Origin of the sequence: Paraburkholderia steynii (genome assembly GCF_900100565.1) — a bacterium.
Classification (GTDB): domain Bacteria; phylum Pseudomonadota; class Gammaproteobacteria; order Burkholderiales; family Burkholderiaceae; genus Paraburkholderia; species Paraburkholderia terrae.
In genome coordinates this window covers 96,693-154,363 of the sequence record NZ_FNDI01000009.1, presented here as the reverse complement: position 1 = coordinate 154,363, position 57,671 = coordinate 96,693, and the positions used below count along the sequence as shown (strand labels likewise).

The following is a 57,671-nucleotide window of genomic DNA, read 5'->3' as shown; positions in this document are numbered from 1 at the left end:
GCGAACGGAAAGAATCGCGCTGGCCGCGCCACACCCCGCGAACTGCTGGAACTGGTCGGACTCAAGGGGCGCGAGGACGCTTATCCCCATGAGATGTCGGGCGGCATGCGCCAGCGGGTCGCCATCGCCCGCGCACTGGTCAGCGATCCGAAGGTGCTGTTGATGGATGAGCCATTCGGCGCGCTCGACGAAATCACGCGTGACCGCCTCAATGAAGAACTGCGCCGCGTCTGGAAAGAGATGGGACTCACGACGCTGTTCGTCACGCACAGCATCTACGAAGCGGCGTTTCTCGGTCAGCGCGTATTGATGCTGGCTGCCAACCCCGGCCGGGTGAAGGAGATCGTGCCCGTCAACCTGCCTGAAAACCGCACGCTCGATATCCGCGAGACCCGTGAATTCGTCGAACTCGCCGCGTATCTGCGACGTGTACTGGAGACCTGCTGATGGCTACGTCTGAAATCCACCTGAATATGTCTTCGCCCACCGTCGACGACGAAGCACTGGCCTGGGCCGCACGCCGACGCCAGCAAATGTGGCGCGCGCGCATGTTGCCGGCAATCGGTGTTGCTGGTCTTCTGTTCACCTGGTGGGCTGTGGTTGCGGGCTTTCATGTCAAGCCGTTCATTGCACCGTCGCCGATGCTCGTGCTGGAGACCTTTGTCAGCAAGCGCGATGTGCTGATTCAGAACCTGCTGCCGACAGCCATCGAGGCATCGCTCGGCTTTCTGCTGGGGAACCTCGCGGCGATCCTGCTGGCAACCGTCTTTGTCCACAACAAGACATTGCGCGACATCTTTTACCCGGTCGCCGTGATGATCAATTCGATTCCCGTCGTCGCCAAGGCACCCATTCTCGTGCTGATCATGGGCAACGGCCTCGAACCGAAAATCACGATCGCTGCCATCGTCTGCTTCTTTCCGACGCTGGTGAACATGGTGCGCGGACTCAATGCCGTCAATCCGCAGGCCATGGAGTTGATGCAGATTCTCTCGGCCAGCAAGCGCGAGATTTTCTTCAAGCTTCGGGTTTTCTCCTCACTGCCGTATCTCTTCTCCGCGCTGCGCATCGCTGCGTCGATGTCTGTGATCGGCGCAGTGGTCGGTGAATGGATCGGAGCGACACAGGGCATCGGCGCGATGATTATCCAGGCGACCTATAACTTCGATTCCGCGCTGCTGTACACGGCAATCATCATGAGCGCCATCTTGGCAGGCGCATTTTTTCTGGTCATCGCGGCACTCGAGCGCTGCCTCATCAAATGGCAACCCGAAAGCACGCATTGAGCTGAGCGACAAGCAATTCTGAAAGGAGACGAAATGAACATGATCAGCGAATTGATCCAGGAACCCGCTCGCGACGTGCGCGTGGCCGCGAAGGCGAATGTCGTCGTAGTCGGGGGTGGTCCCGCAGGCCTGTCGGCGGCGATCGGTGCGGCGCGAAATGGCGCGGAAGTCATTCTTCTCGAGCGTTACAACCATCTTGGCGGGCTCGCATCGGGTGGCATGGTGCTGGTACTCGACGACATGTGGGACAACCACCTTCGTGAGATCTCGGTGCGCGGCACCTGCATGACATTCATCGAACGGATGGCGGCGCGCAAGCTTGCCGTGTTTCCGCAGTCGCATGAATGGGGTGAAGATCCCGCTGCTTATCGCCAGTGGGGACGTTGGGGCACATTCGATTTTCACAGCCAGAAGACGCCGCATCCCGTGTGCTTCGCGGCGGCTTTCGATCCCGATGCGATGAAGCGCGTCGCGCTCGAAATGGTGGAAGAGCTCGGTATCAAGCTTCGGTTGCACTCGTGGTTTTCCCAAACCCTCGTCGAAGACGGTCAGGTGAAGGGCGTGATCTGCGATACGAAAAGCGGACGGGAAGCGATTCTCGCCGACGTCGTGATCGACGCGACGGGCGACCTGGATGTTGCCGCCTCGGCGGGTGTGCCGCATGTCGGCGGCACGTACATCACGACGACGGTGTTTCGTCTCGGTGGTGTCGACACGGATGCGGCAGAACGTTTCGAGGCCGAAGAGCCAGAGGCGTTCGCGTTGCTCGACCGTCAGATCAAACGCATTCTCGGTGGCTCGTGGGGCTACTGGTGGCTCAAGACGCCCTTGCCGGGCGTTGTGTGGTGCAACTGCCCGCACATGGCGGGACTCGATGGCCTCAACCCCGAGGATCTGACGCGCGCCGAGATGCAGGGCCGCAAGCATATCCATGCCGTGGTCGATTTTGTGCGCGAAAAGCTGCCGGGTTTCGAAAACTGCTTTGTGATCGATGTCGCGCCGCAAACGGGCGTGCGTCAGACTCGCCTGCTAGAAGGCGAGTATGTGATGAGCAAGGAGGATCTCGCGCAGCGCACGCGCTTCGAAGACAGCATCGCTCGCGGACGCGACTATTACATGCCATACCGCGTGTTGCTGCCGAAGCAGATCGACAATCTGCTCGTCGCTGGCCGTCACTATTCGGCGACGTCGCAGGCGCAAAAGATGTCGCGTGAAATTCCCCCCTGCATGGCGATGGGCGAAGCCGCTGGCGTTGCGGCAGCGCTTGCGCTCAGCGCGGGTGTGTCCGTCCGCAATGTCGACGTGGGCGCTTTGCAGAAGACGCTGCGCGCTCAAGGGGCGGACCCGGGCGATCAGACTGGCCGCAACGCGGACATTCCGCCGCTTGCCGTTCACATCGACGCGAGGGCCGCAGCATGACTGGCAATAACAACGCATTCACGCAGGATTTGCCGCTTCACGGCGTTCGTATCATCGACTTGACGCAGGTCATGATGGGCCCTGTCTGCACGCAGATGCTGGCCGATTATGGTGCGGACGTGATCAAGGTCGAGCGTATCGGCGCGGGTGATCTGAGCCGCTCGACATTCGAGCCCGTCGCGGGCGCCGACAATCCGATCTTCTGTAGCCTCAACCGCAACAAGCGCAGCCTCGAACTCGATTTGCGCGATGCCGGGCAGATGGCGGCATTGAAGCAGCTGATCGCCGACGCGGATGTAGTCGTCAGCAACTTTCGCGCAGGTGTGATGGATCGGATGGGCATCGGTTACGAGGCATGCCGGAGCCTTAACCCCCGCATCATTTATGCCGTGGGGACAGGCTTCGGGGAAACGGGACCGTACGCGCACAAGGGTGGGCAGGACGTGCTCGCGCAGGCGATGAGCGGCGTCATGGCGCGCCGCGCGGATGAGTCGCTGCCGATCTCGGTGTACCCGACCGCGCTTGCCGACTATTCCGCGGGCATGCACATGGTGCAGGGCATCCTGCTCGCACTGCTGCATCGCGAGCGGACGGGGGAAGGGCAGAAGGTCAACGTGTCGCTGTACAACTCGATGCTCGCGATCCAGATGCAGGAAGCGGCGATGATCATGATGGCCGACTCTGAAGTGAACTGGGCAGCCATGCCGCTTTCGGGTGTGTTCGATACCCAGGGCGGTGCGCTCGTTCTTGTCGGCGCATTCAAGCCGAACCCGCTTCGCGATATTTGCGCGGCGCTGCAGATCGACGACCTGTCCGTCGATCCACGCTTTTGCAATCTGAACGAGCAGTTCCGCCATAAGGATGAGTTGCAAAGGATCTTCCGCGAGCGCTTCGCAAGCAACACGCGAGACTTCTGGCTCGCGCGACTGGAAGAGCAGGATCTGCTTTGCGCCCCCGTGCGCGACCTGCGAGAAGCATTGGTCGACCCGCAGACACTGCACAACCGTCTGATCATCGAAGGAGAAGGTGAAGGCCAGCCGGTGCGCTTCATCGGCAGTCCAATCGAGCTGTCGCGGGCGCCTGTCGGATTGCGGCGCGCTCCCCCAAGGCTCGGGCAGCATACCAACGAGATTCTCAACCAGCTGCGCGGGACGGTCGCGCCGGAGGTCGCATGAGCGTAAGACTGGTAATCGAGCAACATGTGGCCACTGTGACGCTGGCTCGCCCGGAGGCGCTCAATGCCGTGGACCTGGAAACCGAGAGCGAACTGCAGCGCGTCTGGAACGAACTGGAGCATAACCGGGATATACGCGTCGTCGTGCTGACGGGCGAGGGTGACCGTGCGTTCTGTGTCGGGGCCGATCTCAAGAACCCGTCGATGAGCGGGCTCGAATATTGGGCCGCGCCGCGCCCGGGTGGATTTGGCGGCATCGCCCTGCGCGAGACGCTGAACGTGCCTGTGATTGCCCGCGTGAACGGCTATGCGCTCGGCGGCGGATTTGAAATGGTCCTAGGATGCGATCTCGTCGTTGCCTGCGAAGAGGCCAGCTTCGGCTTGCCCGAGGCGCTTGTCGGACGCATGCCTCTCGACGGAGGCATGACGCTCCTGCAACGTCAGATCCCGTACCGGCAGGCCATGGCGATGCTGTTGACGGGGCGCCGGGTCTCCGCACGCGAAGCGCTCGACATGGGGCTGGTCAACGAAGTCGTGCCGCGTGTGGAACTGGATGCGGCCGTCGAGCGCTGGGTCGAGGCGTTGCTCGCGTGTGCGCCGCTTTCGCTTCAGGCGATCAAGCAGGTGGTGCGGCGGACGTCGACGCTTTCAGCGGCGGAGGCTCAGGCCCTGCGGCTACCCGCACTCGTCTCGGCGTTGCAATCCGAGGATGCTCACGAAGGCGTGCGCGCCTTCCAGGAGAAACGCAAACCCCGCTGGAGCGGACGCTAATGGCTTACGTCATCACGTCCCCATGCATCGACGTCAAGGACGGCGCCTGTGTGCAATGCTGTCCCGTCGACTGCATCTACGAAGGCGAGCGCACGCTGTACATTCATCCCGATGAATGCATCAGTTGCGGCGTGTGTGTGTCGGTGTGCCCGACGGAGGCCATCTTCCACGAAGACGAGGTTCCGCAGGTCGAGGTCCGATTCACCGGCGTCAACCGGGAGTTCTTCGATACTGGAGTCAGTGCGCTGGGTTCACCTGGTGGCGCATGCGATGTAGGCAAGATATCGTGCGACCATCCCGTGGTCGCCGGGTGGCCGGCGCGCGCAGTGAATTGAGGCAACACGATGCATGCGAATGTCCTGAAGTATTTCGTTGAAGTGGCGCGTTGCGGATCGATCCGGAAAGCCGCACAGAATCTGTATGTCGCTTCTAGTGCGGTCAACCGGCAGATTCTCAAGCTCGAATCGGAGATGGGAGCGGAACTGTTCGACCGGCTGCCGAATGGCATTCGCCTGAACGCTGCGGGTGAGCGCGTGCTCCAGCATATCCGTTCGACACTGAACGACTTTCATCTGATGCGCAGTGAACTCGATGCATTGAAGGGGGAGCGCAAAGGGCATGTGTCGGTGGCGGCGATGGACTCGCTCTTCGTCGACTTTCTGCCCGCCACGGTGGAAGAGTTCTCCGAGTCTTACCCGGCAGTGACGTATTCGATTGCCGCCGTGCCGCCTCACGATGTTCCCGCGCGTCTGGTGAGCGGTGAATATGATCTCGGCATTTCTTACGTCACGAAGCTGCCGGCGGGCCTCGATGTCGTGACGGAAGTGTCCCTGCCGCCTGGGGTCGTGATGGCTTCGTCGCACCCGTTGGCGAAGAAAGAACGTATCAGCTTCGAAGAATGCCGCAACCATGCGTTTCTCAGACTCGAAGGACGTTCGCCGATTCAGGGTGTCGTGGCGAATGATTTTCACGAGTATTGGGAATCCCTGAAGCCTAGCGTGACGTGCAATTCGACAACGCTTCTCAAACGCCTGATCGCATCGGGTCGAGGTATTTCGTTTTTCTCCAAGCTGGCGTTTCTCGACGAGCTGGCGCGTGGCGAAGTGGTATGGCGGCCGCTTGACGATGTGAATGTCAACGCGCTCACCGTCGGCGTCATTGCGCCGAATCAACGCGCACTGGCCCACGTGACGCTTCAGTTCGTCGACCGGATGGTAAGACGCCTGAAGCACGTCGAATTGTCGTTGCGCGGAATCTGATCAATCAACATGGCGGAGCATCTATGCGAGATTTGAAGAACAAGGTGGTGTTGATCACAGGTGCAAGTTCCGGCATCGGGGCCGCACTCGCCCGCGCATTCGGTGAATGCGGGTCAAGGGTCGCTGTTCACTATCGGAGTGGTGCGTCAGCAGCACAATCTGTCGTGTCGCAGATCAAGGAGGCCGGCGGTGATGCAATTGCCGTGCAGGCCGACATTACCGAGTCCAGCCAGGTGGATGAGATGGTGGCGAAGGTACACTCGCATTTCGGACGCATCGACGTTCTGGTGAACAACGCGGGTGGATTTGTGCGGCGCGCGCCAATTGTCGAAGCAGACGACGACTATATCGACGATGTCTTTCGTCTCAATGCGCGGTCCGTGGTCGCGGTGAGCCGCCGCGTCATTCCACTCATGGCGGGATCGGGCGGTGGAAACATCATCAACGTGACAACGCAAGCAGCCCGGACAGGCGGGGGGCCGGGTGCGGGGCTCTATGCAGCGTGCAAGGGTTTCGTGTCAACCATTACCCGGACGATGGCGAAAGAGTTGGTCGGCGAGAGAATCCGTGTCAATGCAGTGGCACCGGGTGTGATTGAGACGCCCTTCCATGACGGACACTCCAGTCCGGAGATTCTCAAGCGCTTTTCTGCGGCTATTCCAATGGGGCGCTTAGGCACCGCTGAAGAATGTACGGGTGCGTTTCTGTTTCTGGCCAGTGATGAAGCGAGTAGCTATGTCACGGGGCAAATCATCGAAGTCAACGGCGGTCAAGTCATGCCTTGAGCTGACATTCGCCGACGTTGGGTGGTGGAGGTGTAGTAAAGCGCGTGTAGTCGTCGCTACGCCACTCCAGGTCGGCGAATAGCGGCAAGAATTAACAAACCGCAAGAAGACGGATGTAAGCGAGTGGCCGTTAGACTTTGCGAACGACTATTTCCGTCGCCGAGATCGCAGTGAGGGCGAGGGGGGCCTTATGCATCACGTTTTAAGTGCCCGTTAGCTTGAGCTGCGAACGTCGAAATCAACAAAGAATGTTCGCTTCCAGCAACGCGTCAGTAGTGAACGTCATCTGACGCTGCATCGACGGTCCTGAGTGGCGATGAGGGTTGACTTGAGTCGATCGCGGCCCGGAACATTGGTATTCGACCGGGTTCGTTCAGGGCTATTCGATGCCTGCAATCGGTCGCTGTTAATGCCTGGTAATGTGCTCATTTGCGAGCTCGTCCTCGCCTCATTGTGTAACATAAGAGCGAAAAGGATCTCTGCATCTCAAGGTTCCTGGGGGCTGAAAATTGTGGCGTAGCGTCGTGAGTCAGCCTCGCCACACTTGCTTTGTTGCTTCAACTGCCGATATATGCCTACCGATTTTCCTACCAGCCTACAGTTCGATGGCATCGCGGAGTTCGTGGCGGTTGCGCGACTTGGTACGTTCACTTCTGCAGCCGACGAGCTTGGTCTGACCAAGTCCGCAGTCGGTCGCGCAGTTTCGCGTCTGGAGGCACGACTTGGCGCGAGACTACTTCACCGCACGACGCGTCGTCTCACGCTGACGTCCTATGGCGAAGCGTGGCTAGAACATTGCGCGGCCGCGCTGGATGAACTGCAACGAGGCGAGACTATCCTGAAGCTCGCTCAGAACAGACCGGCAGGCCCGGTTCGTATCGATCTTCCGACCGCGTTCGGTCGGCTATACGTGATGCCTGTCCTGCTCGACGTGGCAGCCAGATGTCCCGCCTTGCAACTCAACGTCAGCTTCAATGACCGGCTGGTCGACCTGATCGACGAGGGCATTGATCTCGCCGTGCGGATTGGCGAACCAGGCGACTCTACCGACCTGGTCGCTCGAAGGCTGGGCGTGCAACAATTGGTCATCTGCGGATCTCCGGCGTATGTTGCTGCACACGGCGCGCCCCAGCATGCAGCCGACCTTGCCCATCACGATTGTATTGCCGGCTCGAATTCCCCGCATCGTGTGGCGTGGTTGCTCAAGCAGCAGGACGGCTCAATCGCCCCGCACGTGGTACCGATCAAACACAGGGTGTGCGACTTCGAAATGGTGCTGGCTGCGGTCAAGTCAGGACATGGGCTCGCTCAATTGCCGCTGTGGATGGTCCAGGCTGACCTCAGCAGCGGCAATCTTGTCACAGTGCTCGACGGCATGTCGGGCGGTGAGGTGCCGATCAACCTGTTGTGGCCGCGAACACTTGCGTTGCCGGCGAAAATTCGCGTTATCGTCGACGCCCTGCTCGACAGCTGCGTCAGTTTCCTGTAGCAGCGCGCATGCAATGAATCGCATACCTCGTGTGAGCGAAGTTAAAGAAGCACGCTGCTCTCCAGTAGCCCGATGGCAGCGAAGCGTCTGTCTGCGCGCTGTGTTCAGCAGATTGCATGAACAAGCTTCAGAGCGGGGAGCTACGACGCTGTCCTACTTGTAGACTCCGTAGTCCGTATAGCCCTTGGCTCCCGCTGTATAAAACGTATCCTCGTCCCATTGATTGAGCGGCCAACCGTTGCGCAGGCGCTCGACCAGGTCTGGATTCGCGATGAAGGGCTTCCCGATCCCGATCAGATCGGCCTCTCCCGAATCGATAGCTGCCTCTCCATTTTCTCGGAGATAACCACCGGCGAGGATCAAAGGTCCTCGGAAGGCGCTGCGAAACACCCGGAGAAAATTTTCAGGAATGGAGACATCGTCAGCCCATCGTGTTTGGTCACTGAAATGCACATAAGCGATGCCGCGCTTCGAAAGCTCAGACGCCAGCGTCAAGTACGTATCGGCCTCGTCATCGAAAGCCGGCATTTCGTTGTAGCGGCCGAAGGGCGACAGGCGGATGCCAATGCGCTCGCCACCGATGGCATCGACAACCGCATCGACGGTCTCAAGCGTGAAGCGAAGACGATTTGCGATCGATCCGCCGTATCTGTCGTCGCGCGTGTTGAGCGTTCCGTTGATGAACTGATCATGAAGATAGCCGTTGGCACCGTGGATCTCGACGCCGTCGAATCCACCTTCGATAGCATTGCGCGCGGCCTGAGCAAACTCGCCGACGATCTGAGGCACCTCATCAGTACGCAATGCGCGTGGCTTGCCTTGCAACAGAAAGGCCGGTTGACCATTCTCATCGAACGCCATTGAAATTGCTTTCGTCGAGCCGGTGTCGGTAGAGCTAACTGTGCTCTGGCGATTCGGCTGATGCGAAACATGGCTCGCGCGGCCACCATGCCGGATCTGCCCGAAGATCACTCCGCCATGATCATGAACCTCTCCGGTTATAGAACGCCAGGCCCGGATCTGGGTTGGCGTGTAAAGGCCGGGCTCGAACGCCCAGGTACGAGCCCATTCGCTGATGGAGATGCTGCCCGTCACGATGAGGCCGGCACCCGCACGCTGCGAAAAATAGCGCGCAGTGTCGGCCTCCGGCGCCCAGTCCGGATTGCGCGCGCGAGAGCGCTCCATCGGCGCCATGACAACACGGTTCTTGAGCCGGATAGGCCCGAGATCATACGGATCGAACAAAGAAGACATAGTACTTGCCCATTTGAGGTAATTAAAAACGGGCTCATTCTAGTGTCGCTCTATGCAGTGAATAACCGCCTGCGCCTCGACTCAGAGTTGCGTCAGACGCGACAATGCCGTTGATGTTTGCGTCTACCCGGCATGATGGTCGAGTGATTGCTCCCGAAGCGGCAAGTGCCACACCTACGCCAATCGCAGATCCCACAACACATCAAGTACGTGTTGCGTAGAACGCTCAACGTACCCTGCACGATGTGCAATGCCGAGCCGGCGCCACAACGCCGGGCGCAGCGGACGCATGACGATGCGCTTGTCGGGTAATGGCGTAGTGGCCTCATGGGGCAACAGCGCGGCGCCGTAACCTGCCGCTACCAGACTCTTGATCGCGTCGTTGTAGTTGAGTTGAATGCGCGGCGCAGGATGGTGTCCCGCGGTCGCGAACCACTCCGCAGTCAGACGCGAGAGACGCGTGGTCGCGTCATTGAGAATAAGAGGGTGGCTGGCGAGCCATTCAGGTGTGACGCGGGCCGGACACCGCCAATGCGCCGGCACAAACGCCATCACGGGGTCGCGGCGCCAAGGCTTTATAACGAGTCCAGCCACCGGGGGCTGAGGCAGCGCGACCAGCCCAATATCCAGCGTTCCATCCGCCAGTCGGGACAGCGTTTCATGTGAAGTGAGTACTGCAATCTGGATGTCGATAGCGGGATGGTGCTGGCGCAGCACCTCAAGCGCTTGCGGCAACAGGTGCGCGATCACGCCAGTCGACGCACCGAGCCGCGCGCGCCCTTCGAGCCCCTGCACCTGGCGTTGAATATCGTCTAACGCCTGCTCCGCATCGGCCAGCAGTCGACGCGCGCGCTCCACCAGCACCTCTCCTATCGCCGACGGCCGTACATGCCCGCGCTTTCGTGACAGGAGTGGAGCACCAATGCGGTCTTCGAGTTCAGCGATGTGGAGGCTGACCGTTGGCGGCGCCAGATTCAATGCGCGCGCCGCGTCGGCAAATGAGCCATGGTCGGTAATGGCGACCAGAGTGCGCAAGCGGTCCAGGCTGATTTCTCGCATGTCGGCGTCTAGATTCAGAAAAACTGAATGTTCACGTTATGAAATTCAACTTTCTATATTCTAGCGGTCCGTGGAACATGGGGGCTCGTTCTTCCCGTTAGCGGAGTATTCAACGTATGAGCTCTCCCGTTGTTTTCATCGACGGCGACCAAGGCACCACCGGGTTGCAAATCCACGAACGGCTGCGCAACCGGACCGACCTTGAACTGTTCACACTTGCCGCTGCGGAACGCAAAGATCCGCAGCGTCGCGCAGAGGCCATCAACGCCTGTGACATCGCCATCCTCTGTTTGCCTGATGCCGCCGCGCGCGAGGCAGTGGAAGCCATTGTTAATCCTGCCGTCAGGGTAATCGACGCGAGTTCCGCCCACCGCACACAGCCGGACTGGACATACGGTTTTCCGGAAATGACGATGGGACAGGCTGAACGCATTGCGAACGCACGTCGGGTCACCAATCCCGGTTGCTATCCGACCGGCGCAATTGGTTTGCTGCGTCCCCTGATGCAGGCTGGGCTGATACCAGGCAACTATCCTGTCAGCATTCATGCGGTGTCCGGTTACTCCGGACGCGGTCGTGCCGGCGTGGAGGAGCATGAGGGGCAGGGTGCCGTCAATGCGCCTTTATTCCAGGTATATGGTCTGGAACTCGCGCACAAGCACACCCCGGAAATCCAGCGGCACGCCGGGCTCGCACAACGTCCCATCTTTGTCCCCGCGTATGGTGCGTTCCGCCAGGGCATCGTGCTGACGGTGCCCCTGGATTTACGGCTGCTGGCACCCGACGTGGATGGCGCCACGATACACGCATGTCTTGCACGCCACTATGCCGAGGCGGCTCACGTACGTGTCTTGCCGCTGCACGAATCGTGCTCCTTGAAGCACCTCGATCCGCAAGTGCTGAACGGCACGAACGACATGCACTTGAGCGTATTTCCTAACATCGAACACGGGCACGTCCTGCTGTCCGCGGTTTTCGATAATCTTGGCAAAGGCGCATCCGGCGCTGCGGTTCAGAACCTGAACCTGATGCTCACGCAGCAATAGTGGCCGATGGCTGAGCTAACGTTCAGCCGCGCCCATAAACCAACGATTGTTGCCGACCTGGTCGCGGCAAAGCGTAACCAGTCGACGTCACCGCGAGGTGCGCAGTTCAAAGCCAGGTGCCGCCCTGGCGTTCAGTCGGTTCTTGCGCAAGGGCGTCGAAATCGTGAATCCAGTCAAGATGATGCAGCAGGCTGTCGCGTGCGCGAAGGCGAGCGTTGCGCGCCTGCGCCTCGGGTCCGTCCGGCAGATGCAGCACGTCAGCCGTCGATATCGAGGCGTATTGCACCTTGCGCGTGCGGCCCCGCCGCAACCGCTCGTAGGCCTCCTGCGCCTCGCGCCAGCGAGCCGGTCCCGCCTTGTCCAACTGCGCGGCCAGCACCACGGCGTCTTCGATCGACTGATTGGCGCCCTGGCCATGGTGCGGCACGAGCGCATGCGCGGCATCGCCGATGAGCGTCACGCGGCCCTTGCTCCAGCGCCCCAGCGGGGGACGATGGAACAGACCCCAACGCTGGCTGATCGGCACCGCTGTGATCATCTGCACCACCGCCGGATGCCAGTCCTTGAATAAGCGCAGTTGCTCACCCTCGCTCGCCGGTGTGACCCAGTCGCGCGATGGCCACGGCGAGGGATGGCGCTCGACGAGCAGAAAGTTCTGGTCGCCTTTGTCGCCAATCGGATAGTGAAGCAGATGGCCTTGTGGTCCGACCCAGAACTGAATGGCCTCGGGATCGGGCAGCAGATCCATGCGTTCGGCCGGCACTACGCCACGAAAGCCTGAGCAGCCCGAATACAGGGCGTCGTCGTAGCCGAGCATCCAGCGCCGCGTGATCGAGCGCGCCCCGTCCGCGCCGATCACCAGATCGGCGTCGATCTGCCGACCGTTGGCGAAACTCAGACTCACGCGATCCGGATGCTGCACGAGATCGGTCAGTCGATGGCTGAGATGGATACGTTCGAGGCCGACCGCTTGCGACAGGACGGCCTGCAGATCCGCGCGATGTACGCCCCAATACGAACCGCCGAACTGCTGGCGATAGCTTGGTTCGCCACGATGCTGTCCAATCACTTCGCCGCTGCGCCCGTCCCGATAGACCAGCGCGGGTATTTCAGCGCACACCGCGTCAAACGCTGCACGCAGTCCCATGCGTTCATAAAACCGCGTCGCATTCGCCGACAGCGCGACGGCCGCTCCAACTTCGCGAAGCTCGTCGGTTTGCTCGTAAAGCTGCGCGTCGACGCCATGTTCTCGCAGTGCGAGCGCGAGCGTGAGGCCGCCAATGCCAGCACCGACGATTGCGATCTTCAGATCCAACTGTTCCATGGGGTGTCTCCAATATTCAGACTATGTGATTGAGTCGGTACGGCATGGGTACTGTGAGGAAAACCGATGCGTACGCCTTGTCTGAATTCTCGACATTGGTCGCCCATTGCACAATAAAATGGGAGAAATCTACGTCATCACTAAAATCAATGATGCGGAGGGACCGAGTCATGGAACTAGGTGAAGTTGATCTCAATCTGCTGCTGCTTTTCCAACGGTTGATGCAGGAGCGGCGCGTAGCAACCGTGGCTGAGCAGATGAACATGAGTCAGCCTGGCGTCAGCAACGCGCTTGCCAAACTGCGTCGACGGCTCGGTGATCCGCTGTTCGTGCGCGCGCCGGGCGGCGTGGTGCCCACGCCATTCGCGATCCGTCTGGCAGAGCCGGTTTCTCAGGCGCTCGCCACGCTGCATGCCGCGCTCAATCCCGAGACTGGGTTCGACCCGCTGCGTGTCACGCGCACGATAACGATTGGCATGACCGATATCGGTGAGGTCGTCTTTCTGCCCGCGCTTGTCGAGCGATTGTCGCGCGAGGCGCCGGGCGTCGCGCTCAATACCGTTCGCGATACGAGCGTCAATCTGAGCAACGAGATGGCCGAGGGTAGGGTCGATCTCGCCATCGGACTGCTGCCACAGCTCAAGGGCGGCTTTTATCAGCGCCGCCTGTTCAATCAGCGGTATGTCTGCGTGTTCAGGCGCGGCCACGCGCTGGAAGACGCGCCGCTCACGCTCGCTGCCTGGCGTGAAGCCGAACATCTGGTGGTGGTGTCCGCCGGCACCGGACACGGGCAGGTTGACGATTGGCTGAAACGACGAGGCGTGCAGCGCCAGGTGCGATTGACGGTGCCTCACTTCATGAGCGTCGGCTTTATTCTGCAACGCACCGATCTGATTGCCACGGTGCCGGAGCGACTGGCCTTGCAACTGGCAGCGCCGTTCTCACTGAGCTTGCGTGCATTGCCCTCGAAATTGCCCGCCGCGCCTATCCATTTGCTCTGGCACGCCCGAGTCCAGCAGGACGAAGGTAATCGCTGGTTGCGCAACGTGGTGATCGACCTGTTCGCGGACTCGGCGATGCCAACGCGCAGAACGAAGTCTGTGTAAGAACGATCGTAGTCCGCGACGACAATCCAGACTACGGAGTGGCCATTCGCAACGTATGCCGGCGTTTCGTCGAGCTGTGTCGCGGACTGAAGCTACTATCCAGTGACGTGGTGGCCATCGACGGCAGCAAGTTCAAGGCTGTGAACAGAACCGTTCAGGGTTCTCTTTCATGTTAGTCTCCAATGACCAAACGGAGGCTTGCATGCACCGACTGATCGCATATCGCGGCTTCGAGATTTATGTGGAATTGACTCCGGCTGCTGAAGATACGTTTGATGTGACTTTTCAGATAAAAGGCGGTACCAACCTCGAAGTGCTCGGCGCGCGGGGAGGTCGCGTACCGCTGCGCAACGGCCCCTTCACTGAACGATGGGCCTACCTGGTTGGCGAAATCGCCGGACAAGCCGCAATCGACGTGCTGCTTGGCCCAGTTGACTGATTCCATCTCTGTTTCGCCGACTCGGTACGCTCAATGATCGGACCGGGTACGACCATGGCCGGTCGGTCACCAGGGTACCGGAAAGTGGTCGCTGGCCGCTGAGCCAATTAATTGTTAGGAGTCGAGATGGCGTGAGCGTCTTCACGCCGGAGAGCGATATGCCGAAAGCGATTTCACGCGGCACGATCGACGGCACGGCACCGCTGTCGTTTCCGTCCGGTCGGCCCAACGTTCCTGCGTACGCATGCACGAGAACCGCGCCGTGAATAAGCAGATTGCTGGACAGTCTCGCTGTCCGATGGGAGGCTGGCGAGTCGCTGGCCTCTACTTTTGCACCCGCACGATTTGGTTTGCTTTGCGGCGCAATTAAGCGCATTGTGAAGTGGTCCAGATGTACCTCTGGCCGCCCCTTTTTCGGCATCCGGACAGACACAATTCAATGACGGTCAGCGCCACTCACGGAGCGCGTCATCATGACCATTCCCACCATCGAATACAGAGGGTACGAGCTACGTGCGTACTCTCATCAGGAATTCCCGCTTCATCGCGACCCGTATGCCAAAGGTCCGCGTCAGTTCTCGTCCGTCGTGCGAATCGACACCATTCAGCCCAGCGAGGCCAAGGCTCGGCGCTATGTGACGTTGTTCGCTACAGCAAGTCCAACCACCGCGGGCGATGCCATCGACCTCGCGATGCAATACGGGAAGGACATCGTCGACGGCAAGGTTCAGGCGAGCGGGCTCTGACACATCCGATCGCGTATCGCGGCTTCGCGATTCCTGTCGAATTGACTCCATCAGCGGACAACAAGGTTGACGTCACTTTTCCATGGTCACGCTGAGTCGCGTCGGGTCTGCGCTTCAGTATCCTGCTGCGCGAAAGTCGGGTGCAAAAAACCATGGATCAGCGAATAAAGACGTCTCATGAAATTTCTATGGTTACCTAAAATATAACCATGGTTCCGACCTCAAAGGAGGTGCCATGAGTCAGTCAATGATCAGTTTTGTAGTGGGGCTCGCGGTGGTGATGTTCGTCGCGATATTTTTAGCGGGACGGTATAGACGGGAACACAAGAACGGGCCGGTTTCCCGTTGGCTAGATACACATCCGATGCGGGACTGGATGCGCCATAGGCACTGAATGACACAACATCCAGCGCTTGAAAGCGATGGGGCTCGCGAGTGTCTCTACCGCGTATTCCATCGCTTGGTGTCAATCGGGAACGGCTTGAAAAGGATGACATGACCTACGCAATGTTGGGCATCGCTGCCATAGTGGCACTGATGTTCGGCGTGGCGCTGTGGCGGTACAGGCGCAGCGTTATACGGAAGCGCGAGATCCGTTGGCTGGGCGGATCGGCGGATTGCAAAGACGGTCTTTTGAAGGAGTGGGTGAGATGACTCTGGATTACGCAGGCAGGTCGCACGATGAAGCCATGGCCTTGAGGCACAAGCAGAAGCAAAAGGCGCAGGAACAGGCTGGAGGGGAAATGGCGATAGATGGGACGGAGGCCGACGCGGAGCATAGTTGCGGTGAACTCTCCGAACGAGGAAAGCAGGTCTGGCGAAGTGGAAGCGGGATCAACGGTGGTGGAAAGGAGTAGTCGAAACTCGACGCAATGGGTACTACGGGTCCCGTGGCGGCCGCGAGCGGCAACGCTGCAGCAACGAAGGTTACGTGCGATGCCAGCGGAGCATGCCGTGGCTGTCAAGCGGATCTTTTTTCGATCCGCTTGAACGCAATCAGCAAACGCGTCACGCGCCGCGCACCGTTTGGAAGCGATGCCTGAACTGCTTCCAACGCCGCAATACGGGCACGCCAATAGGCGAGTCCAAACGGGCCGTCAGCGGCGAGTTGCGGGATTATGCGTTCGAGGTGAGCGAGATCGTCTTCAAACTGATGATGTGACACATCGATCCTGGTGGGGTTAGATCGGAACGGCCATGGCGAAACGCGGGCGCTCTTTCTGCAGATGCCGGGCAATCTGACGAGGCCGTCCCGGTTTGTTGCGAGCCGGTGGCTACAAGCCGAGCTTCGCGCACAATCTGTCGATCATGTGATGCTCGTTCAGCCAGCGAATTCTGTCCCTTCGTGCCAGGCTTTGCCGATACCTGTAAAGCGAGACGGCAACCATCATCGTCATTCCGGTCAGAATGCCCCACATTGAATAGGTCATATTTTCCCTTTGGGTTTGCCGTGTCCGTCACGATTGGGTGAACTGATTGGGAGAACTGCCAGCGGAAAGTTGGGCTCTATATTTTTCCCATGAGAACCATCACGGATAGAGCCATCACGACTACATCGGGTGGCCAGCCGTTAGTTCACCGTCAAGCTCGAGCTTATCGAGTATCCAGCGGCGTGTCTGTACGCTGCCGTACCGCTTCGGCACCGGCTCTCGCGTAGCGTCGGACGCATTCGTAAATTAAGGAGACGGGTATGCAACGACGAACATTTCTCTGGGGCGTGCCAGGATCGATGATCGCGGTCGGCCTGTCGCTATCCGGCTGCACGACGACGCCTGCCGGATCTGACACGATGGGCGACCAGAAGAACAAACGCCGTACCATCGACGCAGGCGTCGACTCTACGCTCACCCGACTCTATAACGTGGTTCCCGGCGCCCGCGAACTCGTCGGCAAGTCGAACGGCCTGCTCGTGTTTCCGACGGTTATCAATGCCGGTATCGGATTGGGCGGACAGTATGGCGAAGGCGCACTGCGCGTCGGTGGAAAATCGGTGGGGTACTACAGCACCGCGAGTGCTTCGGTCGGCCTGCAAGCCGGCGCGCAATCGAAGGCGATCGTCTTTCTGTTCATGACCGCGGACGCACTCGATCGGTTTCGCAGCAGCGAAGGCTGGTCAGCGGGGGCTGATGCATCGGTGGCGGTATTGAAGGTCGGCGCGAACGGCGATGTCGACACGGGCACGGCAACCGGGCAGATCAACGCATTCGTACTGACGAATGGCGGCTTGATGGCCGGCGCGACGGTGGACGGTACGAAGGTGACACGACTCAAGACGTTGTAACGGGCAATGTCGTCGCAGCGGATATTCATCCTTCGTTCGGCAATGGCGAAGGCATTCATTGATGCCGTCCCACACGTAGCAGGAGTATCGAATCATGTTGCGAAGTATCGAGAGTCTGAAGGGATGTAGGGTGACCGCGAGCGATGGCGAAATTGGCAGTGTCGAAGAGGTCTATTTCGATCACGATGCATGGGGTATCCGCTACCTGGTTGTCAAAACGGGAAGCTGGATCGACGGGCGGCGCGTGCTGATTTCGCCTTACTCGGTCATCCGCATGGATCCGGGGGCGTTGAGCGTCCACGTCGATCTCACGCGGCAGCAGGTGAGCGACAGTCCTACTGTCGACACTGACAAACCCGTCTCGCGTCAAGACGAAGCCGAGTATCTCCGCTATTACGGTTACCCCGTGTATTGGGGCGGCGTAGACGTGTGGGGCGCGGGTAGCTATCCGGCGTTCAGCCGTGCGGTGCTATCGGCTGTGTCACCGGAGACACGTGCGCAACTCGCGTTGTTCGGCGACAAGCCGCCAGGCGACAGCCATCTGCATAGCACGGACGCGGTGGATGGTTACCACGTCGCGGCGGTCGATGGCGATATCGGGTACGTGTCCGGATTCGTTTTCGACGACGAGGCCTGGACTATACGTTATCTCACCGTCGATACGCAAAGCTGGTGGGCGTCGAGGGAAGTGTTGCTGGCAACGGAGTGGATCTTCCTGATCGACTGGCTCGAGTCCACTGTTTCGACTGAGCTGACACGCGACGCCATCAAGGATAGCCCGGACTACGACAACAGGATTCCGCTAGAGCGCGATTTCGAAACCCAGTTGTACGCGTTCTACGGCAAGGCGGGGTACTGGTCGGAGGAAAGGGCGGCATTGCGACTCAAACAAACTGGCGCAGCCGCCTCTGCGGCGCCATAAAACACGCCCTGTTGCGCGAGTTCAACCGCGGTCATTTCCGACTACTCGATGTAGTTTCCGGCAATAAGAGACGTTGTCCATCGTGGGCCGTCTCCCGCGCAGCGGATACGCGGGGGCTCGCGGTGATAATCAAGATCTAAGGAGCGTTTTGCGGGCTGACACGGAGTAACGTCTATACGGCTTTCAGATCGGGTAAAAGGCGGTCGAATTCGCGTCTCACCACGCTGTAGCACTCACATACGCGTGCTTCCAGTCCGGGGCGATCCAGAACTTCAATATGTCCGTGGCTGTAGCGGATCAGCCCCGCATCCTGCAGTTTCAACGCCGCCTCAGTGACGCCGGAACGCCGCACCCCCAGCATGTTGGCGATCAGTTCCTGGGTCATTTTCAGTTCGTTGGACGGCAGGCGATCGATGCTGAGCAGGAGCCACCGACAGAGTTGCTGATCGATCGAATGATGACGGTTGCACACGGCTGTCTGTGCCATCTGGGTGATGAGCGCCTGGGTGTAACGCAGCAGCAGCCGCTGAACCGGGCCGGCACGGCGGAACTCTTCTTTCAGAATCCGCGCATCAAGCCGGTACGCCTCGCCGGCGCTTTGCACGATCGCCCGGCTCGGCGTTGTCTCGCCACCCATGAACAGTGCAATACCGATGAGCCCCTCATTGCCGACGATCGCAATTTCCGCAGACGCGCCGTCTTCCATTACGTAGAGCAATGAGACGATCGAAGTCGTCGGGAAATAGAGGTGATCGAGGCGATCACCGGATTCGTATACGACCTGCCCCAAGGGCATATCGACGCGCACCAGATGAGATGACAGCCGTGCCCACTCCGTTTCTTGCAAAACGGCGAGCAGATGATTTTTCCTTGCAGGATCCACGTTTGCCATGTACCACTCCTCGACCTCCTGCGGAAACCCCCCCGCGACGGTGTCGCAGCCGCGCTCCCCGCAACCTGGGCGGCGCGGGCACGCTCGTTCAGATTATAAGTCCCGGTGACCAGCTTTTCATGCGTTGCACTTCGACGCAGATGCATGCCCGTACGGCACCGTACCGACGTCCGGCTCAGGCGCGCGCACCGTGTTCACGGGTGTCTTGCGTCCCGATCGCCGAAGAGTTGGCATTCGTCCAGCAGACGACACTTGAGAGCCAGGCATCGGTAAATCCTGAGCGGGGAACGACATATGCGCATCAAGGTGGTCGGCTCAATGGTCGTTGTCCTGGCGTTGCTTTCTTCGAACGCATTTGCGGGAGTTGATCAACGCTGTGTATCCGTTCAGAGCAGCATCTGTAATTCAACGTTGGCGCGATGCCAATGCACTCCCATGGGGCGAGGGAGCGGGACGGATAACGTCGCCGACCAGCAGAGAAGGTGTACCCAGGAGTGTCAAGTGGCGTATCAAAGCTGTCTGGCTGACGCAAGCCGTTCGTGTTACCGGTAGCAGGGGATCGTGCAGAAACAAAGAAACGCCTGCTTATTCGACGTGTATGTCTGCCCAACGTGTGGTGTAGATACCGATGACGGGAAGATCATCGACTGGGCGAGCCATGTGACCACGTCCCGTGGCATGCGGGTTGCCCTTCAAGGGTATCGCGCCGATGGGAAGCCCCCCGTCCGTCGAATTCACCGATGTTGCAGGAAGTACCCGTGAACACGTTCCTTCAGTATGTCGCGCGATTTCGATCCGCCTCTTCGCCGTGGACGGACACGTTGCCCGTGCGCGACGAACTGTTCAGCGTTGAACGCCTCGAACAGCATGCGCAGAGCCTCGCCGCCGCACAGTCGGTGACGGACAGGCCGCCTGCCGTGCGATCGTTGCACACCCGCCTCAACGACAACGCTGCCGTCCTGCTCGCGGCCTACCGTGCAAGCGCTGCAGAGCTGGAGCATGGTGGGAGCGTGGTGCCCGCTGCTGAATGGCTGCTCGACAACTATCATGTGGTCGAGCAGCAGATCCGTGAGATTCGCGACGACCTGCCTCCCGGTTACTATCGTCAGCTGCCTAAGCTGGCTGCGGGGCCGTTCGCCGGCTATCCACGCGTATTCGGCCTGGCGTGGGCGTTCGTTGCGCATACAGACAGCCACTTCGACCCACGTGTGCTGCGACGTTTCATCGACGCATACCAGCGTGTTCAGCCGCTCACGATCGGGGAATTGTGGGCGGTGGCGATCACCTTGCGCGTCGTCCTGATCGAGAATCTGCGGCGACTCGCTGACCAGATTACGGCAGGTCGTCGCGCACGCGAGGACGCCGATGCGCTCACCAGCCGCCTGCTGCAAACGGGAAATGCCCGTGCGGCGCTGGAAGCGGATATCTCCACGCGTTCCTCGGGGATGTTGTCGGAGCTGTTCGCCGCACAGCTGGCCAAACGGCTGCGCGATCAGGATCCGCGCACGATGCCCGCGCTCGGGTGGCTGGAGGAGCGGCTCAAGCTTCAGGGTGTGTCTGTCGATGAAGTCGTGCAGCATGCACAGCAGCGACAGGGTGCATCGAATGTCACCGTGCGCAATGTGATCACCAGCATGCGCCTGATGTCTGATATCGACTGGACAGAACTGTTCGAGAGTGTGAGTCTCGTCGACGCACGACTGCGCGCAGGAAGTTCCTTCGGCGCGATGGACTTCCCGACGCGCAATCTGTACCGCAGTGCGATCGAGCAACTGGCGCGCGGCTCGGCCGCCACCGAACTCGAAATCGTCGATCTCGCGCTTCACTCGGCGCAAGCAGCGGTGGCGGAAGCGGGCGATACCGGGCACACAGAACGTGCCGGTGACCCCGGCTACCACCTGATTGCGGAAGGTCGGCGAACGTTGGAGCAGGCAATCGGATTCCACGCGCCCCTGCGGCTGCGCATTACCCGGTTCAATGTTGGCCTCGGCATGGGTGGCTATGTCGGCATGATCCTGACGTTGGCCGCGACGTTGCTCGCGCTGGCGTTGTGGGTGCTTTGGAGTGCGTCGCCGCGCGAACTCGACGCGTGGGTGGTCGTGTTGTTTGCCCTGTGTGCATTCCTGCCCTTCACCGAGATCGCAACCGCGCTTGTTAACCGCGCGGTGACGTGGAGTTTCGGCGCGGTCATGTTACCGGGACTCGAACTGACCGCAGGTGTGCCGTCGGGGCTTCGGACGTTGGTCGCGGTGCCCTCGCTCCTGAGCAATGAAGCCGACCTGCGCGAGCAGATCGAACGTCTCGAAGTGCATCACCTCGCGGGAGCCGGTGGAGATTTGTCATTCGCGCTACTGGTTGACGGACTCGATGCCGACCGGGAAGTGCGAGACGGTGATGCGCATTTGCTCGCCGTTGCTGCAGACGCGATCGAAGCATTGAACCGCCGTTATGAGCCGGCTCCAGGTGGCAACCGTTTTCTGCTGCTGCACCGCCGCCGCGTATTCAACAGGAGCGAGAACAAATGGATGGGCTGGGAGCGCAAGCGCGGCAAGCTGCACGAACTCAACCGGCTGTTGCGTGGCGCGACGGATACAACTTTCGTGTCTATCGCCGGGCGCCCGCCGCAAGTACCGTCCGACGTGCGCTACGTCATCACGCTTGATGCCGATACGCGTCTGCCCCGGGACGCCGCGTTGCGGATGATAGGCAAGATGGCGCATCCGCTGAACCGGCCAACGTTCAGTGGCGTCGAACAACGCGTCGTCAACGGCTATGCGATTCTTCAGCCTCGCGTCACGCCGTCGCTGCCCATCGGCGAGGAAGGTTCACTGTATCAGCGTGTGTTCTCCGGTCCCGGCGGGATGGACCCGTATGCGGCAGCCGTCTCCGACGTCTATCAGGACCTGTTCGGCGAGGGTTCCTTTACGGGGAAAGGCATCTACGACGTGGATGCATTCGAAGCAGCGTTGCATGGCCGCGTGCCCGACAATACGCTGCTCAGTCACGATCTGTTCGAGGGGGTGTTCGCGCGCTCCGGGCTGGCGTCGGATATCGAGGTGGTTGAGGAAGTGCCGTCGCGCTATGACGTGACGGCCAAACGTCAACATCGTTGGACCCGTGGCGACTGGCAGTTGCTGCCGTGGATCGTTGGGTATCGAGGCCATGCCCACCTGGCAATGCCGGTGGTCGGTCGCTTCAAGATGCTCGACAATTTGCGGCGCTCGCTGCTGGCACCGCTCATGGTTGCCACGTTCGGCCTGTGCTGGTTGATGCCGATTCGCGCTGGCATTGCGGGTGCGTTGCTGATGTTCGCCACGCTCGCCATTCCCGCTTTCTTGCCGCCTCTATTGGCGATCGTGCCGCGGCATACCGGTATCCGTCTGCGCAATCACCTCGACGTGCTGGGTGGCGACCTGCTGCGCGCGACATTGCAAACATTGCTTTCGGTTGCGTTCCTTGTCGACCACGCGTGGCGCATGGGCGATGCGATCGTCCGGACGCTTGTGCGGCTGTACGTCACGCATCGACGGTTACTCGAATGGACGACGGCGGCGCAGTCCAAGGGCAGCCCTCGTCTCGATCTGCACGGCTTTTATCGGCAGATGGCGGGCGGCACCGCGCTTGGGCTTGCGCTGTCTATCGTCACGCTTGCATTCGCGCCGTCGCGGTGGCCGCTCGTGTTGCCGTTCACGTTGTTATGGCTGGCCGCGCCGGCACTTGCGATGTGGGCAAGCCGTTCGCCGACCGTGGGGCAGCGTCTCGCGATGTCAGACTCAGACGCGCGCGATTTGCGCCTGATCGCGCGCCGCACGTGGCGTTTCTTCGAGACCTTTGTCACGCCCGCAGAAAACATGCTGCCGCCGGACAATTTCCAGGAAGATCCGAAGCCGGTCGTCGCGCACCGCACTTCGCCAACCAATCTAGGGTTGTATTTGCTGTCAGCCGTCGCCGCGCGCGATTTCGGCTGGGCGGGGACGATCGAAACCGTCGAACGACTGGAGGCCGCATTTGCTTCGCTTGAAAAGCTCCCGCGCTTCAAGGGTCATTTCTATAACTGGTATGGCACACAGGACCTGCGGGCATTGGCGCCTGCTTACGTTTCGTCGGTCGATAGCGGCAATCTCGCCGGGCATTTGATCGTACTTGCTAACGCGTGTGAAGAATGGGTGCAAACAGCGCTCGCACCCTCTGCCCGATCCGGGATACTCGATAACCTGCAACTGGCGCTCGAGGCTGTGGCCGCGCTGCCCGCTGCCAACGGAGAGCGTGGCAGACAGCTTGCCGCGACCCTCGAAGAAATCCATGCACAACTGCGCGGTCCGCAGACGTATCGTGCGCTTTCGGGGTCGCTGGCGCGGCTGGCGAAAAAGGCGGTGGAGGCGACGCGCGCCATCGTGCCTGCCGATGGCGACGATAGTAGTGCAGACCTGACGTTCTGGATCGAAGCCTTGCGGCGAAGCATTTTCGAACACAGTCGCGACGGGCGGCAACTCGCCACTGTGCCGTATCTTCTGCAAGCACGGTTGACCTCGCTAGCCGACGCCGCGCGCGCACTTGCGCTCGGTATGGACTTCACATTTCTGCTCGATCCGGAACGTAAGCTGTTGTCGATTGGTTACTCGCAGTCGGATAACAGCCTCGACGCGAATTGCTACGATCTGCTCGCGTCCGAAGCAAGGCTCGCCAGTCTGTTTGCAATCGCAAAGGGCGATGTGACCACGCGTCACTGGTTCCGCCTCGGGCGTTCGGCCACACCAATCGGTAACGCATCCGCGCTGATTTCATGGTCGGGGTCGATGTTCGAGTACCTGATGCCGTCGCTGGTGGCGCGCGAACCCGTCGGTAGTCTGCTGGAACAGACGAACCGGCTGGTGGTGGAGCGGCAGAGATCGTATGGACGATCGCTTGGCATTCCATGGGGCGTCTCGGAATCTGCTTACGAAGCGCGCGACATCGAATTCACTTACCAGTACTCGAGCTTTGGCGTGCCCGGCCTTGGCCTCAAACGCGGACTGTCCGAAAACCGGGTAATCGCACCCTACGCAACGGGACTGGCGACGATGGTTGCGCCGCAGGCCGCCCGCGAAAACTTCGTGCGACTCGCCGCGCTGGGCGCACTGGGCCGCTACGGGTACTACGAAGCGCTCGATTTCACCCGCGCGCGTCTGGCCGAAGGGCAGAGCTTCGCGCTTGTCCGCGGCTTCATGGCTCATCACCAGGGTATGACGATCGTTGCAATTGCAAACACCTTGCTCGATGGGGTGATGCGTACGCGCTTTCATCGTGAGCCGATGATCCAGGCGAGCGAACTGCTATTGCAGGAGCGCATGCCGCGCAACGTCGCGGTGGCGCATCCGCGTGCCGAAGAAGTGAGCACGTCTGCCGCCGAAGCAGGGACCGCGCCGTCGACGGTACGTCGCGTCATGGAGCCCGCGTCCGCCAGCGGAGCGCCGATTACACATCTGCTGTCGAATGGAAGATACGCCGTGATGCTGACGGCGACAGGCGCTGGCTACAGCCGCTGGCGTGACGTGGCTATCACGCGCTGGCGCGAAGACGCGACGCGTGACAACTGGGGGACGTTCATTTTCCTGCGCGACATGTCCAGCGGGCGGGTGTGGTCTGCCAGTTCACGACCGCTCGCTGGCGAACCCGAAACGAGCGGCGTCGTGTTCGGTGAAGATCACGCGGAGTTTACCCGTCACGACGGATCGCTCACGACCAGCATGGATGTACTCGTATCGGGTGAGGCGGACGGCGAAGTCCGTCGTGTCTCGCTCGCAAACAGCGGGCGCAGCGTTCGGGATATCGAGCTGACTTCGTATGCCGAACTCGCATTGGGCGCGCAGGCCGCCGATATCGCGCATCCCGCTTTTGCGCGCATGTTCGTGCAGACCGAGCATCTTGCCGAATTCGGGGCGCTGGTGGCGACGCGTCGTCCGCGTTCGCATGACGATACGCAGATATGGGCCGCGCATTTTGCCGTTGTCGAGGGTGAGATCGTCGCCGAACCGCAATACGAAACGGATCGTATGCGCTTTGTGGGCAGAGGGCGCAACACGCGCACGGCTACCTCGATAGTCGACAACCAGGCGCTCTCCAATACGACGGGCACCGTGCTCGATCCCGTCTTTGTGCTTCGGTATCGTCTGCTGGTGCCGCCGGGCAAGATTGCGCGAGTCACGTTCTGGACGATGGTGGCAGCATCACGCGCACAGTTGCTCGATCTCATCGATCAGCACCACGACCGCAATGCATTCGACCGCGCCAAAACGCTCGCGTGGACACAGGCTCAGGTGCAATTGCGTTATCTGGGCATCGAGGCGGAGCAGGCGGCGGACTTCCAGCGGCTCGCCGCGCCGATTGTCTATGCCGACGTGCGCTTCAGGGCACAGCCGGATGCAATCGTTCGCGGCGGCGGCACGCAGCCGGGCTTGTGGCCGCTGGGGATTTCTGGCGACTTGCCGATCGTGCTGCTCCGTATCGGCGACCTCGAAGATATTGCACAGGTCAGGCAGTTGTTGAAGGCGCACGAATACTGGCGAATGAAACGGCTGGCCGTCGACCTCGTGATCGTCAACGAGCGGGCCTCGTCATACATTCAGGCATTGCAGGAGGCGATCGAAACGGCCGTGCGCAGCAGCCAGTCACGTCCGCGTTTCGACGATGAGCTCGCGCAGGGGGCGATCTACACGTTGCGTGCAGATCTGATGAGCGTGGAGTCGAGGACGCTCTTGCAGTCGGTCGCGCGCGTGGCGCTGATCGCACGCCGAGGGTCGATTGCCGCACAGGTCGGGACGCTGTTGAAAATGCCTGGGCAGCCGTCGTCACCGCGCCGGAGGAAGCCGCTGCTTCTGTCGCTGTGGCCAGCACCGCCTGAGCAGTCTGACGTACCGTCTTCGATGACAGCCGGACTGGAATTTTTCAACGGCCTGGGCGGCTTCGATAAAAACGGTTCTGAATACGTGATTGTGCTTGGGGCGGGCGCCGCAACGCCTGCGCCGTGGATCAACGTGATTGCCAATCCCCGTTTCGGCTTTCAGGTCGCGGCGGAAGGCAGCGGCTATACGTGGGCTGAAAGCAGTCGTGAGAACCAGCTCACGTCATGGTCGAACGATCCCGTCGAAGATCCCGCCACGGAAGCCCTTTACGTGCGGGATGAAGCGACGGGCGATATCTGGACGCCCACCGCGCTCCCGATCCGCGACGGCGGCATATACGTCGCGCGTCATGGCCACGGCTACAGCCGTTTCGAACACAACGCGAACGGTATCGCACTCGAGCTGCTGCAGTACGTACCGCTTGCCGATCCGCTGAAGATTTCCCGTCTGACGTTGCGCAATCTGTCGGGCGTCGCACGCCGTCTCTCCGTGACGGCGTGGACCGAATGGGTGCTGGGCACGTCGCGAGGCGCGTCGGCACCGTTCATCGTGACGGAAATTGACCCGGTTACGGGCGCGATGCTGGCGCGCAATCCGTGGAATATCGCGTTCGGCACGCGCGTCGCGTTCGCCGACCTCGGCGGCCGGCAAACGGCGTGGACAGCTGATCGCACCGAATTCCTCGGCCGTAACGGCGAAGCCGCCGCGCCCGCGGCGCTGACCGGCCATGTCCCGTTATCCGGCGCGATGGGCGCGGGGCTCGATCCGTGTGCGGCATTGCAGACTTGCTTCGACCTGGACGTGGGCGAGGTCATCGAGGTGGTTGCATTCGTCGGTCAATGCGCATCCGTCGATGATGCACGTGTACTGATCGAACGCTATCGCAGTGCGAATCTCGATGCCGTCCTCGCCGAGGTGACACACCACTGGCGCAGCGTGCTCGGCGCAGTTCAGGTGAAGACGCCCGACCGGGCCATGGATCTGATGTTGAACGGCTGGCTGCTGTATCAGACGCTTGCGTGCCGTGTCGAGGCGCGCGCGGCCTTCTATCAGGCGAGCGGCGCTTACGGATTCCGCGATCAGTTGCAGGACACGATGGCGCTGACGCACGTGCGGCCCGACGAAACGCGGCGTCATCTGCTGCGCGCCGCGTCGCGGCAATTCGGCGAGGGAGATGTCCAGCATTGGTGGCTGCCGCATTCCGGGCAGGGCGTGCGCACCCGGGTCTCCGACGATCGCGTGTGGCTCGCATACGCGGTCGCGACATACATCGGCTGCACGAGCGATGACGCGGTTCTCGACGAGATCGTGCCGTTCCTCGACGGGCCGCTGCTGCAACCCGGTGAACACGACGCATTCTTCCAGCCCATGATCGCCGAACAATCCGCATCGCTATTTGAGCATTGCGCGCGCGGTCTCGATCAATGCAACGAATTGACGGGGGAACATGGCTTACCGCTAATCGGCACGGGGGACTGGAATGACGGGATGAACCGCGTCGGCGCTAACGGCAAGGGAGAGAGTGTGTGGCTCGGCTGGCTGCTCCTGCGCACGATCGAGCTGTTCGCACCGCTGGCCGAACTGCGCGATGCGCAGCGTGCCGCGCGCTGGCGCGACCATGCGACGTCGGTGCGCGATGCACTGGAGCGTGAGGCCTGGGACGGCGAGTGGTACCGCCGTGCGACGTTCGACGACGGCAGCTGGCTCGGCTCGAATAGCGACGTAGAGTGCAGGATCGATTCGATAACCCAGTCGTGGGCTGTCTTGTCAGAGGCGGCCGATCCGATACGCGCCGCGCAGGCGATGGTTTCGCTGGAGCAACATCTTATCCGTCGCGAGGACGGAATCGCGTTGCTGTTCACGCCGCCATTCGATAAAACGTCGCAGGACCCGGGTTATATCAGGGGCTATCCGCCGGGGCTGCGCGAAAACGGCGGCCAATATAGTCATGCCGCGATGTGGGCAATTCTCGCATTTGTGAAACTGGGCGACGGTAACAGGGCCACAGAGCTGTTTTCGCTTTTGAATCCCGTCAATCATGCGCGCACGCCAACGGAGGTTGAGCGCTACAAGGTCGAGCCCTACGTCGTCGCGGCCGATGTCTATTCCGTGGCGCCTCATGTCGGGCGCGGTGGTTGGACCTGGTATACGGGGTCGGCGGGATGGATGTACCGGGCGGGCGTCGAAGGCATTCTGGGGATTCGCAGGGAAGGGGATTTTCTGGTGGTTGACCCGTGTATTCCCGACACGTGGCCGGGCTTTGAAGCAACGGTCAACGTGTGTTCGACGCGCTATGAGATTCGCGTGGAGTCCACCTCAGAGGCCCGCACGATGCATGCCGTTCTTGACGGCAGGACCGTCGATTGCGGTACCGAAGGCGTGCGTGTACCGCTCGATGCTGGCGTACACAGGCTGTCCATCTCACTGCGTTTGGCAGTTGATGTCGAGGTCAACTCGCGTGAGCCGGCCACGTAAGGCAATGGCTCGTTACCGGATCGCCATTCTGCACCTAAAGGTGGGTTCGACGGGGCAGGGTCGAGAGGTACGGCACCGTACCGACGTCCGGCACAGGTGCGCGCACGCTATTCGTCGGTATCGTCGTAAAGCATCGAGCTCCCGCACGGTTCTATTCACGAGAGCAGGTGTCTGATGTCAATATTGCTTTAAAAAGAAGGGTTATTTTGTTTACTTCCTCATTGACGTTTTTCTCACACGGCCTGCTTTCGCTGACGTGGTGGCAAATCCTGCTCACAACTCTGCTGCTGACGCACGTCACGATTGTTAGCGTGACGGTCTACCTGCACCGTTGCCAGGCACACCGGGCGCTCGAACTGCATCCGGTTGCCAGTCATTTCTTCCGTTTCTGGTTGTGGATGACAACGGGCATGCACACGGGAACGTGGGCTTCCGTTCACCGCAAACACCACGCAAAGTGCGAGACCGATGAGGATCCGCACAGCCCCCAAGTCCGTGGCATCTGGACGGTATTGCTGGGCGGCGCAGAACTGTACCGCGCCGAAGCGAAGAACGAAGAAACGCTACGGAAATTCGGCCACGGCACGCCGAACGACTGGATGGAGCGCAACGTCTATTCGAAGTATCCGAATCTCGGCATCAGTTTGCTCATGGTGATCGACGTAGCGCTGTTCGGTGTCGTCGGTGTCTCGGTCTGGGCCGTCCAGATGATCTGGATCCCGTTCTGGGCAGGCGGTGTGGTCAACGGCGTTGGACATTTTCTAGGCTACCGCAACTTTGCTTCGCCCGATGCGAGTACGAACGTAATTCCATTGGGCATCCTGATAGGCGGCGAGGAATTTCACAACAACCACCACACCTATGCAACGTCTGCCAGGTTCTCGAATAAATGGTTCGAATTCGATATTGGATGGATGTACATCTGCATCCTTTCTTCGCTGGGATTGGCAAAGGTGAAGAAAGTGGCGCCGACGCCGCACCTGGTCAAGAGCAAGACGGTGCTCGATGACGATACGGTTCAGGCCATCCTTCGCAACCGTTATGAGGTGATGGCGCGCTATGCCCGGACGGTCGAACGCGCGTACCGGCAGGAACTCGATCATATGAGACACATTGGTCTCTTTGAACGATTTCTGCTCAAACGCGGAGTAAGAAAATGGTTTGGCGGCGCTTGTGTCGGCGCGCACAGCCATCGACGTCAGCAGCGATTGGCGCAGATGTACGACGGTAGCCAGACGCTGCGTATCTACCTCGACCTGCACGATGGCCTGTTGGCAATCTGGGAGCGGTCGAACAGGTCGCGCGAGCAATTGCGATCACAACTACAGGAATGGTGTCGTCGCGCCGAGCATAGCGGTATCAATCCGCTCAGAGAATTCTCGGTGTGCCTGCGTCAGTACACGTGATGGATAGCAAGGGCGCTTCGCGGAACCGGCTTCACACCTGATGCGCACCACGCAAGATGCATGTCTGTCACAATCGTTCCAGCTCCGCCCATTTTTAAGCGGAGCGATGTCTTTTTATGAATCGCTACCATTGAAGACCGCATAAAGCCGCTTCCTTGCGAGCCGAATCCATTGCTTCTGCGATCCGTATTTGTTCCCTTCCGCGTCTCGCTCTTTGTCTTCCGGGCCCACCCGCATGCCGTCATCCGTTGCATTCTCCGCGGCTTCTCTTAGTCTTCTGCTTTCCGCCAGTTCTTCCGCATTCACCTGGTCATCAATCACTATGCACTCCAATAGTAATAAAAACGGGTTCCGCAAAAAGGCGGTTGGCATCGCCCCACAGCGGGGACGATGCGACACGACATATCGCAAGTCCGGTCTGGTTCCTGGCGTCCGTTGAGCGCAATCGGTGTCATCCGTCGTGGCAAAGCAAACCAGATCGTGACCGAATAAAAAGACGCCGGCGTCTTGCCGGCTTCTTCATAAGGCGGTGAGACCGCCCAACGACCTGCTTGTGCAGGACGTCGTTTTGGTGTTGCGCGAGAGCCGCGCAACGCTGTCGCTTATGCGATGTCAGGTACCGGGGTGCCCGGCGTCCGGGTGCCGGCTGCCTGGCTGATGGTTTCCTGCATCATTCCCTGGGCTCGCATCATCCCGCCGATTGCAGACTGCATCGCGGTAGTGGCCGCGTCAGAGCCAAAAGGGGAGATCTGGCCAAAGTTGGCTGCAAACTGCGGCCAGAGGGTGTTGTACTGGTTACGCAGGTCCTCGCCAGCACGTGTCACTGCGGCCATGAACTGTGAATCGATCTCACGGACATGCGTGGAATACGACAGAGTTTGCTCGACAAATCGCTGAGACAAGGCGACCGCACCAAAGGCTGGCGGCAGTCCTGACTGCTGCGGCGACAGCGCGGCTTGTCCTTCTTCCAGCATCGCCTTTAGTGCTGCGAGATTGAGATGAGTCAGTTTTTGCAGTCGCTCAAATGCTTCGTTCTGCAAGCCGAAAATTCCCGGCAAAGTACGCAGGCCAAAGTCGGCGGATTGCTCAATAGCAGTGGTGTTCAATGAATGCTCCTGATCGACCCGGCACGTACGTCCAAGGGATTTCGGAGGCGAGTGTGTCGCTAATGATCTGCAGGTCGGAGTGACGCGGCACTGTTAATGCCGCGCTGCAACAAAGACCACTGTATACCTTTCCTGCAGGATGTACAGTGATTCCTGAATGCCTATCCGGCCTGATGGAAACGCCAGGTCGTCATCGTTCGATTTTGGTTCTTCACGCATCGGGTGAGACCGATACATTGTCCTCTTCGTCTTTTAGATCCGTGTTGTCTCCGCGAGAGCCAAGGAAATTTCCCTGGCGCGCAGGCCAGACTTAAGTATCCTCGAAGGCACTCGGGGCCGCCGACTTCAAATACTCGTGGCCATTCCAGCTTAGCCGCCAATCGGTCCCCATCGAGCACACGAGGTTTGCGTCGGCCAGCAGGTTCAGGTGATACCACACGCCTCGGTTCGAAACATCGAACTTATTCTTGAGCGCGCTTTCAATGTCGAATTCGCTGAGGTGCGGGGACTTGCCTTTCTCGAGTGCATTCAGTATGGCATGTGCCAGATTCATATCTCGTTTCACGATCTCCTCCTGTGCTGGATAGGTGTACCCGTCAAGATGGCAGGTTGGCGGCAACCATCGGAACATGCCTGCGACGAACCGAACCGCTATATGCAATCGATGTAGACACGTGTCTCTACGATCGGCCGTGCGGCGCCGCACTCCCATCAGCGTGGCACCGGTCCGATGATCTGCGCGATCCATTGCCACATCTCGACTGGATTCGAGTACATCGGAAAGTGGCCGCTGTGACTCACTTCAGCCAGTTGCACGCCGTGCTCGCGAAGCGTTGGCAAATAGGAAAGCGATGCGTTTTGCTCACCATACATGAACATCCGGGGAAATGGCAGTTCGAGGAAGCGGTCCATGAGGCACGCATTATCCGAGAGTTCCACCATCGAGCGGAAAATGTGTCGCACCGCGTCAGCACGCACCTTATGTCGCAAACTCGCGGCATAGAGCGGACACGAGAAGAATGGCGAATGCCATGTGCGTTCTATGAACTGGTCGAAGAAGGATTGCGAGTCCGCCGCAGGATAGTCGTTCACCTGCCGGCTCAGGAAACAGTCTTCCGGAGCGACATTGCCTTCGATATCGACGAAGCTGAGTACGCGCGCGCGTATTTCGTCGGCGAGCATGAGGGCGGTCAGACCGCCCATCGAATGGCCTACCAGATGGAAGTGCTCAACTCCGTAGTACACGAGTACGGCCTTTGCCGTCGAAACAAGAAAGGGCACCGATATCTTCGACAGATCAGCGCAGTGTGTTGCGCCACAGCCGGGCGCATCATAAGCGATGACAGGATGGCCGTCGAACGCTGGATAACGCACAATATCGGCGTAGTCTTCCTTTGTTGACCCGAATCCATGCAGAAAGAGTATTGGCGCGCGGTTCCCCGCGCGCCGCATGACTGCCAGATCGAGCGTAACGCCTTCCACCACGAGCGTTACGTTTTCCTTTTCGAGTTCAGCCATGTCCGACGAGCCCTCCCCCTGAAAGCGATGAGCAGAACGTTTTGATAGCGCGACATGCACCCGTCAGCGCCACGTCGTCGAGCGCATACGCGATCCGGATGCATGGACCGAGCCCGAACGCGCTGCCATGAACCGTCGCTACGCCTGCTTCGTCGAGTAGGGTTGCCGCAACATCCTCGTCGCTGAGAAGCGTCGTGCCGCCTGCAGTGGTCAGGCCGATCAGGGCCGAACATGACGCAAATGCGTAGAAAGCACCGCCTGGTATCGGGCACGTCAATCCTGGCGCGGCATTGATCAGGTCGACCACGAGGTTGCGCCGGCGTTCGAACGCCATGCACGATTCGGTGATGAAGTCCTGCGGACCGGTCAGCGCAGCAAGCGCGGCGTATTGTGAGATCGAACTCGCGCCCGAGGTCTGCTGACCCTGCAGCTTTTCCATCGCATCGAGCAGCCAGCGCGGACCTGTTCCGTAGCCGATGCGCCAGCCCGTCATCGCGTAGGCTTTGGAGACGCCGTTCATCGTCAGCGTGCGTGCTGCGAGCCGAGGCTCGACTTGAGCGATCGTGAAGAAAGGCGCGCCATCGAAAATCAGATGTTCATAGATATCGTCCGAAAGCACGAGGACATGCGGATGCGCGAGTAATACATCTGCCAGGGCGGCCAGTTCGTCGCGCGTATAGACGGCGCCCGTCGGATTCGAGGGCGAATTGAGGATGACCCATCGCGTGCGTGGGCCGATCGCTTTCAAAAGCGCGTGCGGTGTCAGTTTGAATCCGCTTTCGATGCCGCACGGCACGACGACAGCGCGTGCGCCGCAAAGAGCGATCATCTCCGGATAACTCACCCAGTACGGCGCGGGCACGATGACTTCGTCGCCCCCGTTGAGGGTTGCAGCCAGCGCGTTGTAGATGACCTGTTTGCCGCCGCCGCACACGATGGTGTCCTGCCAGCCGACGTCTAGTCCATTCTCGCGCTGAAACTTCCCAGCAACCGCTTCGCGCAGGCTGCGCATGCCGGCGACTTGCGTGTAGCGCGTATGCCCGGCGCGGATTGCTTCGATTGCCGCTTCCCGAACGTGCTCGGGCGTATCGAAGTCCGGTTCGCCTGCGCTCAACGAGATGACGCTTGCGCCGCTCGCGCGCCGTGCTGCGGCGCGATCCATCATCCGATAGGTTGCCGAAGGCCGCGCACGCGCGAGATTCACATTGAGCCGATGAGCAGATTGATCCATCACGACTTCCTCTGCAACATGTGATAGCCGAGCGCCGCACGGGCTTCGCCGAGCGTCATGCCATCCGCGATACGCGCGCGGATCTGCGATTCCGTTTCCTCGATCTTGCGCGCGAGCGCGGCAACTTCGCGTGCGCGCTTGCGCGGCACGACAACGACGCCGTTCGCATCCGCGACGACGATATCGCGCGCGGTCACGCGCGCCGTGCCGATCGAAACGGGCGCATTGATCGACTCCACTTGCACGCGATCCTTGCCGGTTCGCATGAAGCGTCCGCGACTGAACATGGGATAACCGTCGTCGAGCGCTTTGGCCACGTCGCGGCACACGCCGTCGATCACGGTCGCCGCGATTTTGCGCGCGCCTGCATACTGGGTCATGATGTCGCCCCAGACAGTGCAGTCCGTTCGGGCATCGTTGTCGATGACGATCACATCGCCTTCTGCGACATCGTCGATGAAATCGCCGACGCTGCCCGGCGGCGTGCTCGCGCTCACATACTTGACCGTGAAGGCCGGACCGACGACGGTTTTCCGATAGTCGTCCAGTGCAGCGATCCCGAGACATTGGCCGGGCAAGCCGAGCTTGTCCATTGCATCAGAGACGCCGGGCGTGTCCAGTCCTTCAAAAAGGGCGACGAGTTCCTTGTCTTCAGCGCTCATTTGGCCTCCTTGGCGTAGATGGCTTCGAATTCCTTGTCGTGCATGACTTCCGCAACGGCGCGGCCCGCGCGAACGGCCTTCACCATGCCGTCCTGACGCTTTGCTATGCGTTCGCCAAGATCGACGACTTCTTCGATACGCGCGGCGGGCACGAACACCGTGCCGCAGCGATCCGCGACGACATAATCGTTTTCATGCACCACGACGCCCGCGAACGTCACGGGCTTGCCGGAACTGATCTGCGCGACGCGATTGCGTGCGCTGATCATCGTGATGCCGCGCCCGAACACGGGATAGCCGATTGATTCGCTGCCTTCGATATCGCGGCTACATCCGTCGATCACCGAGCCGCGAATCTTTTTTGCCGTCGCCGCGTTGGCGATGATGTCGCCCCAGCACGAAATGCCGTCGAGGCCGCCGGCAATGACGAGAACGCGGTCGCCCGTGCGAATTTCGTCGATCACGGGTGTGATGAGATGAACAGTCGGCGTCGCATCCGTCTTGGGCCCGAGCTGAATCGTGCTCGCGTGTCCGACGATGCGCGGGCAGTCCCAGAGCGGCCGGATGCCAAAGGTGGCGCCGGGAAGACCAAGAAAATCGAGCGCATCGGAAACCGTGTTGGAATCCAGCGAGGCAAGCCGTTCGAGCAGGGAAGGGGTCGTCATGGTCAATGGCCAGATGCGTTGCAGAGCTTGCAGTCTCGGCGTTAGAGTCGCATATGTAAATTCCGAAGAACGGAACCCTTTCATACGCCGAAGCTATCAATGTCATGATCAACTTTCGACTCGTTCGCCATTTATGGTTGTTTCTCGCCGTCGCCGAAGAAGAGCATTTCGGCCGTGCCGCCCAGCGACTCGGTATGTCCCAGCCGCCTTTGACCGAACAGATCCAGGTGCTCGAACAGGCGCTGAAGGTCAAGTTGTTCGAGCGCGGACGGCATGGCGCGAAGCTGACGCAGGTCGGCGCTGCAATCCTGCCGGCAGTTCGAAAATTCGCCGAGCAACTCGAACGTCTGGAACTGGCAGTACAGGAAGCGACGCAGGGAAAAAGCGGTGTACTGACGATCGGCGCCATCGCGTCCGCGATGATCGATACGCTCCCGCCTTTCATCGAGCATCTGAAGGCGCAGTTTCCCCAGCTAACCGTCTCGGTCAAAGAGATCGACAGTGTCGAGGCGGTGCCAGCACTCGAGCGCGGCGACATCGATCTTGCATTCGCGCGTCTCGAGGGAGAGCAGGGGCCGTCAATTCAGTCGTTGGCGCTCAAGCAGGACCGCCTTGCTGTGGCCTTGCCGAAGACGCACCGCTTTGCAGAATTGCCGCGCGTGCGGCTTGCATCGCTTGCGGACGAAGCGTTCGTCATGTTTTCGCGGCACTTCAGTCCGAATTACTACGACAGCATCATCGCGACGTGTCGAGGCGCAGGGTTTTCGCCACGCGTGTTGCACGAAGTGCGCTCTGTGGCGTCGCAAATCGCTTTCGTCGGATGTGGACAGGGCATCGCGCTCGTGCCCGATTCGCTGAAAAAGATGGCGGCGGATAACGTTGTATTCCGGCCGCTGAAAGAGGCGGTCACTGTCGTCACTACGGCCGTCGCATGGTCTACGGAGAGGGCGAATCCGATCGTCGACACAGCCGTTGAAGCGCTATCCAGGAGCAGAATGGTTCAGGTGGGGAAGGCACCGGCGGTGCGCAAGCGGCGGACGGATCGAGCTTAGGACCCGGCATATTCGATACGCCCGGCAGAACGATTCGTTCCGATCTTCGGAATTTACAGAATGGATACGAAGTCCGATATTGGCCGCGCTCTCCCGCGTGTTTGCGGGAAGTGATCCGCCACCGAAGAGGAGCATTGCCGTGTCGAGTTCCGAGTTCAATATTCATCCGCCGCCCGCGCTGGCGCCGTCCGAGATCGTCGAGGCGCTACGGCAGATCGTGACGCCGCATATCAGCGACAGCCTTCAGCGCGTTTCAGGTGTGGTCGGCCTGACGCGATATCACCGCAGCCGGAAGCTGGTCGGCACCGCGTTTACCGTCAAGACACGCCCTGGCGACAATCTTCTGATCTACAAGGCGTTGATGGATATGTCGCCCGGTCACGTCCTCGTCGTGGACGGCGGCGCGGACACGACCAACGCACTGGTCGGCGAACTCATCATGCTTTACGCGCAACAGCGCGGATGCGCAGGCTTCGTGCTGGACGCCGCTATCCGCGACAGCGCCGCGTTTTTCGAGGCCGATTTCCCTTGCTATGCGCGCGGTACGAGTCATCGTGGGCCTTATAAAGTGGGACCGGGCACGATCAATGTGCCCGTGTCTGTCGGCGGACAAGTCGTTGCGCCGGGCGATCTGGTTGTCGGAGACGAAGACGGCGTCGTGTCCTTTCCGGCGAGCGACGCACGAAGAATCCTCGATGCAGTCGCGAGGATTGCTGCGAACGAGTCTCGCATCAAGGATGAGATCGCGACGGGCGCTCGCGATCAGACATGGCTTCATAAGGTGCTGGCAGCGCACGGGCTGGGCGAATAGCACATCGGCATCGATTTTTCGAAACTTTCCTTCCGTAACACCTGGCGGCGATGTCGATTGGCATCGCCGTTTTTTAATCGCCGTTTCAATAGGCTCGACGTATCGAACTCTTCCTGAAATCGGAATAGACGTTGCTTTTTTCGCATCCGAGCATGTGTCCACAAACTGCAATTCGCGGACTCGCAAGAATCGGAGGATGACGATGAAAACATGGATGCTTGTCGCAATGGCCTGCTGCTTAACGACCCAGATGACGACCCAGATTGCCGCAGCGGAAGAATCCACGCTCGCGAAAATCAAGGCGTCGCAGTCGATCACGCTGGGTGTGCGGGACAGTTCGATTCCGCTGTCATACACGGGCGGCGACGGCCAGCCCATCGGCTTTCAGATGGACATCTGCAAACAGATTGTCTCCGCCATTCAAACGCAGCTGGGCTTGCCTAAGCTCGATGTGAAGTATCAGACCGTCAATTCGCAGAATCGTGTCGTGCTCGTGCAGAACGGTACGGTGGATCTCGAATGCGGTTCGACGACGAACAACCAGGCGCGTGCGCGGGACGTCGCGTTCTCGGTCACGACCTATATCGAAGAAGATCGCATGGCCGTAAGGGCGGATTCAGGCATTCGTAACCTGCGCGACCTGTCCGGCAGAACGGTGGTGGCGACGACGGGAACGACTGCGATCCAGCACCTGCGTCAGCATGAACGCGCGGCGGGCCTGAACTGGACGGACCTCTACGGCAAGGATCACGCCGATAGCTTCCTGATGCTTGAATCGGGTCGCGCCGATGCGTGGGTGCTCGATCAGGGCGTGCTGCGCGCGACCATCGCGATCTCGCGCAACCCGGCCGCTTACACGGTCACGGGCGAGCCGTTCAACACGGAACCGATTGCCATCATGTTCCGCAAGGACGATCCCGACTTCAAGAAGGTCGTTGACGGCACGATTCGAAAGATGGACGCCAGCGGCGAGATGAAAACGCTGTGGAGAAAATGGTTTGTTCAGCCGATTCCCCCACGCGGAATCCGGATGAACATGGAGCCGCCCGAGGCGCTGGTCAAGCTGTGGGCGCAACCAAACGATCTGCCGATGGAAAGCTACGCGGCGCGGTAATGAAATGGTATCGACTCAGGGAGAGAGGAGATGGCGCTGGACTGGAGCGTGTTCTGCAAGGAAACGACGACGGGCGATGTGATCGCAGACTGCTTCGGCAGCCGTGGCGACCAGACCTATCTGAACTGGATTCTTTCGGCATGGAGCTGGACACTAACGGTCTCGCTCGGCGCGCTGCTGGTCGCGTTGATCGTCGGCGTGGCTGTGGGAACGTTGCGCACGTTGCCGGACAGACCGTGGCTTGCGTCACTTGGCGCGGCATGGGTTGAGCTTTTCCGCGATATTCCGTTGCTCGTTCAGATCTTTCTCTGGTACTTCGTCATTCCTGATGCCTTTCCGCTGCTCAAGAAGTGCTCGCCCGCGTTGCTCGTCATCGTTGCGATCGGCTTGTTCACGTCGGCGCGCATCGCGGAGCAGGTGCGCGCTGGCATCCGCTCGCTTTCACGCGGTCGGCGTCATGCGGCGCTCGCGCTTGGGCTGACCACAGCGCAAACCTATCGCCATGTGCTGTTACCGATGGCCTTGCGCATCATCATTCCGCCGCTCACATCGGAGGCGATGAACGTCGTGAAGAATTCGTCTGTCGCCTTTGCCGTCTCTATCACCGAGTTGACGTTCTTCGCCCGACAGGCGGGAGAGGAAACCGCCGCACCCATTCAGATGTATCTCGCGGTCACGGTATTGTATGGATTGACGGCCTTCGGCGTGAACCGCCTGATGCATGTCATCGAGCGCAGGGCGCGGATTCCTGGGTTCGGGTCGGCTGGCGCCGCCGCCGTTCGTTGAGGAGTCGAAGCGATGCCAGGCACTCTCGACCTCGATTTCTTCCGCTGGGATGTCGTCGCGCCATTCGTTGTGAAAGGTCTGGGCTACAGCGTGTGGCTCACCATCGTCGCGACGCTCGGTGGAATCTGCTTCGGTACGGTACTGGCACTTGTGCGGTTGCTCGGCAAACCGGCTCTCGAACGGCCGGTCGCCATTTACGTGAACATCATGCGCTCTGTTCCGCTGGTCATGGTGCTGCTGTGGTTCTTCCTCATCATTCCGTTCGTGACGGGCAGACCCGTCGGCGCGGAAATGTCGGCGATCGTGACATTCGTCGCCTTCGAAGCGGCGTACTTCTCTGAGATCGTCCGCGCGGGGATTCAGGCTATTGCACGAGGGCAGTTCAATGCGGGCTTTGCGCTCGGGATGACGTACGGGCAAAACATGCGATTCGTCGTGCTGCCGCAGGCGTTCCGCAACATGCTGCCGGTGTTTCTGACGCAAGTCGTCATCCTGTTTCAGGACACTTCGCTCGTCTATGCCATCGGCGCGTACGACCTGCTAAAGGGATTCGAAACCGCTGGAAAGAATGTCGGCCGGCCGGTGGAAGCTTACCTGCTTGCCGCAGTCGCGTACTTCCTCGTCTGCATGGCGTTGTCCACGGCTGTGCGACTCGTGCAGAAGCGAGTCCAGATTATTCGTTGAAGGATATCCATGAGCCAGATGAAGCCGATGATCGAAATGCGCGATGTCTCGAAGTGGTACGGCACGGTCCAGGTGCTGGACAGATGCTCCTTGTCGATCGCGAAGTGCGAAGTTGTTGTCGTATGCGGGCCTTCGGGGTCAGGCAAATCGACGCTGATCAAGACCATCAATGCGCTCGAAGCAATCCAGAAAGGTACTATTCATATTGATGGCACGCACGTCAATTCGCCACGCACGGACCTGCCGAAGCTGCGTAGCCGTGTCGGTATGGTCTTTCAGCATTTCGAGCTGTTCCCGCATCTGAGCGTCACTGACAACCTCACGCTCGCGCAGACGAAGGTGCTCGGACGCAGCTTCGACGAGGCACGAACACGTGGCCTCAAAATGCTCGCTCGCGTCGGCCTCCTGGCCCACAAGGACAAATACCCGGGCACGTTGTCGGGCGGGCAGCAACAGCGCGTTGCGATTGCGCGTGCGTTATCGATGGATCCCGTTGTCATGTTGTTCGACGAACCTACATCAGCGCTCGATCCGGAAATGGTCGGCGAGGTGCTTGATGTGATGACCGCGCTCGCAGACGACGGCATGACCATGATGTGTGTGACGCATGAGATGGGATTTGCTTCACGCGTCGGTAGTCGCATCGTCTTCATGGATGTCGGCGGGCGCATTCTCGAGGACTGCACGCGCGACGAGTTCTTCGGCAATCCGACGGCCCGGCAGCCGCGCACAAAGGATTTTCTGAGCAAGATCATTCAGCACTAGCCGCGGAGAACTCGTACAGGCAGAGGCAAAATTCGCGTGATCGGCTCGTCATGGCTCGCTTGTGCTGTCAATGCGCGGCGTGCGCATGCTCGCGTAGCTCACCAGGAATCAACGCGCGCTCCAGGCCTCCATCACTGAGCCACGCATGCGTCTTCTGCGCGGCCCGTTCGATCAGTTGGGCGCACTGCGTATAGTCGTAGGGCGAAACATCGAGTGGACACAACGGTGGAACGACATAGATCTGCGCACGTGTCGAATAGAACTCCAGGTCGCGCACGAGCTGACGTGCGATGACGAGCGTCAGTGCATGCAGGGCCTGCGCGATCGCGCTACGCGGCGGCGCACGCAACGTGCATGCGAAGCCAGCCGGCAGTACGATGATGCGCGTTGCACCGAGCGCGACCGCCACCGAGATCGGTGTGTTGTTGGCAACGCCGCCATCGACGAGATCCACGCCATCGATACGCACCGGCGGAAACACGCCGGGTATCGCCGCGCTCGCCTGCACGGCGTTCACCACAGGACCGGTTGAAAGAACGATTTCGTCGCCGCTAAGCATATCGGTCGCGACGATGTGAAGCGGCAAGGTCGCCTGCTCGATTCGTTCGTACGACAAATGCGTCTCCAGCAGCCGGCGCAATGCGTTCGCCTCGACGAGATGCGCACGGCTGCGCAGAATCATCGCGAGCAGCCCAAGCATGGAAAGCGGCATGATGTCCTGCCGGCGGATCTTGCACCAGAGCGCTTCGAGCCTTGCGACCCCATCGCCGTCCGGTCGTCCGGCGAAATACGCTGCGTTGATCGCACCCGCGGAGGCGCCCACCAGGCAGCCCGGATGCTCACCGCGTTTGAGCAATTCGCGCAGCATGCCAACCTCGATGGCACCGAGGCTACCACCGCCAGCGAACACGAATGCGGTCAAACCCGTAGGGTGGGAGTTCATGGCTCTTTCGAAACGTCTGCCCGCGGCTCGACGTCAATCGCCGCTGCCAGTCGCGGCCGTACCAGCATGCCGAGGTAACCGCGGACAAACACGCGTACAGCGCATTCAGCGCAAGCCTCAAAGGACTCTCGCCGCGATGGCTTTGTCCTCTGATTAGATCCAGCAGTTCTGTCTGCATGGTATGCCCCTTTCAAAGTATTCGCCAAACGTCGCCAGGATCAGACGTGATGCCGCGGTCTTTTTGGGGAAGTGGGCCCCTATGTCACATTGCTGACGGCTTCTGCCGACAATCCGCGACTGTCGGCCCCTGGAAGCTGCGATTGAAGGACCGGGATCCAGTGGCCGAATCGGGTCCGCTTTATGCAGTTCGTATTCCTGCCGCGACGAGCGATCGACTGAGGTCTGCGTCTTTCGAGGATTCGGCTCATATGGCCGCAAGGTATATAAAACCGCCCCCGCGAAGGAGGGCGGAGACAGCAGGCGACCCGTTGCTAACCCTCTGATCCGTGAGAAGCGGGCGCCCACCGACCTCGCCGAAGGGGCACAATCGACGTGTAGATCGTGACACGCGAAAGCGGCCACTCGACGGTGTCAATGTCCATGTTAGAACTCCGCACGTGTACGCCGATGCGTGCGTCGACACCCGACTTGGTGACGTATGTCGTGCAGATCTGGAGCGGTTCGTTTTGATCGAGCCTTGCAGCAAGGAGAGCAACCATGAAGAGCATTTTGATGGGCGTTTTAGCGGGCGTCTCATTCGGGTGCCTTGCCGCCCCGAATTGCAACGACGTAAAGACCAATTGCATCGACAATTACAATCGGGACATCGGTGCGTGTGGAAATTACGCCGACAGACGAGCAGAACTTTGCAAGGCGGACGCACAAAATCGATATCTGTCATGCGTTCAGGCTGGTGGCTGCGGGGGCTAAGGGCGGCTTGTTCATCGCCGCCGTGTCGGGGAAAACCACACTACGCCTCAAGATCCGCGCTGCGAACCGCAAACTGACGGCACATTCTAGTGCTGTCGAAACAGGTTCTTGTTCACGGTGAGCGAAAGAGCCGCTGCGGCTTCAGTGTGTGATTCAGCTTGTGCCGACGGCGGAACGAGTTGCGCGACAGGTGCGGCCGGTACGCCACCTGCAGCCTCTCGTATCACCGTTGTCGTCGTCGCGCTCTTTACGGGAGGCCGCACAGTTGCCGGCTCATGCGTCGCTTGTTCGACATGCGCAATGTTCTGGTCACACGACCCAAGCGCGCCGCAGGCCGTTCTCGCAGTTTTCGGGCTAGTCGGTCGCTCCTTCGATATGGTCGACGCAGCGCGGGCTTGTGTCGTGGTCGCACTTGAATCCTGAGCGGTGGTTTTCGGGGCCGCGCGCACGGGAGCGGCGGTTGCGCTTGCAACGTTCCGCTTGCTGGTGGGAGTGCTGGGCGCAGGTGCAGCGGTCGCCGCCGCTGCCGTTACGGGTGGCTTGGGCGGAGGTTCATGGGTGACGATAACGCTCGCGTTCGCCGCATCGCTTGCAGCCGTGTGGGGCATCGCAGTGTCGTGTACAGCAACCGGAACGGGTGGCGTGTCGATCGGCGCGCGCGCGGCCTGTGCCACATCCAAAGCAGGTTGACCCGGCGACGCCGAACTATCGCGCTTCGCCGGGTGCGGTTTGTCCACGTTGGCGAAGTGCCCCATACGGCTTTGCACGGCTTCCCGCTGAGTCAACGTAACGTAAGTGCCGAACGCGATCACGAAGCCGAACAGGACGGTCGCCACGCCGGCGCTCAGACTCCAGTCGGGCGCGCCGCCTTCCTCGGCGACGGGGAGTTGTTTCGGCCGGGACTGCACTCGCATGATCACCAGCGGGCGAGTGACATCGGGTGTCCGTTTGGAGCGGCGCAAAGGTTTGCTGGGCACGTCGGGCGCATGATGAGCCTCAGGCGCAGCGGGGCTGGACGAAGTCGGTTCATCGAGCGGCTGCGCGGAGCCATCTTGTGCTGGCTCATCGCCTGGCGCCACGTCGCATGGCTCGTCCGGCGTCGCTAGACGCTTGCGAATGATGCCCATCTTCGGTCTCCCCATACCGTCGGCAAGTCACGCATTGTGCGTTCTTCTCATTGGCAACCAGGTGATCGACGCCACCTCGGCGCGTTGCGCGATGCCGCCCGTTCTATTGCCGTATGTGGCGGCGCGCTGACTGGGTCATTGTTCAGCATTGAGGCGGGCTCGTATGTTAGTCGCTGCACAAACATAGGGTTCGCCGAACCTCCCGGCGAAACGTCAGACGACGGTGCCCGGTGTCCTGCTTCTCTCGAAACCTTCGCCGTCCCCTTTCTTTCCGGTCGAACCCACCTACGTTTTCATCGCGACGAAAAAACGCTTGCATTTCATTTATTGTTCAACAATAGTTTGTATATTGTTGAACAATGTAGCCGACCACCCGACGAGCGAGACCCTCATGAAAGCCCACATTTTTCCGAAGTCGGCCCTCAAGGGCCTGTCGCACACGATGAAGATCGCCGCCGCGATCGTGCCCCTGTGCGTGGCGACTCACGCCAGCGTTGCCGCCGCGGCCGGGACCGTCGCGCCCGAGAGTCTGCAAATTGGCGCAGACCTCACGTATCCGCCTTACGACTATCTGGACAACGGGACGCCCGCCGGCTTCGATCCCGCGTTCATGGGGAAGCTCGCCACGCATCTGAAGCTCAAGCCGTCGTTCGTCGACACGCGCTTCGCGAATCTGATTCTTGGCGTCAACGCCAACCGCTTCGACGTGATTGCGTCCGCGCTGTACGTGACGCCAGAGCGCGCCAAGCAGATCGACTTTCTGCCTTACCTGAAGACGGGCGGCTCGCTGCTTGCGCTCAGCGGCGCGGGTTTCGCGCCAAAGACACCGGAAGATCTGTGCGGCAAGCGGGTCAGTTCGATCAAGGGCGCGTCGTGGATTCCGAAGCTCGCCGATGTATCGGGCAAGGTGTGCGTCCCGGCGGGGCGCGGCGCCATCGATGTGCGCGAGTTCGAGACCTCGCCGGAAGCGGCGCAAGCCGTGCTGTCGCATGCCGTCGATGCGCAGTTCGAAGATTCGGCTGTCGCGCAGATCACGGCGAACCGGCTTGGCGGTCGCGTGGCGATTACGTCGACGGTGCCGCTCTACCCGGTGGTGATCGGCCTTGGCGTGAAGAAGGGCAATGACGCGCTGCTGTCGCAGTTGAAGACTGCATTGGCGTCGATGAAGTCGTCGGGCGAATACGCGGCGCTGCTCAAGCAATACAACGTCGCCGAACCGACGGGCGGCGACATCGCCCTCGCGCTGGGAAGCGCGCAGAAGTAACGCCGCGTTTTTCCATTGTCTGGCGGGCCTGACGGCTCGCATCGCCACGCGCGCTTCGCATCGCAGCGCGCGGGAAGGGGAGTCGCATGTTGTTCGATTGGCATTACGCGGCGTCGCTACTCGTCGACGCGGCATTCTGGAAAGCTGCGTGGCTCGTCGTCGAACTGAGCGTGGCGACATGGTTGATCGGCATCGTCGCGGGATTCATGCTTGCACTTGGCAAGCAATCCACGCTCTTGCCATTGCGCGTCGCGTGTGGTGCTTATATCTGGCTGTTCCGAAGCTTGCCGCTGCTGGTGCTGCTGATCTTCGTCTATAACCTGCCACAGGTGTTGCCGTGGTCGGGCGGCGTGCTGTCCGATCCGTTCTGGGCGGGACTGATCGCATTGTCGATCAGCGAAACCGCGTATATCGCCGAAATTCATCGTGGTGGTCTGCTCGCGCTCAACAAGGGCCAACTCGAAGCGGGCAGAGCGCTCGGCATCGGATTCGTTGGGCTGCAACGCCTGATCGTGCTGCCGCAGGCATTCCGGGTTGCGCTGCCGTCGCTGATCAACGAGTACATCACGATCGTCAAGCTGACGTCGCTGGTGTCGGTGATCTCTCTTGCTGAAATACTGCTGGTTGGCGAGCGTCTCTATACGCAGAACTTCAAGGTGCTGGAGACCATGCTCGCGGTGTCGTTCTATTACGTGCTGATCGTCACGGTGTTCGGACATTTGCTGAAGATGCTCGAAAAGCGCCTCGACGTCACGCGCCGCAAGCATGCCGTGATGATCGACGTCACGGTGCTACCGGTCGATGCATCGAATGCCGCTGCGAAACCCGCCGACTCCCGGGCCACCGGACGCGCACTCGAAGCGGTCGGCATTCGCAAGCGCTATGGCCAGCACGAAGTGCTCAAGGGCATTGATCTGACGGTGAAGGCCGGCGAGGTCGTGTCGATCATCGGACCATCGGGCTCGGGCAAGACATCGCTGATCCGTACGCTAAACGGCCTCGAAACACTCGATGACGGCGAAGTGCGCCTGCACGGACGCGCGTTCCTGCAGTCCACGCTGCTCGGTCATCACAAGGCGCGACACGGCGACTACATGCGCGGTATTCTTGATATCGGCATGGTGTTTCAAAGTTTCAATCTGTTTCCGCACAAGACCGTGCTGCAAAACGTGACGCTCGCGCCGCGTTATCACAACCGTCTGAAGGGCAGCGCGCTCGAAGAATCCGGCATGCGGATTCTGGCGAAAGTCGGCATGGCGGGGCATGCGCACAAGTATCCGCATCAGTTGTCGGGTGGACAGCAGCAACGCGTGGCGATTGCACGCGCGCTGGCAATGCAGCCATCAATCGTACTGTTCGATGAACCGACTTCCGCACTCGACCCGGAACTCGTGCAGGAAGTACTGAAAGTCATCGAGCAGCTTGCGCGCGACGGGATGACGATGATCATCGTCACGCACGAAATCAAATTCGCGTTCCGCATCTCGGACCGGGTGATATTCATGGAAGGCGGTACGATACTCAGCGATGGTCCTCCACTGGAACTCGCGAAACAGAAAACTTCGCGCATCGCCAGTTTTCTTAAAGACGTTCATATCGCCTGAGCTTACGAATGACAACAGTACGTACGTCCGTTAAATCTGCGCCCGCACCGTCAGCTGCGGAGGCCGATCAGTCAGTGACGGACCGCATCCTGACAACGATCCGCGACGACATCATCGAGGGCAAGCTGTTGCCCGGCACGGCGCTCGTCGAGAACGATCTGACGCAATTGCACGACGTGTCGCGCAATACGCTGCGCGAAGCACTGCGGCTGCTGTGTCGCGAAGGGCTTGCGGTGCATTACCGGCACCGTGGCGTGATCGTGCGCACGCTCACGCGCCACGACGTGCGCGATATCTACCGCGTGCGACGCACGCTCGAATTGCAGGCGCTAGTGCGCGAAGAGCCCATCGAAGAAGCCGATCTCGCGTTGATGCGCGAAGCGATCCGTTGCGCGCAAGAGGCGCTCGAACACGAAGACTGGCGCGCCGTCGGCACGTATAGCCTGCTGTTTCACCGGCATATCGTGCGCTTGCTGCACAGCGCGTTGTTCGATGCGTTCTTCACGACGATTCTCGCGCAACTGCGGCTCGTGTTTGGATCCGCACCGGACGAAAAGCGCTTCCAGAAGCCGTGGGTCGCGAAAGACCAGCGCATTTTCGCGCTGATCGAGCGCGGCCACCTCGACAAGGCGCAAGCAGCGCTCGCCGACTATCTGACGGAGTCTGAGCACGCAATGCTCGACTATTTGTGACGTATCTCGCGGCTGGGCGTATCGAACGGCGCCACGAGAGCGTGGACACGCCGGCCGCCTCATCAAGGAGCGATTTCTCATGTTGAACTACCCTGCCGCCTACCAAACGACCAAGGGCTCCGCGCTCGACGTCGACAAGGCATTCTATCGACGCATTGCTGCAGAGCACGATGGCCGCGAGTTGATCGAATCGATCGTGATTCCGATTCGATCAGGGCAGGCGTGGACCGTGCCCGCCGGGCACGTCTTCCGTATCGTGACGATCGAAGGGCCACAGGTGGCGGATCTCAACATGTGGAACCTGCACAATCCGCGTGAACGGATGTGGGCGTCGCGCACGCGTCAGTTGCAGGCCGCGCACGTCAGCACGTTCGACCGTCTCTGGTCGACACTGCCCTTTCTGCGTCCGATGGTGACGATTACCGACGACAGTCTCGCCGGCTACGGCATCGACGAACACGGCGGTCGCGTACACGATCTGCTCGGCACGCGCTGTGACCCGTACGTGAACCGGATGCTGACGGGTGAAGACTTTCACTTTCATTGCCATTCGAATCTCACGCGCGCGGTTGCGCCGTATGGTCTGACCGAGTACGACGTACACGACGTGCTCAACGTTTTTCAATGCACAGGTCTGAATCTCGACGACAAGTACTTCATGAAGGCATGTCCGGCAAAGAAGGGCGATTATCTGGAGTTCTTCGCGGAGATCGATCTGCTTTGCGCGCTGTCGACGTGTCCCGGCGGCGATCTTTCTCTGCCGATGTGGGGACCGGACGCGCGCGATCCGCTAGAGGTGTGCCGGCCGCTCGGCGTGGAAATCTATCGGCTTGCGCCAGATCTGCTCGAAGGGTGGTCGACGCCGGCAGTGGCCGCGTACAAGGGGCAGCACGGACTGACGCTGGGCGGACAGGGTTAATCGGCCGCGCGGTGATTACATGCGATGTAATTGGCGCGCTGAACCGTGGCGTCTACTCTTCGGCTGTCGCGTCACCAATCCGGTGGCGCTCACAGCCAAGGAGATACCATGTCCCGCTATCCCGTTCACACGCTCGAATCCGCTCCGCTGCAATCGAAGCCTGTGCTTCAGCAACTGCAACAGGCGTTCGGCGCGATCCCGAACGTCGCCGCAAAGATGGCCGCGTCGCCGGTGCTGATCAACGGTTTCATCGGGCTGTTCGAGCGAGTGCATGCGAGCAGTCTGACCGAACCGCAGATTCAAACGTTGCTGCTGACCAATGCAGTGACAAACGCCAGCGAATGGCCAGTCGCGTTTCATACGGCGCTCGCATTGAAGCAAGGCGTATCGTCCGCCGATGTCGATGCGATCCGGCGCGGTGCGTTGCCTGCGGACCCTCAACTCGCGGCGCTTTCCAAGGCGGCGCGCACGTTGATCGAACAGCGCGGGCGGCTTTCCGACGCGGACCAGCAGCGATTTTTCGATGCCGGATTCAGCGCCGAACAACTACTCGAAGTCATCGCGGTGGTTGCCGCTTCGACCATCACGAACTACACGAGTAGCGTGACGCAACCGGGACTCGAAGCGCCGTTCGAAGAATTTGTCTGGCGTGCAGGCATCGTGTGAGTCCGTTATAGTGACCCGCTTCGATCGGAGGAAATCCGATGAATGTCAGCAGTCGCGATTCGAAAGCACCGTCGCGCGAACTCGGCAACTTGCTTCGTTACTGGCGTGACGTGCGCGGAGTGAGTCAGCTCGATCTGTCGCTCGAAGCGGGTATTTCGCAGCGTCAGATCAGCTTTATTGAAAGCGGGCGCAGTGTGCCGGGTCGGGAGACGCTGCTGACTCTCGCGCAGGCGCTCGATGTGCCGTTGCGCGAGCGAAATGCGTTGCTGCTCGCCGCTGGTTACGCGCCGGTGTATTCGGAGGCACCGTGGAATGCGCAGGAAATGCAGGGTGTCGTTCGCGCACTGGAGCGGGTCGTTCGCCAGCATGAACCGTTCCCCGCCATCGTGATGGACCGGCACTGGAACGTCCTGATGACCAATGACGCCGCGCTGCGCTTTTTCAACTGCTTCATCGACATGGCCGCGCGCAAAGGCACGCGCAACATGCTGCATCTGATGTTCGATCCGCAGGGAATGCGCCCATTCGTAGACGAATGGGACAGCGTTGCGCGAAGCATGCTGCAGCGGGTACACCGGGAATCGGTGGGCCGTGTGATAGACGACGGCACCGCGCGTCTGCTCGATGAACTGCTTGCCTATCCAGATGTACCACGCGACTGGAAGACGGGACATGCGTCCTGGGCTGCACCAGCCATGCCCGTCATTCCAATCGGGTTCGTCAACGGTGGAGAGGTGCTTCGTTACTTTTCGATGGTCACGAGCGTTGGCGCGCCGCAAAGCATCGCGGCGCAGGAGCTACGTCTCGAATGCATGTTTCCCGTCGATGACGCAACGGAAGCACGTCATCATCAACTGCTCGAAGCGAATGCGACGTTTCGATGACCACCGCGCCAGACGTCAGGGCATAGGCAGAGGCTCATCAATCAACATCTGATTGAAGTAGTCGACGATGCCATGCTCGTTCAGTCCTGCGCTATTTCGTAACTGTTGGGCCGACTCGACGACGACTTCTGTGGTCGCGTGTTCTAGCAGAGCAAATGCTTCTGCAATGAAAGGCTCCAGTTGCATTGCGCGTGGGTCCCCGCTCTTGTAGACGAGATCGGTATCCACCCACGGCGGCACGATCTCCAGAACACGGACGGAGGTATCGCGCAACGCGAAGCGCTGGGACAGCGAGTACGAGTGAATCGCTGCCTTCGTTGCCGAATACAGTGCTGACATCGCCATCGGAACGTAAGCGACAACCGAACTGTTGTTGATGACGAATGCTTCCGGCTGCTTCTTCAGATGCTCGATGAACGCGCCGCTGATACGCACAGGGCCCAACAGATTGGTGTTGATGAGATGCACGGCTTGCGAATCGTCGAGCGGCCCCGTCACATCGTCGAACGGCATGATGCCGGCGTTGTTGATGACCACATTCAGCGATGGATACGTTTTAATCAGGTGCTCGGCCACGCTTGCGATTTGCGTGGGGTTGGTCACGTCGATCTCGACGGAGTCCATGCCGGGATTGACCTTCGTCACTTCATCCAGCAGTGCTTTCCGGCGCCCACCGATAATGACCTTGTTGCCCTTCTTGTGAAATGCTTCGGCGAGTCCGCGGCCAATGCCCGAGGTCGCTCCCGTAATGAAGATGGTGTTGCCGCTGAGTTTCATTGCATGTACTCCTTTGTTGGGCCGCGTGAGGAAAGGCGTTTGGGCAGAACGCGGTTCGACAACGCGAGCCGCATTCATCACGGATTACTGCTCGAAAACCTGGCGATGCGCTTTGACGAAGTCACCGACGGTTTGAGGTGCCTGCCCCGTAATCTCGCTGATCACGCCGTCCTCGCCCGAGAAAATGCCGTTCTGGTAATCGATGGCGATCGCGAGAAAGTGCTGGATCATGAACTCCGGCAGGTTGTACTTCTCGAGATGCTCACGGTACTGTTCGATCGTCGACGGGCTGTAGCTGATCTTGCGACCCAGAACCTTGCCGATTTCATCGGCGATTTCCTGCTGGTTCATCTCAACCGGTCCAAGCAGCGGATAGGTCTTGCCGATGTGCGCAGACGGGTTCGTGAGCACAGCGGCGATCAGTCGAGCCTGATCCTCGCCGGAAATCGGCGCGTGACGTCCGTTGCCATACGGCAGCGTGATCTTGCCTTCCTGCACGATCTGATCGCGCACCCACGGGAAGACGAGCCATTCGGAGAAGAACGTCGGGCGAATATGCACGGTGGGAACGCCTGACCAGTCGATCACCCGTTCCGCGATCCAGTGATCGCGTGCGGCGTGACTCTGCGAATCTTCCCGCGCGGAAATCTGCGACATCTCCACGACAACTTCGACACCTGCGCGGCGCGCTGCGTCCGCAAAATACGCGGTGGCCTGGATAAAGCCCGGGCGCACGGGGTAGCACAGATAGGCACCCGTCACGCCTTCCATGGCGCGGATCACGTCGTCATGTTCGAGAAGATCGCCAACGACGATTTCAGCGCCCTGACTGCGCAGTGCTTCGCTGCGCTCGTCCTCGCTGTGTACGAAGGCGCGAACGGCATGTCCGGCGTTCAGAAGATGACGAATGGTGTGGACACCCGTTTTGCCGGTGGCGCCAGTAATGAGGTATTTGCGTTGCTTCATGATGAACTCTCCAATCTAACGGTTTGAACACTCGCCAAGAGTGCAGGGGATGCTTCGAAATCCTTGAAGTGCATATGCACATTTCTACGCGTGTACTTACCACTCCGTTCCAACGACTCGGTATCGCTTACATTGCTTCGAGGTGTTGCCTGACGTCCTGCAGGATCGCTGCTGCTGCGTCAGGGTCGTCTGTGATTCGGGCCATCGTGATCGCGCCGATCATCGCCGACAGTGCGAAGACGGCCTCTGATCTTGCCGCCTCGCGCCGCCGCCGTCCGCTCCGCTTTGCCAACACGTCGACGAGTTCATCAAATCCGCGCGAAGCGACTGCGCGAGTCTGTTCGTCCGCACGCGCCAGTTCGCTGCCCATCGCGGCGAGAGGACAGCCGTCTGCAGGCGCGTCCCGATGCGACGACGACACATATGCGTCAACGACGGCCTTGAACCCTTTTTTTCCTTCGCATCCACTCGCCGCTGCTTCGAGTCTTCCGATGATCGCCGTCAGTCCCGATTCGCATGCTTCCGCGACCAGTTGATCTTTGGAATCGAAATGCCGGTAAAAGCCGCCATGCGAAAGTCCCGCCTCGGACATCAGATCGGCAAGTCCGGTTGCCTGAATGCCGTTGGTCCTGAATTCCCGGCTGGCGACTTCGACGATCCGCCGACGTGTATCGGCCGTTTCCTCTCTGGACTTCCGCATGGTTTTCTGCGCTCCGTGATTCGATGTTTTGGATGATAGTCATCATCTAAATGTGAGTCAACGAATCTTTGCTGCAACACTGCGTTTCAGCTTTCGAACGGCGCGTGGTCGAGCAGATCGCATACGTTCGCGCAGTCGAAGCCATGTACGTGCCGATGTCCGATATCGACCAGACCGGTGCCCAGCGCCGTGTGGGGCTTCTTCCTGACAACTTCCGCCAGCGCTTCGGCAAAGGCCGCCTTAAAGCCGGCGCGTGGATAGAGCGCCAGCACGTCGTCGACGAGCGACGGCGTGATTTCGTCCAGCCGCAGTCCAAAGACGTCCACGTGAGCGCCCATGTAGACCAGGGCGATTTCTGGCTGCTTGCGGTCGGCGATGCCGGCGCTCGAATGAAGCGCGATCGCGTCCCACACCAGTTCCGCCTTTTGTTCTGCGTAGCCGTTCGCCGTCAGGAACAGGTTCGCGGCATCGGCGCCGTCGACCTCGAAGCGCTGATCGGCGGCGAATGCGTCTGTGAGGCCCAGATCGTGAAGCAGGGACGCAAGGTAGACGACTTCTCGGTCGTATTTCAAACCGCGCGTTCTGCCGAGGAATTCGGCGAACCACCACGTTCGATGCACGTGGTTCAGCAGCGCTTTTGAATGAACGCGTTCGACGAGCGAGCTTGCCTGACGGGTGAAGTCGGAATCGGGAGCGCTGATTCCTCCGATGGTAACGATTGTGCTCATACAGCCTCCAATATCGAGTTTGATCATCGAGTGTATAAACACGCCACGTGTCACATATGACTGTTTCTGGACGATTTGTGCCAAAATGAAAGCGACGTGTTTTCACAGGAGCAGTCGATGAGGAAAGCATCCGGTCCGATATCGGGTACGACGCGAAAGCGCGTTGTGATTCTCGGTTTGCCGCCCGTCGACGCGCTCGACGTAATCGGTCCTGCAGAAGTGTTCGCCTCCGCAAATCAGCTGCACGCTGGCGCTCCGGCTCCTTATTCACTCGAACTGGTGTGCGCGGGTTCGGACGTCCATCTGGAAAGCGAAACAGGTATCGGACTCAAGGGCCACCGAACGCTCGAAACAGAGCGTCGGTCAAACAGGCCAATCGATACATTGATCGTGACGACTGGCTTCCATTCGATCGACCGGTTCGACAAGTCAGCCATAGACTGGCTCCGGAAGCGTTCGAACACAGCGCGTCGCGTGTGCTCGATTTGCGTCGGCGCGTTTGCGCTGGCGGAAGCGGGGCTGCTGGACGGCCGCAGGGCAACGACGCATTGGCGGATGACGCAGCACCTTGCCGCGCGATATCCCAGCGTGCAGGTCGACCCCGTTCCTATCTGGGTGAAAGATGGCAACTTGTATACGTCGGCGGGGGTATCGGCGGGAATCGATCTTGCACTTGCCCTTGTCGGTGAAGATCTGGGCAACGACGTTGCTTTGGATATTGCGAAGAATCTGGTCCTGTTTCTGCGACGTCCCGGCGGGCAGGCGCAGTTTAGCGTCGCGCTTCAATCGCAGCGCGTGTCGGGTTCGAGCATCGACGATCTGTGCCTTTGGATTAGCGAGCATCTGCATACGGATCTGACAACCGACATGCTAGCGGACAAGGCGTCGACGAGCGTGAGAACTCTGATTCGCATGTTTCAGCGTGAATTGAAGACGACGCCCGCGAAATATGTCGAAGATGTACGGCTCGAAGCCGTTCGCCGCGCGCTCGAACTCGGCGAGCGGTCGATGGAAGAGATAGCGCGCCGGTGCGGCTATGGCAGCGGCGACGTGCTAAGAAAAGCGTTCACGCGGCGAATGGGTGTGAGTCCACGAGAGTACGCGCGACGCTTCGCGCCGGATAGCGAACTGCCCTGAAGATGTGCCGCCGTCTCGTATCACCGACGGCGGCACCTGCAGCGTTGCTTTTACTGAATCAGCAAACGAAGCGGCGCAAGCGGCCCAACCGGCAGCAGGTCGAAACTCATGAGACCTTCGGCGGTGAGCGGCAACTCGTCTACCGCCGCCTTTGCGTGCTCGACCGATTCCACGTTCATGAGAAAGATGACGCCCGGCGTCGCCGGATCGTCACGGAACCAGAATTGCTCGATGGTGCCGTCGAGGTAGAGCTTGAGCGTGTCGGGAACTTCCTTCGGCATGATGCGCTGCCGCTGTTCCGGCGTGAACGCCTGACGGATCGAACCAATGGCGAAAACTTTCATGAAGACTTCTCCGGTGACTGTTCATGTTGAGGTGCAACGGAGATGAGTCTAGTGACGGAGTGGTTCCGGCGGTACTGTCGCAAACGACAACTTTAGAGTCGTTTACGCCATGCGTGTGCGGCCATGGATTTCCGTTGCGGAACGCTCACGCAACCGGTTGTAGCGGCGCGCCATTAGCACGAGATCGAGATCAGGTTCGCGCGGCGTGTGTCGCAATCCGCGACGCAACGCGAATATAAAAAGGTGGGCAAGCTCGTCAGCGGCGGCGAATTCACTCATGCCTGCACGTCAGCATGATCATGAAGCCCGCCGCCGTCATCAAGGCATCACGCGACGGCCGGGCCGCCCGCTCCGGCAGCATGCGATACGTGGAGCGCGTTGCTCGCGAGCTGGAATGCTGCCTGACGGTCCGTGTCGCCCGCGTGCGCCGGATTGATCTGGGACGTGATCGCGTTGAAGCTGTTCGCGTCGGCGAGTTCGTTGCAGCCGTGCGATTGCCAGTACCACGCGGACACCAGCGCGGCGGTGGCGGGGTCGTTGCGCACGAGGTCCGGATTGCCGACGAGATCGGCGCCGATCGCCTGGCCCGCGCGGGCGAAGTTGTCCTTAAACGTCAACTGCATCAGGCCCGAGCCGCGATACCTCCAGCCGTCGCCCGTCGCGGCTGGGCCGTTGCCGAAGCGGCCGCCGTAGACAAGGTTGGCGATCTGCTGCTGGCGCTGGGGCGGCACCCGCGCCTCACCGGGTTGACGCCCGAGGCTCGCGCATTGCGCGGACGTCAGCGAGCGGAATGTCGACTGCAGGCCTGCTACCGAGTAATTGAAGTTTTCCGACACGGGTGGAGGCGGAAAGCGGCCGCTTTCAAACGCGACTTCCGCCAGAAACGCAGCCTGGCGCACGGGCGTGTTGATCTGGAAGCGGTCCATCGCGGCTTGCACTGCGTTGAGCCACAGCGCGGCACTCGCCTGGGTGCTGCCCGTCGCAGCCATGAACGTGGTTTGGTCCATGTGGTACTCCATATCGTGAGACATCGAATCAGGGTTACGCCGCACGCATGGCGCGAATGCGAACGGATGCGACAAGGCCGATGGAGTGATGAGGCTGTTTTAATTAAGAGGCCGATGAAGAGCAGGATCGGGCGGGGCGTCGGTGCGATACATGGATTGCATCTCTGACCATTCCGCGCGCGAGGCGGGTCTTGTTTAGGGTTTTAGCAGGTATTTTCCAGCGCGCCAGTGGGGCAGGGCATCGAATGTGGTCTTCGACACATTCACTCGCATCTGACCGCTAGCGAGGCATCGCTCATTGCCTGCGCATGTGCCAGGATGAAATGTTGCATCGCTGAGTAACGAGCAAACCGTTGGAGAGCCACACCATGTCCACCACCTCCACCACGCTGCCGGTATCGGGCACCTACCGCAAACCCACTCCTCTCACCGAAAGCCACCTCACCGGCCCGCGTCGCGCGATCATGCTGACCGTGGGCCTCATCGCGATCAACCTCGCGGGCGCGGCATTCATCCATTACGCCGTGAAGGCCGAGGACGCGTCGCTCGAACTCGCCGTTACGCTCGCGGCGTTCACGACGATCATGGTCGGCACGCCCCTCATCGTCTTTCTGAGCCTCATCTGGTTCACGCGCTATCGCGAGTTTCAAAACAGCCTGAAAGGCAGCGCACTATCGGCGTATCTGCAACGCTTCTGGTCGCAGCGGCTCATCTATGCGCTGGAGGACGCCGACGCGCTACCGTGCTCGCCGCCCGCGCCGCGTCCTGCGGCGGGACATTGGCAGCGCGCGGCTGACGAGCGGCTCGACATCTGCGAGCGCCTGTTCGCACGCGTCTATCATGAGCAATACGGCCTCGTGCCGTTCGTGCCCGCCGTGTTCATCCTGCTCGCCGTCGTTTACGCGGCGGCGGGGCTCGTCGGCACGAGCTTTTTCGATGTGAGGCCATGCGCGATGAGCGAATCGTCCGGCTGCATCTATGGCATCAGCCAGCGCGTGCTGATGGCGTCGTTCGCGGGCTCGTTCATGTTCGTCGTGAGCGATTCCGTGCTCTCCATCCGCCGCAAGTCGCTCAACGTCGCCGACGTCTACTGGTACGCGCTGCGCCTTTTTCTCGCGATTCCACTCGCGCTCGTCATCAACAATGCGACGCAGTCCGACGGCGCACGCGCGGCAATGGCCTTCGCGCTCGGTACCTTTCCAGTCGATGCGCTGCTCAAACTGATCCGCCGCTTCGGCTTTCCGCAACTCACCGAAGCGGACAAGACGGAGAACGCGCCAGACAGGCTCATCACGCTCGAAGGCGTGACGTTGCCGATCGTCGCGACCTTCGAGGCCGAAGGCATCAACTCCGTCGAGCAGGTGGCGGCCGTCGACCCCGTACTGCTGTCGATCCGCACGGGCATGCCGTTTCGCTACATGCTGCGCCTCGGCTCGCAGGCGATCGTGCGGCGCCATTTCGGCGATGCGGCGGCGAAGCTGGTTCCCGTTGGTCTTGCGGACGTCGTGCCCATCTATCTGCTGGTGAAGGCGCTGGATTCGACGGCGTCGAAAGATCTGCCGTGCGTCGCGCATCCCGACATCGTGCTGAAGGATGCCGCGCAACGGCTCTTTCCGGATATCGCCGACGACCAGCGCATGGCCGTGATCGACATGAAGTTCCGCCAGATTGCCGCGGAGGAATATACGCTGATGCTCGCGCGCATCACGCCACTTGACCCGTCGCTCTGATTGCGTGTCGTCGGCGTTTCGCGGTGCCTGCTGCGCAGGGAAGTACGCTGGCACGCGGTCTCTGCGAGTGTCGGTGAGCGCGGGCGCCGCGAGTGTTTCATCGAATGGCTGGCGGTCCGCTGACGAGTGTCTCGAGGCTCGATGAAAGCACGCGTCGAGTCGGGCAACTGATTTCCTTGTGTCTTGCTGTCGGCGAGGGGTGTCGTCGGCAGCCTGCTGTCATTGTCTTCTTTGGGTTTGATGACAGTGACGAAAATGCGTCGCTGAAAATATTCATGTTGTGACTTCAAAGTTGAAGTAATCAGGATTTCTTAGCGGATGTTGAATACGCCACCCAAAGCCTCCCAGTCCCTCGGTGAGGGCAACCATGCGCCGTTCCATGCTTTATGGAACATCTGGTTGTCAGTGCCGAGACCGAAAATATCAAGGCGGTTGCGGCCCCATGAGACGGCTGCCGGCGCGCTGTTGAACCTGCCTCCCAGAGGCTCCCAGTCCTGCGGCGAGGGGGACCATGCACCGGCCCAGGCTTTGTGGAACATCTGGTTGTCAGTGCCGAGACCGAAAATATCGAGGCGATTAGGACCCCACGAGACGACCGCTGGCGGGCTGTTGAACCGGCCTCCCAAAGGCTCCCAGTCCTTCGGTGAAGGCGACCAGGCACCGTCCCAGGCTTTGTGGAACATCTGGTGGTCGGTGCCGAGACCGAAAATATCGAGGCGGTTGGGACCCCACGAAACGACGGCAGGCGGACTGGCGAACACGCCACCCAAAGGCTCCCAGTCCGTTGGCGAAGGGGACCAGGCACCGTCCCAGGCTTTGTGAAACATCTGGTTGTCGGTGCCGAG

At 60.3% G+C, this 57,671-nt stretch carries 53 protein-coding genes (1 of these 53 only partly in view); 32 read left to right on the top strand and 21 right to left on the bottom strand.

Going from position 1 to position 57,671, the window contains the following annotated elements; translation table 11 throughout:
• The 9 genes from BLT65_RS18140 to BLT65_RS18100 form a co-directional block, all read left to right on the top strand.
• Positions 1–447, top strand: the 3' portion of a protein-coding gene (locus tag BLT65_RS18140; RefSeq protein ID WP_091779623.1) for an ABC transporter ATP-binding protein. 387 nt of this gene lie to the left of the window's left edge; 447 of the gene's 834 nt are visible here — the last part of the coding sequence; its start codon lies beyond the left edge, outside the window; the stop codon is at positions 445–447.
• Positions 447–1,286, top strand: coding sequence for an ABC transporter permease (locus tag BLT65_RS18135; RefSeq protein ID WP_091779620.1), 840 nt, complete (start codon positions 447–449; stop codon positions 1,284–1,286). The genes BLT65_RS18140 and BLT65_RS18135 overlap by 1 nt, the downstream gene beginning before the upstream one ends.
• Before the next feature lie 33 nt (positions 1,287–1,319).
• Entirely contained in the window at positions 1,320–2,705 is a 1,386-nt protein-coding gene (locus BLT65_RS18130; protein ID WP_091779618.1) for an FAD-dependent oxidoreductase, read from the top strand.
• Positions 2,702–3,880 carry a CaiB/BaiF CoA transferase family protein gene (locus tag BLT65_RS18125; RefSeq protein WP_091779616.1) on the top strand — a complete coding sequence of 393 codons (1,179 nt, stop codon included), beginning with the start codon at positions 2,702–2,704 and terminating at the stop codon, positions 3,878–3,880. Before BLT65_RS18130 ends, BLT65_RS18125 begins: the two co-directional genes overlap by 4 nt.
• Entirely contained in the window at positions 3,877–4,650 is a 774-nt protein-coding gene (locus tag BLT65_RS18120; protein WP_091779614.1) for an enoyl-CoA hydratase-related protein, read from the top strand. The genes BLT65_RS18125 and BLT65_RS18120 overlap by 4 nt, the downstream gene beginning before the upstream one ends.
• The gene (fdxA, locus tag BLT65_RS18115; protein ID WP_042305272.1) at positions 4,650–4,985 is read left to right on the top strand and encodes a ferredoxin; all 336 of its coding nucleotides are present in this window, start codon (positions 4,650–4,652) and stop codon (positions 4,983–4,985) included. The genes BLT65_RS18120 and fdxA overlap by 1 nt, the downstream gene beginning before the upstream one ends.
• A gap of 9 nt (positions 4,986–4,994) precedes the next feature.
• Positions 4,995–5,909 (top strand): LysR family transcriptional regulator, encoded by a 915-nt coding sequence (locus BLT65_RS18110; RefSeq protein WP_091779612.1) that lies wholly within the window; start codon positions 4,995–4,997, stop codon positions 5,907–5,909.
• A 23-nt stretch (positions 5,910–5,932) separates the two neighbouring features.
• Positions 5,933–6,694, top strand: coding sequence for an SDR family NAD(P)-dependent oxidoreductase (locus BLT65_RS18105; RefSeq protein ID WP_091779609.1), 762 nt, complete (start codon positions 5,933–5,935; stop codon positions 6,692–6,694).
• Between the two features lie 571 nt (positions 6,695–7,265).
• The gene (locus BLT65_RS18100) at positions 7,266–8,183 is read left to right on the top strand and encodes a LysR family transcriptional regulator (RefSeq protein WP_143036525.1); all 918 of its coding nucleotides are present in this window, start codon (positions 7,266–7,268) and stop codon (positions 8,181–8,183) included.
• 153 nt (positions 8,184–8,336) lie between these two features.
• Here BLT65_RS18100 and BLT65_RS18095 read toward each other — a convergent pair whose 3' ends face one another.
• A complete protein-coding gene (locus BLT65_RS18095; RefSeq protein ID WP_007736918.1) occupies positions 8,337–9,437 on the bottom strand; it encodes an alkene reductase in 1,101 nt (366 codons plus the stop codon).
• A 174-nt stretch (positions 9,438–9,611) separates the two neighbouring features.
• Complete coding sequence (locus BLT65_RS18090) at positions 9,612–10,496, bottom strand: LysR family transcriptional regulator (protein ID WP_091779607.1); 885 nt, start codon at positions 10,494–10,496, stop codon at positions 9,612–9,614.
• 116 nt (positions 10,497–10,612) lie between these two features.
• On the opposite strand from BLT65_RS18090, the gene argC reads away from it, so the two are divergent.
• Positions 10,613–11,542: an N-acetyl-gamma-glutamyl-phosphate reductase gene (argC, locus tag BLT65_RS18085; RefSeq protein WP_091779605.1), complete on the top strand. Its 930-nt coding sequence runs from the start codon at positions 10,613–10,615 to the stop codon at positions 11,540–11,542.
• A gap of 106 nt (positions 11,543–11,648) precedes the next feature.
• Here argC and BLT65_RS18080 read toward each other — a convergent pair whose 3' ends face one another.
• Entirely contained in the window at positions 11,649–12,866 is a 1,218-nt protein-coding gene (locus BLT65_RS18080; RefSeq protein WP_091779603.1) for an FAD-dependent monooxygenase, read from the bottom strand.
• 170 nt (positions 12,867–13,036) lie between these two features.
• On the opposite strand from BLT65_RS18080, the gene BLT65_RS18075 reads away from it, so the two are divergent.
• The 6 genes from BLT65_RS18075 (at position 13,037) to BLT65_RS18045 (ending at position 18,360) form a co-directional block, all read left to right on the top strand.
• Entirely contained in the window at positions 13,037–13,972 is a 936-nt protein-coding gene (locus BLT65_RS18075) for a LysR family transcriptional regulator (protein ID WP_091779601.1), read from the top strand.
• Between the two features lie 202 nt (positions 13,973–14,174).
• Positions 14,175–14,411, top strand: a complete 237-nt coding sequence (locus tag BLT65_RS18070; protein WP_091779599.1) for a hypothetical protein — start codon at positions 14,175–14,177, stop codon at positions 14,409–14,411.
• Between the two features lie 473 nt (positions 14,412–14,884).
• Positions 14,885–15,157 carry a hypothetical protein gene (locus BLT65_RS18065; protein WP_007584497.1) on the top strand — a complete coding sequence of 91 codons (273 nt, stop codon included), beginning with the start codon at positions 14,885–14,887 and terminating at the stop codon, positions 15,155–15,157.
• 650 nt (positions 15,158–15,807) lie between these two features.
• The gene (locus tag BLT65_RS18060; protein WP_042305261.1) at positions 15,808–16,014 is read left to right on the top strand and encodes a hypothetical protein; all 207 of its coding nucleotides are present in this window, start codon (positions 15,808–15,810) and stop codon (positions 16,012–16,014) included.
• An 833-nt stretch (positions 16,015–16,847) separates the two neighbouring features.
• A complete protein-coding gene (locus BLT65_RS18050) occupies positions 16,848–17,438 on the top strand; it encodes a BPSL1445 family SYLF domain-containing lipoprotein (protein ID WP_042305259.1) in 591 nt (196 codons plus the stop codon).
• A 94-nt stretch (positions 17,439–17,532) separates the two neighbouring features.
• Positions 17,533–18,360 (top strand): PRC-barrel domain-containing protein, encoded by an 828-nt coding sequence (locus BLT65_RS18045; RefSeq protein ID WP_091779595.1) that lies wholly within the window; start codon positions 17,533–17,535, stop codon positions 18,358–18,360.
• A 172-nt stretch (positions 18,361–18,532) separates the two neighbouring features.
• On the opposite strand, the gene BLT65_RS18040 is transcribed toward BLT65_RS18045, so the two are convergent.
• Positions 18,533–19,252, bottom strand: coding sequence for a Crp/Fnr family transcriptional regulator (locus BLT65_RS18040; protein ID WP_042305257.1), 720 nt, complete (start codon positions 19,250–19,252; stop codon positions 18,533–18,535).
• A 758-nt stretch (positions 19,253–20,010) separates the two neighbouring features.
• Between BLT65_RS18040 and BLT65_RS18035 the strand changes: the two genes are divergently transcribed.
• Positions 20,011–28,608 carry a GH36-type glycosyl hydrolase domain-containing protein gene (locus tag BLT65_RS18035; RefSeq protein ID WP_091779844.1) on the top strand — a complete coding sequence of 2,866 codons (8,598 nt, stop codon included), beginning with the start codon at positions 20,011–20,013 and terminating at the stop codon, positions 28,606–28,608.
• A gap of 167 nt (positions 28,609–28,775) precedes the next feature.
• The gene (locus BLT65_RS18030; protein ID WP_425273135.1) at positions 28,776–30,014 is read left to right on the top strand and encodes a DesA family fatty acid desaturase; all 1,239 of its coding nucleotides are present in this window, start codon (positions 28,776–28,778) and stop codon (positions 30,012–30,014) included.
• 114 nt (positions 30,015–30,128) lie between these two features.
• On the opposite strand, the gene BLT65_RS18025 is transcribed toward BLT65_RS18030, so the two are convergent.
• The 7 genes from BLT65_RS18025 to BLT65_RS17995 form a co-directional block, all read right to left on the bottom strand.
• The gene (locus tag BLT65_RS18025; protein ID WP_042305362.1) at positions 30,129–30,335 is read right to left on the bottom strand and encodes a hypothetical protein; all 207 of its coding nucleotides are present in this window, start codon (positions 30,333–30,335) and stop codon (positions 30,129–30,131) included.
• Positions 30,336–30,616: 281 nt separating this feature from the next.
• Positions 30,617–31,120, bottom strand: coding sequence for a phasin family protein (locus tag BLT65_RS18020; RefSeq protein WP_091779591.1), 504 nt, complete (start codon positions 31,118–31,120; stop codon positions 30,617–30,619).
• Positions 31,121–31,430: 310 nt separating this feature from the next.
• Positions 31,431–31,685: a DUF2513 domain-containing protein gene (locus BLT65_RS18015; protein ID WP_229516543.1), complete on the bottom strand. Its 255-nt coding sequence runs from the start codon at positions 31,683–31,685 to the stop codon at positions 31,431–31,433.
• Between the two features lie 146 nt (positions 31,686–31,831).
• The gene (locus BLT65_RS18010; RefSeq protein WP_091779587.1) at positions 31,832–32,638 is read right to left on the bottom strand and encodes an alpha/beta fold hydrolase; all 807 of its coding nucleotides are present in this window, start codon (positions 32,636–32,638) and stop codon (positions 31,832–31,834) included.
• Positions 32,631–33,869, bottom strand: coding sequence for a pyridoxal phosphate-dependent aminotransferase (locus tag BLT65_RS18005; RefSeq protein WP_091779585.1), 1,239 nt, complete (start codon positions 33,867–33,869; stop codon positions 32,631–32,633). The genes BLT65_RS18010 and BLT65_RS18005 overlap by 8 nt, the downstream gene beginning before the upstream one ends.
• Entirely contained in the window at positions 33,869–34,531 is a 663-nt protein-coding gene (locus BLT65_RS18000; RefSeq protein WP_007737984.1) for an RraA family protein, read from the bottom strand. Before BLT65_RS18000 ends, BLT65_RS18005 begins: the two co-directional genes overlap by 1 nt.
• Entirely contained in the window at positions 34,528–35,196 is a 669-nt protein-coding gene (locus BLT65_RS17995) for an RraA family protein (RefSeq protein WP_091779583.1), read from the bottom strand. The genes BLT65_RS18000 and BLT65_RS17995 overlap by 4 nt, the downstream gene beginning before the upstream one ends.
• Before the next feature lie 104 nt (positions 35,197–35,300).
• Between BLT65_RS17995 and BLT65_RS17990 the strand changes: the two genes are divergently transcribed.
• The 6 genes from BLT65_RS17990 to BLT65_RS17965 all read left to right on the top strand — a co-directional run bounded on the left by BLT65_RS17990 (position 35,301) and on the right by BLT65_RS17965 (position 40,408).
• Positions 35,301–36,248, top strand: a complete 948-nt coding sequence (locus BLT65_RS17990) for a LysR substrate-binding domain-containing protein (protein WP_042305250.1) — start codon at positions 35,301–35,303, stop codon at positions 36,246–36,248.
• Positions 36,249–36,387: 139 nt separating this feature from the next.
• Positions 36,388–37,059 (top strand): RraA family protein, encoded by a 672-nt coding sequence (locus tag BLT65_RS17985; protein WP_091779581.1) that lies wholly within the window; start codon positions 36,388–36,390, stop codon positions 37,057–37,059.
• A 202-nt stretch (positions 37,060–37,261) separates the two neighbouring features.
• Entirely contained in the window at positions 37,262–38,173 is a 912-nt protein-coding gene (locus tag BLT65_RS17980; RefSeq protein WP_091779842.1) for an amino acid ABC transporter substrate-binding protein, read from the top strand.
• A gap of 30 nt (positions 38,174–38,203) precedes the next feature.
• Entirely contained in the window at positions 38,204–38,959 is a 756-nt protein-coding gene (locus tag BLT65_RS17975; RefSeq protein ID WP_091779579.1) for an amino acid ABC transporter permease, read from the top strand.
• 12 nt (positions 38,960–38,971) lie between these two features.
• Entirely contained in the window at positions 38,972–39,643 is a 672-nt protein-coding gene (locus tag BLT65_RS17970; RefSeq protein WP_091779576.1) for an amino acid ABC transporter permease, read from the top strand.
• Between the two features lie 27 nt (positions 39,644–39,670).
• Positions 39,671–40,408, top strand: coding sequence for an amino acid ABC transporter ATP-binding protein (locus BLT65_RS17965; protein ID WP_091779840.1), 738 nt, complete (start codon positions 39,671–39,673; stop codon positions 40,406–40,408).
• 67 nt (positions 40,409–40,475) lie between these two features.
• Here BLT65_RS17965 and BLT65_RS17960 read toward each other — a convergent pair whose 3' ends face one another.
• Positions 40,476–41,351 carry a patatin-like phospholipase family protein gene (locus BLT65_RS17960; RefSeq protein WP_042305247.1) on the bottom strand — a complete coding sequence of 292 codons (876 nt, stop codon included), beginning with the start codon at positions 41,349–41,351 and terminating at the stop codon, positions 40,476–40,478.
• A gap of 1,016 nt (positions 41,352–42,367) precedes the next feature.
• The gene (locus BLT65_RS17950) at positions 42,368–43,408 is read right to left on the bottom strand and encodes a hypothetical protein (protein WP_091779572.1); all 1,041 of its coding nucleotides are present in this window, start codon (positions 43,406–43,408) and stop codon (positions 42,368–42,370) included.
• Between the two features lie 391 nt (positions 43,409–43,799).
• Between BLT65_RS17950 and BLT65_RS17945 the strand changes: the two genes are divergently transcribed.
• From BLT65_RS17945 to BLT65_RS17920, 6 genes are all read left to right on the top strand, one after another.
• The gene (locus tag BLT65_RS17945) at positions 43,800–44,672 is read left to right on the top strand and encodes an ABC transporter substrate-binding protein (RefSeq protein ID WP_042305244.1); all 873 of its coding nucleotides are present in this window, start codon (positions 43,800–43,802) and stop codon (positions 44,670–44,672) included.
• A gap of 86 nt (positions 44,673–44,758) precedes the next feature.
• Positions 44,759–46,276: an amino acid ABC transporter permease/ATP-binding protein gene (locus BLT65_RS48425; RefSeq protein WP_042305243.1), complete on the top strand. Its 1,518-nt coding sequence runs from the start codon at positions 44,759–44,761 to the stop codon at positions 46,274–46,276.
• A gap of 8 nt (positions 46,277–46,284) precedes the next feature.
• On the top strand, positions 46,285–46,968 hold the full coding sequence (locus tag BLT65_RS17935) for a GntR family transcriptional regulator (protein WP_208545779.1): 684 nt from the start codon (positions 46,285–46,287) through the stop codon (positions 46,966–46,968).
• 79 nt (positions 46,969–47,047) lie between these two features.
• A complete protein-coding gene (locus tag BLT65_RS17930) occupies positions 47,048–47,887 on the top strand; it encodes an urea carboxylase-associated family protein (protein WP_091779568.1) in 840 nt (279 codons plus the stop codon).
• A gap of 108 nt (positions 47,888–47,995) precedes the next feature.
• A complete protein-coding gene (locus tag BLT65_RS17925; protein WP_091779566.1) occupies positions 47,996–48,553 on the top strand; it encodes a carboxymuconolactone decarboxylase family protein in 558 nt (185 codons plus the stop codon).
• A gap of 38 nt (positions 48,554–48,591) precedes the next feature.
• Entirely contained in the window at positions 48,592–49,437 is an 846-nt protein-coding gene (locus BLT65_RS17920) for a helix-turn-helix domain-containing protein (protein WP_091779564.1), read from the top strand.
• A 15-nt stretch (positions 49,438–49,452) separates the two neighbouring features.
• On the opposite strand, the gene BLT65_RS17915 is transcribed toward BLT65_RS17920, so the two are convergent.
• The 4 genes from BLT65_RS17915 to BLT65_RS17900 form a co-directional block, all read right to left on the bottom strand.
• Positions 49,453–50,214 carry an SDR family oxidoreductase gene (locus BLT65_RS17915; protein WP_091779562.1) on the bottom strand — a complete coding sequence of 254 codons (762 nt, stop codon included), beginning with the start codon at positions 50,212–50,214 and terminating at the stop codon, positions 49,453–49,455.
• Between the two features lie 84 nt (positions 50,215–50,298).
• A complete protein-coding gene (locus BLT65_RS17910) occupies positions 50,299–51,180 on the bottom strand; it encodes an NmrA family NAD(P)-binding protein (protein WP_091779560.1) in 882 nt (293 codons plus the stop codon).
• A gap of 127 nt (positions 51,181–51,307) precedes the next feature.
• A complete protein-coding gene (locus tag BLT65_RS17905; RefSeq protein ID WP_091779558.1) occupies positions 51,308–51,880 on the bottom strand; it encodes a TetR/AcrR family transcriptional regulator in 573 nt (190 codons plus the stop codon).
• An 86-nt stretch (positions 51,881–51,966) separates the two neighbouring features.
• Positions 51,967–52,608 carry an HD domain-containing protein gene (locus BLT65_RS17900; protein ID WP_091779556.1) on the bottom strand — a complete coding sequence of 214 codons (642 nt, stop codon included), beginning with the start codon at positions 52,606–52,608 and terminating at the stop codon, positions 51,967–51,969.
• Between the two features lie 117 nt (positions 52,609–52,725).
• Between BLT65_RS17900 and BLT65_RS17895 the strand changes: the two genes are divergently transcribed.
• Entirely contained in the window at positions 52,726–53,745 is a 1,020-nt protein-coding gene (locus tag BLT65_RS17895) for a GlxA family transcriptional regulator (RefSeq protein WP_091779554.1), read from the top strand.
• 50 nt (positions 53,746–53,795) lie between these two features.
• Here the strand turns inward: BLT65_RS17895 and BLT65_RS17890 are convergent, their stop codons facing one another.
• The 3 genes from BLT65_RS17890 to BLT65_RS17885 all read right to left on the bottom strand — a co-directional run bounded on the left by BLT65_RS17890 (position 53,796) and on the right by BLT65_RS17885 (position 55,096).
• Positions 53,796–54,089 carry a hypothetical protein gene (locus BLT65_RS17890; protein ID WP_091779552.1) on the bottom strand — a complete coding sequence of 98 codons (294 nt, stop codon included), beginning with the start codon at positions 54,087–54,089 and terminating at the stop codon, positions 53,796–53,798.
• A gap of 102 nt (positions 54,090–54,191) precedes the next feature.
• Positions 54,192–54,368, bottom strand: coding sequence for a hypothetical protein (locus BLT65_RS47230; RefSeq protein WP_167306501.1), 177 nt, complete (start codon positions 54,366–54,368; stop codon positions 54,192–54,194).
• 47 nt (positions 54,369–54,415) lie between these two features.
• The gene (locus BLT65_RS17885) at positions 54,416–55,096 is read right to left on the bottom strand and encodes a glycoside hydrolase family 19 protein (RefSeq protein ID WP_091779550.1); all 681 of its coding nucleotides are present in this window, start codon (positions 55,094–55,096) and stop codon (positions 54,416–54,418) included.
• Between the two features lie 368 nt (positions 55,097–55,464).
• On the opposite strand from BLT65_RS17885, the gene BLT65_RS17880 reads away from it, so the two are divergent.
• A complete protein-coding gene (locus BLT65_RS17880) occupies positions 55,465–56,826 on the top strand; it encodes a hypothetical protein (RefSeq protein ID WP_091779548.1) in 1,362 nt (453 codons plus the stop codon).
• A gap of 311 nt (positions 56,827–57,137) precedes the next feature.
• Here BLT65_RS17880 and BLT65_RS17875 read toward each other — a convergent pair.
• Positions 57,138–57,671: PLL family lectin (locus tag BLT65_RS17875; RefSeq protein ID WP_482811878.1), on the bottom strand; the 534-nt coding region annotated here is incomplete at its 5' end.

Bases quoted from the DNA above. Each gene is read 5' to 3' on its own strand.
- BLT65_RS18135 (WP_091779620.1), top strand. From the start codon at position 447: ATGGCTACGTCTGAAATCCACCTGAATATGTCTTCGCCCACCGTCGAC.
- BLT65_RS18130 (WP_091779618.1), top strand. From the start codon at position 1,320: ATGAACATGATCAGCGAATTGATCCAGGAACCCGCTCGCGACGTGCGC.
- BLT65_RS18125 (WP_091779616.1), top strand. From the start codon at position 2,702: ATGACTGGCAATAACAACGCATTCACGCAGGATTTGCCGCTTCACGGC.
- BLT65_RS18120 (WP_091779614.1), top strand. From the start codon at position 3,877: ATGAGCGTAAGACTGGTAATCGAGCAACATGTGGCCACTGTGACGCTG.
- fdxA (WP_042305272.1), top strand. From the start codon at position 4,650: ATGGCTTACGTCATCACGTCCCCATGCATCGACGTCAAGGACGGCGCC.
- BLT65_RS18110 (WP_091779612.1), top strand. From the start codon at position 4,995: ATGCATGCGAATGTCCTGAAGTATTTCGTTGAAGTGGCGCGTTGCGGA.
- BLT65_RS18105 (WP_091779609.1), top strand. From the start codon at position 5,933: ATGCGAGATTTGAAGAACAAGGTGGTGTTGATCACAGGTGCAAGTTCC.
- BLT65_RS18100 (WP_143036525.1), top strand. From the start codon at position 7,266: ATGCCTACCGATTTTCCTACCAGCCTACAGTTCGATGGCATCGCGGAG.
- BLT65_RS18095 (WP_007736918.1), bottom strand. From the start codon at position 9,437: ATGTCTTCTTTGTTCGATCCGTATGATCTCGGGCCTATCCGGCTCAAG.
- BLT65_RS18090 (WP_091779607.1), bottom strand. From the start codon at position 10,496: ATGCGAGAAATCAGCCTGGACCGCTTGCGCACTCTGGTCGCCATTACC.
- argC (WP_091779605.1), top strand. From the start codon at position 10,613: ATGAGCTCTCCCGTTGTTTTCATCGACGGCGACCAAGGCACCACCGGG.
- BLT65_RS18080 (WP_091779603.1), bottom strand. From the start codon at position 12,866: ATGGAACAGTTGGATCTGAAGATCGCAATCGTCGGTGCTGGCATTGGC.
- BLT65_RS18075 (WP_091779601.1), top strand. From the start codon at position 13,037: ATGGAACTAGGTGAAGTTGATCTCAATCTGCTGCTGCTTTTCCAACGG.
- BLT65_RS18070 (WP_091779599.1), top strand. From the start codon at position 14,175: ATGCACCGACTGATCGCATATCGCGGCTTCGAGATTTATGTGGAATTG.
- BLT65_RS18065 (WP_007584497.1), top strand. From the start codon at position 14,885: ATGACCATTCCCACCATCGAATACAGAGGGTACGAGCTACGTGCGTAC.
- BLT65_RS18060 (WP_042305261.1), top strand. From the start codon at position 15,808: ATGACTCTGGATTACGCAGGCAGGTCGCACGATGAAGCCATGGCCTTG.
- BLT65_RS18050 (WP_042305259.1), top strand. From the start codon at position 16,848: ATGCAACGACGAACATTTCTCTGGGGCGTGCCAGGATCGATGATCGCG.
- BLT65_RS18045 (WP_091779595.1), top strand. From the start codon at position 17,533: ATGTTGCGAAGTATCGAGAGTCTGAAGGGATGTAGGGTGACCGCGAGC.
- BLT65_RS18040 (WP_042305257.1), bottom strand. From the start codon at position 19,252: ATGGCAAACGTGGATCCTGCAAGGAAAAATCATCTGCTCGCCGTTTTG.
- BLT65_RS18010 (WP_091779587.1), bottom strand. From the start codon at position 32,638: ATGGCTGAACTCGAAAAGGAAAACGTAACGCTCGTGGTGGAAGGCGTT.
- BLT65_RS18005 (WP_091779585.1), bottom strand. From the start codon at position 33,869: ATGGATCAATCTGCTCATCGGCTCAATGTGAATCTCGCGCGTGCGCGG.
- BLT65_RS18000 (WP_007737984.1), bottom strand. From the start codon at position 34,531: ATGAGCGCTGAAGACAAGGAACTCGTCGCCCTTTTTGAAGGACTGGAC.
- BLT65_RS17995 (WP_091779583.1), bottom strand. From the start codon at position 35,196: ATGACGACCCCTTCCCTGCTCGAACGGCTTGCCTCGCTGGATTCCAAC.
- BLT65_RS17990 (WP_042305250.1), top strand. From the start codon at position 35,301: ATGATCAACTTTCGACTCGTTCGCCATTTATGGTTGTTTCTCGCCGTC.
- BLT65_RS17980 (WP_091779842.1), top strand. From the start codon at position 37,262: ATGAAAACATGGATGCTTGTCGCAATGGCCTGCTGCTTAACGACCCAG.
- BLT65_RS17975 (WP_091779579.1), top strand. From the start codon at position 38,204: ATGGCGCTGGACTGGAGCGTGTTCTGCAAGGAAACGACGACGGGCGAT.
- BLT65_RS17970 (WP_091779576.1), top strand. From the start codon at position 38,972: ATGCCAGGCACTCTCGACCTCGATTTCTTCCGCTGGGATGTCGTCGCG.
- BLT65_RS17965 (WP_091779840.1), top strand. From the start codon at position 39,671: ATGATCGAAATGCGCGATGTCTCGAAGTGGTACGGCACGGTCCAGGTG.
- BLT65_RS17960 (WP_042305247.1), bottom strand. From the start codon at position 41,351: ATGAACTCCCACCCTACGGGTTTGACCGCATTCGTGTTCGCTGGCGGT.
- BLT65_RS17950 (WP_091779572.1), bottom strand. From the start codon at position 43,408: ATGGGCATCATTCGCAAGCGTCTAGCGACGCCGGACGAGCCATGCGAC.
- BLT65_RS17945 (WP_042305244.1), top strand. From the start codon at position 43,800: ATGAAAGCCCACATTTTTCCGAAGTCGGCCCTCAAGGGCCTGTCGCAC.
- BLT65_RS48425 (WP_042305243.1), top strand. From the start codon at position 44,759: ATGTTGTTCGATTGGCATTACGCGGCGTCGCTACTCGTCGACGCGGCA.
- BLT65_RS17935 (WP_208545779.1), top strand. From the start codon at position 46,285: ATGACAACAGTACGTACGTCCGTTAAATCTGCGCCCGCACCGTCAGCT.
- BLT65_RS17930 (WP_091779568.1), top strand. From the start codon at position 47,048: ATGTTGAACTACCCTGCCGCCTACCAAACGACCAAGGGCTCCGCGCTC.
- BLT65_RS17925 (WP_091779566.1), top strand. From the start codon at position 47,996: ATGTCCCGCTATCCCGTTCACACGCTCGAATCCGCTCCGCTGCAATCG.
- BLT65_RS17920 (WP_091779564.1), top strand. From the start codon at position 48,592: ATGAATGTCAGCAGTCGCGATTCGAAAGCACCGTCGCGCGAACTCGGC.
- BLT65_RS17915 (WP_091779562.1), bottom strand. From the start codon at position 50,214: ATGAAACTCAGCGGCAACACCATCTTCATTACGGGAGCGACCTCGGGC.
- BLT65_RS17910 (WP_091779560.1), bottom strand. From the start codon at position 51,180: ATGAAGCAACGCAAATACCTCATTACTGGCGCCACCGGCAAAACGGGT.
- BLT65_RS17905 (WP_091779558.1), bottom strand. From the start codon at position 51,880: ATGCGGAAGTCCAGAGAGGAAACGGCCGATACACGTCGGCGGATCGTC.
- BLT65_RS17900 (WP_091779556.1), bottom strand. From the start codon at position 52,608: ATGAGCACAATCGTTACCATCGGAGGAATCAGCGCTCCCGATTCCGAC.
- BLT65_RS17895 (WP_091779554.1), top strand. From the start codon at position 52,726: ATGAGGAAAGCATCCGGTCCGATATCGGGTACGACGCGAAAGCGCGTT.
- BLT65_RS17890 (WP_091779552.1), bottom strand. From the start codon at position 54,089: ATGAAAGTTTTCGCCATTGGTTCGATCCGTCAGGCGTTCACGCCGGAA.
- BLT65_RS47230 (WP_167306501.1), bottom strand. From the start codon at position 54,368: ATGAGTGAATTCGCCGCCGCTGACGAGCTTGCCCACCTTTTTATATTC.
- BLT65_RS17885 (WP_091779550.1), bottom strand. From the start codon at position 55,096: ATGGACCAAACCACGTTCATGGCTGCGACGGGCAGCACCCAGGCGAGT.
- BLT65_RS17880 (WP_091779548.1), top strand. From the start codon at position 55,465: ATGTCCACCACCTCCACCACGCTGCCGGTATCGGGCACCTACCGCAAA.